Raw genomic sequence first — 53,647 nt, forward strand, 5'->3', positions numbered from 1 at the left:
GGAACTGGTAGTGACCAGACATAGTCGTAGACATCCTCGATTCGCTGACCGGAGATCACGCCAGGGACCAGAACAAAGCCGAGCGGGAACAAGGCCAACGCCGGAACCCCGCTTACCAGGAAGGAAGCGGCTTGAGGCGAGAGGTCGCCGAGATAGAAACCGTACATGATGCCCATGCCCGCCCCCATCAGCGTTTGCAGCACCAATGCGACGACCAGGTAGTTGCGCAGGTTCGTCAGCTCGAACCGGAGCATCTGCCGGTAGCTGTACCAGAGGTGGGCGGGGCCTCCCCTACGAATCCATGGGTCTGTCCGCGTTGTGACCGTCATCCTCGTCTCTTTGCCACAACGACGGCGACCAGGGTCGCCGCCAACGTCCAGGCCGAAAGTACGCCGTACGAGAACCCGACATCGGACACGAGGCCATCAGTTAGTCCGTCGCGCACGACGTTCCCCATGTGCATGAAGGGCAGATAACGGTGGAGCGTCCCCAGCCAATCGGGGAGATTCTCGACCGGGTAGCTGATCGGCGAGAAACCGAAAATCACGAAGATGAGGACTTGCGAGATCAAGCCAACCATGAGTGGCTCCGGCACCGAATGGGCATAGGCATGGCCCATCATTACCCCGGCAACCAGGGTCAGGAGCGTCGCGGGCACGATGAGTATGGACACATGAAATGTCGCGTCGTACCGCCATATGGCGACGAGCACTGCTCCCACTAGGCCCGGCAAGGCCACGACGCTGTTGAGAACCAACCATGCGGCCAGGGATGCACTTCGAGGAACCGGCATCGATACGATGAAGTCGTAGGAGCCCTCTTGCCGTTGCTGAGCCACCAATTGTGGTCCCATGACGAGACCGACGGTCACCAGCGAGATGACGACGGCTCCCGAAGCAAGATAGAGAGCGATCCGGGGTGCCATATCCTCAAAGAAGAGCCCGATTCCCAACACCAGACCCGCCCCCGTAAAGGTCTGGACCAGCGCAGTGATCGGAAGGAGTAGCCGCAGTCGAGTCATTTCCCAGCGGAGCATGGACGCGAACCCGCGTAGCCAGAAAGCCACGCCCCGCTGACGAGCAGGAACTCTGACCGAATCGGCTACCGCCGTCACTGTTCCTCGCTCACGTGGCCGGTCAGGCGGATATAAGCATCCTCAAGCGTGGTGGCTCCTAAGGCGTACTCCTCGGCCAACCCTTCGGCCATCAACCGCTGGGCCCAGGCAATCCCGGCCGATGCATCTGACTCGGCAATCGCAGACACCAAGTTGTGACCCACCCGTCCTTCGAATCGCACGAACTCCGGAAGGGCCGGTGTCTCCGTTCCGGGCGCAAGCATCACCTGTAGCCGCAATGAACCACTGTCGGTAGCCTTGAGCGACGACGGCGTGCCTTCGGCGATCAACCGCCCCTCGTTGATGATCGCAAGCCGGTCTACCGACTTTTCTGCCTCCAGCACGTTATGGGTGACCAAGAGGACCGCCGTGCCCGCTTCTCCCAACCGCCGGATTTCTGCCCACAGCATCCTTCTACGCAAGGGGTCAACATCGTTCGTCGGCTCGTCAAGAATCACCAACTTCCCGGGCCACACCGAGGTCATCGCGAACCCTACCAACCGTTTTACGCCTCCCGATAACTTGGCTCCGAGGGTATCTCGCCACTCCCCAAGGTCAAGGGCCTCGATGAGTTCGTTGGTTCGACGTTTGACGTCCGCTCCACTACCGCCCCGGATCGACCCGGCGATCTCAATGGCTTCCCGAACCTTGAACGAGGCAATGGGCATCTGGGCTTGCGGCAAATAGGAGCAGAGTTGACGAGCGTGATCAGGATCAGCTACCAGGTCGTACGGTCCGATGGTGATACTGCCCTTGGTTGGCTCCAGCAACCCGATAACTTGTTTGACCAGGGTTGACTTGCCTGCCCCGTTCGGACCGAGCAACCCATACACTTCGCCAGGGCGAATCTGAAGTGTGATCCCGTCATTGGCAAGCGGGGCGTCGTCGCCATACGACTTGGTCAGCTGATCTACCCGAAACGCCCAGTCGTCCATGCACGGCCCTCAGTCGCAAGAATTCGAGCCTATCAGTCCGGGCGGCGGAGAGGCTCAGCATTCGGCATCAGAAGGGTCGCGGCGGCCAGAGGAAGGTCGTCAGGCGCGCTCAACCGGCCGTGACACTCGTCGACTGACGGATCAAGGCGCTTGGTCGTCGGCCATCCGATCCGACCAACTCACCCGGCGCGCACCAGCGGGGCGACCTCCGTTCCAAGGAGTTCAATCGATCGCAGGACCTGCCTGTGAGGCAAGGTTCCGACACTGATGTGCAACATGAAACGCTCGATGCCGAGTATGTCGCGCCACCGCAGGATCGTTTCAGCAACTTGCGCAGGGTCGCCGAGCACCAGAGAACCCTGCGGACTCCGCATCGAGTCGTACTGGGGACGGGTCATGGGACCCCAACCTCGTTCGGCCCCGAGTCCGGTCATGGCCTTGGCATACGCCGGATAGAACTCCTCGACAGCCTGATCCTCCGACTCGGAAACATACCCATGGGCGTGGACCGCCAAGGGCACCTTGACCGGGTCGAAACCGGCTTCCTTGAGTGACTTGCGGTGGAGGTCGGCAAGGCCCGAGAAACGAATCGGGCTGCCGCCGATGATGGCCAATGCAACTGGCAGTCCCCGCACCCCGGCTCGCACGATCGACCGTGGGTTTCCCCCAACGCCAACCCATACAGGCAGCGGGTCTTGGTCAGGGCGGGGATAGATGCCTTGCTCGACGAGTGGGGAACGAAACGTCCCGGACCAGGTCACCCGTTCGTTGTCGCGTATGGCGAGCAAAAGATCCAGCTTTTCGGCGAACAACTCCTCATAATCGTCCAGCGAATATCCGAACAGGGGGAACGATTCGATGAACGAGCCGCGCCCGGCGAGGAGTTCGGCGCGGCCACTCGACACGGCATCGAGCGTGGCGAATTGTTGGAACACTCGCACGGGATCATCAGACGAAAGGATCGTCACCGCGGAGCTGAGCCGGATCCGCTCGGTTCTTCCGGCGGCCGCCGCCAAAACCACCGTCGGGGTCGAGGCCGCGAAGTCAGGGCGGTGGTGTTCACCAACCCCGTAGACATCGAGGCCGACCTGATCAGCCAGTTCGATTTCTTCAACCACTTGCCTGAGCCGTACCGCGTGGCTAATCGGCGGACCGTCCACAGGAATCGTTTCGGCGAACGTCGTGATCCCAAGTTCCATTGTCGTCTCGCTCTCGTGGTCGCAGGGCCACAACCTAATGGAGACACGCGTCTATTGCGCGGCGCCCGTTGGATTCTCGGGTGGTTGGTTTCACAAATCGACCGGCACCGGTGCCTTCTTCCGGACATACTGCCAAACGGAATACGTCACATAGAGGCTTGCGGCGGTCGCCGGGCCACCAAGGCGCTCGAAACTTGCAACAAAAGCACCGACGATCATCTCGATGATTGCCACCACACCGACAACTGGCCGAGCCATACCGGCAGGAAGATCTGCCGGCACATATCTCAACAGAAAGCCTCTCGCTGGCGAATCATCCATCTGCATCAGACTTGCTACCTGGTCCACGTAGGGAGGTACCTCGCCCAACGCGCTCGGAGCCAGCATCGGGGCGTCATCAAAGGTGGCCGAGAAGTCGGCCGGCGTTGACCCACCGGATCCGATGGTGCCCGCCAGTGGAGGAACTGTCGTGGTCGTTTTTGTTGACGGCGGAACCGGCGCCGTAGTCGATGTCGTGGTTGATTCGGGGGCAGATCGAGCGATCGAGGTGGTCGGTGTGGTCGGCAGAGGGCTGGTCGTCATCGGGGTCGCCCTGATTGTGGTTGTGGAGGTCGTGGAGGTCGAAGCGATCGTCGTGGAGGTCGAGGTGGAGGTCGGGGGTATGGGAACGGTTGTGGTGGTCGTGGGCGCTGGGGCCTTGGTCGTCCCCGTCGTTGGTGGAGTCCAGGCATCGAACATCTCACGGGCTATCTGATCATGCTCCTCGGCCATGGCGTTGACCACGCTGACGAGGCTCTGGGCGATCACCACCAACTCGGGATCGTCACCAGCATTGGCGTACAACTCCACTACCGCCTGATCGGAATAGGTGCCGATGGCCCCCACCGTCGAGTTGTAGTACTGCTGAGCTTCATCCTGGGTACGGGCGTTTTCAAGCTTGTTGTCCAACCAATCAAGCTTTTCATGTGAGTTCACATCAAGCTGATTGATAACCGCTTCCATCTCCGAGTCGTTGTCAGCCAGAGCAGGCAACGCCAGACCACCTGCGATCAGCATTAGCAGTAACAGGATGGCAAGCCCCCGGTGCGCCCATAACGAATTCATACCGATGTATCGGCCCCCAGGGGTCCAAACTTGAACCGTTAAAGGCTCAAGGTACGACCGGTGAATACCGATATGACGGTCATGGGGCGCTTCGACACAAAGACCATTGTGATGGCCGGCTTGGCCATCGCCATCACCGTACTGACCGGTACGCTCGGCGTTGTATTCGCACAAACCCAACAGGTTGAGCGCGTAGCGCTGGCCGCTACCGAGCAGGCGCAAGCCGGCCACGCCCTGCGCTTGATCGAAAGTATGGACAGTCGAGCCCAGGGAGCTCTCATTACCGTGGCGGCGTACAACGCCGGATTGACGGGCGAGCAGGAGCGAACCGACGCCATCAATGCCGTTGCCCAGGCGGAACGGGCCATCGCCATCTCGCCCAATCCGCTTTTCCAAGGTCGCTTGGCAGCCGAACTCTCAACGTTCATCGGTCTACTTGAGTCCGGCGACACGACGGCCTCCCGCCGGCAGCTTGACGCCTCGGTTGATGATGCCGCCGAAGCGGTGCGCTCCAGAGCGAACGCGGCATCCCAAGCAGCAGCCACGGTGATCGAAGTCGAGACCGGGGTAGCGGGGAACTGGGGACTCGTGACCAGTTTCGGAGTCGGTCTTTTGGCGCCGCTCCTGGCATTGGCGACCTTCAGAACCTTTGTCAACCGGCGCCGAAAACAAGACATCCTCGAGCAGGACCTGCTGCGAATCCGCGAACTCGGCCAGGCCAAGGATGAGATGATCGCCAACCTGAGCCACGAGCTCCGCACTCCCTTGACCGGTCTCTATGGCTTTGCCCTGGCGCTCGAGGATATGGGATACGACGATCCCAAGATGACAGCCGAAATGAACGGCTACATCATCCGAGACGCTGCCGATCTGAGCCGAATGGTCGAGGACCTACTGGTGGCTGCCAAAGCGGCCAATGATGGATTGTATTTCCAGCCCGAGACGGTCAGCATCGTGCGAGAAATCGAAGAGGCACTGGTGCCGTTCAGGTGGAGCGACAAGACATTTATCAAGAAGGTCGATGATGAAACTGTTTTTGTCGACCGACTCCGGGTACGCCACATTCTTCGGAACCTGATCTCGAATGCCGAGAAGCATGGGGGTACCACGATCACGCTCCTCGGCAAAGTGGAGGGCGACCGATACCGACTTGAAATCATCGACAACGGACCCGGCGTGTCCGAGGGGTTGTCTGCTCGCCTGTTCGAACGATTCGTCCATGATGGCGATGCTCCGCTGACCAAAGGAAGCGTTGGCGTAGGTCTTTCTGTAGCTCAAGCGCTGGCGGTCGGCATGGATTGCCGGGTGACGCATGAGCAGAGACTCGACGAGACTGTCTTTATCATCGACATGCCCCACGCCGTCGGATCCGACCCGGCGCCCCTCCCCGAATGGGATGACCAGGAACTTACAACGTTCGTCAAATCGGTGAACGCCCCAACCTTGCCGGCGGCTCCGGGTCCGGCCAGGACGACTCCACTGCGCTCGAGGGTTCCCGACAACGACCACTCCAATGCGCCTGCTCCGCGACCTGGCAAGACCTGCGCACTGCTGAGTGCCCCACCTCCGGCGGACCCTTTCGCGAACCGGATACGGACACAAGCGAGCCGCTAAGAAACTCCCCGACTGGTCGAGCCCACAGCAATCGGGTCGGGCCAATCATCGCCGGACCCCATCGCATAAACTCATCGCGAAGGGTCCGAGGCGAGGCTCTCGCATCGAAAGGTTCACCATGACGACACGATCGAAGGTTCTCTGGGCGCTCCAATGGTTTCTGGGAATCTTTTTCACCTTCACCGGAGTTCTCCATTTCGTCGTCCCAGAAGGGCTTCCGGCCGCCATGGGCTGGATGTACGAACTGAGTGACGGCCTTCACCTCGTCACGGGAGTCGCGGAAATCCTCGGGGGGATCGGCTTGCTGCTTCCAGCGCTCACAAAGATCAAACCAATATTGACCAGTCTGGCCGCAGACGGCCTCGTCTTGCTGATGGTCGGCGCCATCATTTGGCACGCCGGACGAGGAGAGACCCAAAACATCATCCAGAACACCGTCCTGGCGGGTTTACTCGGATTCATCGCCTACGGCAGATGGAAGCTCGAACCCCTGCCGGAGAAGTAGCCGGTCAGTTTCGAATATCTCGCCGTTCGAAGAAGAGCACAGAGGCGGCGACCGCCAGGACGCCTGCCCCGAGCAGCACGCCCAAGTTCGTCCAGCTGATCCCGTTGCTGAGCGGTTGATTCTGTGCGTAGTAATAGAATGGCGACACCCGGGCCCATTCGGCGAGATTGGCACTCACGGGGAAATAGCTCGCAATCACAAAACCCACCAGACCAACGCCGATACCGACATACGCGGCCGCTTTGGCGTTCCCGGTCATTGCCCCCCCAAGGAGCGCCATCGCGCCCAGGAAAAACCCGAACGCGAAGGCCTGGCTAGACGCGCCGGCGATATTGAGCATCGAAATGTCGAGCCCTCCCAGCAAACTCCCGGCAGCCGTGCCGGCAAAGGTTGCAAATCCGAGCAAGAACGCCATGCCCAAAATGGCAACGGACTTCTCGGCGACGACCCGGGAACGCTTGATGGGGTTCACCAAAAGTAGATCCATGGTTTGGGTTCTCTCTTCCCCAGCCAACGCCCTGGCCCCCATCATGATGGTGATGGCACCGATGGCTCCAGGTACGACCATGGAAAAGAGCTCTCCGTGAAACCACCCGGCCGGAGTGGACATATCGACCGACCCGACGATCGCCAACAGGCCCTCCGGCATGACCGACATAAGGTCGGAGAGCACGCCCTTGAGGGCATTGAAAAACGGGCCCATGATGAGGGCTGTGTAGAAGATCGCCGCCGCTGCGATCGTCCCTCCTCCCTGATGATCGGACAGAGTCTTGATGGCGATGTTGGCCACCTGAGCCTTGCCTGTGATCTTTTCGGCGTACGCGGCCACCCTGGGATGGTTCTGCAGGAGGCGTTCAAGCAAATTGCCGTCCACCCCACCCGACCGAAGATCCCGCCGATTAATGCCGACGACAGCTCCGCCGATCAGGAGAGCGCTGACCCCTACCAGGACAGCCAGGTGACCTGGCTTCAAGCCATTCTGGAGGGGCTGACTCGAATTGAAGTAGTACCACGGAAAGACCTTGGCCACGTTCTCCCAACCCTGTAACAATGGGAGGAACCCGGCAGCCAGAAACGAAAAAATGAGCAAGCCCGCCGAGGCACCCGACGCCGCTCCGGCGTTACCGGTCCACGCCCCGATGAACAGAGCCAGGGACCCGAAAAAAAGTGAAATGGCGAATACGTGGACGCTCATCGCGCCAATCGAGAGGCCAACCGTATTGGACCCGACGAGCGCCACGCTCGCCACCGAGCCGAGCCAAATGAGCATGGAACCCACCGCGACGACCGCGAGCATCGCCCGCATCTTGGCAAGAAGTACCGTCGTCCTACTCTTGGGGTTGGACAGCAGGAGTCCGATCGTGTTGTCTCGTTCTTCGCCCGCTATCGCCGAAGTGCCGATCGAAATGGCCAGGCCACCGAGCACCATTGGTGCGATGAGGTTGAGCATCTCTCCAAGTACGATCGACGTGCCGGTCCCATCGACCGAAATTCCCATCGCCGACAAGTACGCCTCGGGAAAGCTGGCGGCAAACTCAGCTATCACCTGGTCGAGGTCGGAGTAGACCCACACGGCAAGGGCGACCATCGCCGATACCGACATCACGCCTATCAACAACCCAAAGGTTCGTTCTCTAACAGTCTTGGAGTAGATGGTGGCGAGCATCAGCCAACCACCTCTGACGTACCCGGACCCCGGTAGTAGGCAAGGAAGATTTCTTCGAGATCGGCCTCTGAACTTGTGAGATTGATGACGTCGTGATCCGTCGCAGCCCTCAGCAGCGAGGACATCGCTCCTTCAAACGACACGGTGGCTGCCGTGCCTTTGACGGACACGCTCTTGACTCCAGCAACCCCCGCAAATACGGACTCCGAAATCGGATCAGCGAAATGCAGGGTTACTTTGCGGATCGCCTTTTCCTTGAGCGACTCCATGGTGTCAACCACTGCCAGACGACCTTCCCTGATGATGGCCACCCGGTCTGCGACCCGCTCAACCTCGCTGAGCGTATGGCTCGACAAGAACACGGTTCGACCTTCTCCGGCTACTTCCCGCAGCATGGCCTGAAATTCTTGCTGGACCAGCGGATCAAGGCCGCTGCTCGGCTCATCAAGAATGAGAATGTCCGGCTTGTTCATGAACGCTTGTATCAAACCAACCTTCTGCCGATTACCCGACGACAGGTTGCCGATCTTTCTCGAAAGATCGGAGTCCAATCGACCCGCAAATTCGTCGACCACCGACCAGCTGACGCCACCGCGCAGGTTCGCGAAATAGGTGAGCAACTCCCGACCGGTCAGCTTTGGATACATGGCGAGGTCCCCGGGAACGTATCCGATGTGTTGACGGATCTCAACCGCATCTTCGTGTGAGTCGAGACCCATGATGGTCGCCGTCCCTGACGTGGGACGGATGAGGTCCAGGATGGTCCGCATGGTTGTCGTCTTGCCGGCTCCGTTCGGGCCGAGAAAGCCGAATATTTCACCCTGGGCGATCTCCAGATTCAAGTCCTCAAGCGCCCTGACCTCTCCGTAGTGTTTGGTCAGCCCCCGGGTGACGATGGCGGGTCCGTTGCTCATGGTCTTACCTCTACTCTCTGGTGTAAACGTTCGAGCAGACCTGGCCACTCGGCAGCAAAAAACTTGGCGACTTCTTCCAATTCGGTAACCCGTTCCGGTCGAATATTGGGAATCACAGCCGAGCCGGCCTCGGCCAACGCCCGCATCTGGACGATTCGGACAAGTTCAGTATCCATCGACCGGGACCAAACATGGTCGGGGAGCTGATAGAAGCTCGCCCGACTGCCGGAGAACGTCACGCGCTCAACCAGCCCGAGCTGTTCCAGAAGCCGGACTTGGGTCGAGATGGATCCGGCGCTCGCACCGAGGTTCGTGCGGAGTCCCGCTGCCGACTGGTGTGGCGGATCACAGATCATCAGCCAGCCCAGGATGCGCCCGGCAGTTCGCCCCATCGAGAGAGACTCCCAGAACCGACCGACCCGCTCCACATAGTCGGATTGCGCATCGGTGATATTCATACATTTCAGCTTACTCTGAAGCTACTGAACAAACCGCTGGTCCGCGTGTAGATTTCCGCGGACCGGCCGACACACACTCAGCGAGAAGGGTTAAAAAGATCGCCAGAGGCTTGCCAATCGGTTATCCCCCACTTATCGCAAGCGTCGGCATTGTGTCATGAGACAAAGGGAAGGTAATTGGACATGAAGGTTTGGATCGATCCGGTTCTCTGCACAGGGGCAGGGACCTGCGAACAGATCGCCCCTGAGGTATTTGTGGGTCGCTCCGACGGTTTATGGGCTGTCAAAGAAGACGCGGCCTTCTTCGGGAGTACCACAATCTTTGACGGTCTCGTCGGTGAGGGCCATGGTCCCGAAGGCGACGCCGGAATCGCCCGTGTCCCCGAACATCTCGTCGAGGACGTCATCGACGCTGCCGAGATGTGTCCGGCCGAGTGCATCTATCTGGAGGTCTAGACAATGGCCAAAGGCACGTTTGGAGCGTCTTTCATCGCCGGCGTTGTGCTCATTCCGGCTGCTGCCATCGCTTCGGTGTTCCTCATCGGGAATGCGCCACCGGAAGAACCGATCGCCGCGGTAGTCGACTCAACTCTTCCGGCCGTGGTGGCTCAGGCGGAAGTTGTGCCCCCGCAACCATTCCTCTCGGACCTTGACATCTGGACAGCCTGCGTGCCAGATGCTGCAGCCCTCATCGAGAAGGAGACCGCCGGCACCATCACCCCGGTTGAAGACGCAGCTCTTGATGCACTCCGCGAGATCTGCGCCCAGGAAGGAATGCCGCTCGACGGACCGCCGGCTCCGCCCCCAATCTCCCGAACCGTCTATGTCAACGGGCCTGCTCCGGTAACGTCCGCTGCGCCTGTTGTGGCAGTTGCTGCCACAGACGAACCTCCCACCGATACCACCACTACTACTGCGGCGGATACAACCACATCCACAGTCGTCGCAGCAGCTGACACCACAACGACCACGGTCGCCGGACAACCGCCGGCCATCTCGACCCAGTTTCTCGCCGCCCGCGCCGATGCCGTGACGGCCATCGATGCGGCGGTTGCTGCCAACGGTGAGGGCGACAAGATTGAGGAAGCCCGACGGCAACTGGCCGAGGCGGATTCGAAAGCTGCCCAAGGCGACTATTGGGGAGCGCTTGAGAAGGCGCAAGAGGCTGAGAAGAACGCCAAAGAAGCGATCAGCGAAAGGCAGGGCTAGCCAATGCGACACGTCTTGCTGATTGTCGTCGCCCTGATCGTGGCCGGACTGGGAGCATTCCCGGTTATGAGTCTGTTGGCCGCAGAACCCGATCCGGCTATGGATGGATCGCTCGAACAGGTCACCGCCGAGGCTCCAACCACAACGATCGTCGAGGTCGTCGCCGTGGCTCCGCCTGAGACAACCCCTGTGGGGGACCTGACTGGTTCGGTTTCGAAAGTACTCGAACTTCGGGGCTCAGCGCAGGATCTTGGCGTCGACGAACTCGACAATACGCTACCTGACGCCGTTGCGCGACTCCTCATCGACCGAGACGCCGTCCTGGTCATCGCCGAACCGGTGACCCCATGACGATGTTCCTCAAATGCCTCTTCCCATCTCGATGGGCCCATATTTTGGCCTGGACGACCGCGGCGCTCGCTTGGGCAACCAGTGTGCTCGCTTTTCAATCCCTGGCCCCCGATACGTCGAACGCCGAGGCTCCGGATCCGACGACCACTCCGAGTACCGTACCGACGAGCGAGACCACTGCGGTCCCGGCCATGCCGGACAAGGGACTCACCATCCTCCGGTATTCGCCAGTGGCGCCTCCGCCGCCGGAGGTCATTACCCGGACCGTCGTTGTTGCCAGTTCATCGGCCGGCACCGCCAGCTCAGGCAGTGTTAGCTCGGGTGGATCCAAAACCAGTTCAGGTGGCACCTCGGGTGGCACCGGTGGGGGAGGTGGCGGCGTAAGCACACAGCCTCCCACTGCGCCTCCTCCCCCACCGCCACCAGCCGCAGCGCCGGCACCAGCACCTGCTCCTGCGCCGGCACCACCAACCACCGTTCCCCCGTCTGCTGGGTCGTGATCCAGGTCCAGTTCCGGGCGATGGGAACCGATGTCACCGTGGTGGCTCAGAACGACGGTGACATCGATTCGACCCGGCATTGGTTCGAATCTGCCGAACAAATATGCAGCAGGTTCAGGCCAGACAGTGAACTCAGCCAGGTCAATGATCAACAGGAAGAGCGCGTGCAGCTGTCGCCGGTTCTCGGTGCCGTGATGCGAGAGGCTCAGGATGCCAGGCGCCGCACCGACGGTCTCGTCGACGTTGGGATCGGTTCAGCCGTCAAAGCCTGGGGCTACGACCGGACGTTTATCGAGGTTGCCGATCTGAAACAAGCACCAGCCAGGCAGCAGGTCCCGGCTTGGTCCATTACCGGGGATCGCCTCAACCGACCTGAGCCAATCCTGTTCGATCTTGGTGGGATCGCCAAGGGTTGGTCTTGTGACATCGCTGTCGAACGCGGCATGGCGGCGATCGTTTCGGCGGGCGGAGACGTCCGATCGTCCCACCCGCAAGCCATTGTTCCCATCGCCGACCCGTGGGGGAACATCATTACCGAAGTCCAGCTGGGCGTCGGAGCGCTGGCCACCAGTTCCACAACCCGGCGGCGCTGGAAAGTCGGCAAGGGCGAAGCGCATCATCTCATCGACCCGCGTACCGCATCACCGGCCGACTCACCAATCCTCAGCGCTACTGTCCTGGCTGAAACCGCCGCCCGGGCGGAAGCCGGGGCTAAAGCCGTCCTTCTGCTTGGTGCCGAGGGATTGGCCTGGGCGGATCGCTGCTCCTGGCTATCGGGAGCGCTCGTCGTATGGAACGACGGATCGGTGTACGCAACCTCACAAATAAAGCAGGCAGCATGAATTTCGAATGGATGGCAATCCGCGGCTCGGGGCTGGTGGCCTATGCCCTCCTCTCGGCCGCGACGATCTGGGGACTCATGGTCTCAACGAAGGTCATGGGACCGATGCGTGCCAAACAAGTCACGTTCTTCCATGAGTCTCTCTCGATCGGTGCCCTGCTGGCTACCGGCGTTCACATGTGGGCACTCAAAAATGACGAGTACATCAAGTTTGCCCTTCGCGACCTGTTTGTCCCCGGAGCGGCCACGTGGCGGCCAAACGCCGTCGCGTTCGGAGTTATCGGGTTCTACTCGCTGGCAATCATCACCGTCAGCTTCTACATGAAGAAGCTCATCGGCCAGACGGTATGGCGGGCGATACATTTCGGTGCCTTCGGAACCTTCGTCGTCGCCATGTTGCATGGCATCATGGCAGGAACCGACAGCTCCAATCCGTTCGTCTTCGGACTGTATATCGCCACCGGGGCGATGGTAATCATGCTTCTCATCGTCCGTTTCGCACAGGCCAGCACTCCAGAACGCGCCCCGCGACCCCGGCCCACCCCTGCTGCGACGGCCGAAGTCAAAGCCGCGAGACCCGAACAGTCCGTTACGGAACGGATTCGGGCCGAACGAATTCGGGCCGAAACATCTGAGACCTAGACACCTGCAGCAACAGAACCCGGGATCTAAGCGACCAGAGGAAGGCGAACTTCGATCCGGGCACCGCCAAGCGACTGGCTGGATCCAATCGAAACCGATCCCCCAGCCCCTTCAGCGGTTGAGCGGACGATATCGAGGCCGAGTCCGGTTGACGATGACCCCGACGACCCTCTGCCGAGAACCGCGGTTGGCCCGAATCCCGGCCCACCATCCTCGAAGGTGAGGTAACTGTTCTGCCGATCTCTTCTGAGCGTAACGGCCAAAGGGGATCCACCAAACGAGTGGGCAAACACATTGTCGAACAGCACATCAATCATCGCCTCGAGATCGTGTTCGACCGATCGAACCATCGCCTCGTCTGCGCCTATGGAGACCGTCACCTCCCGCCCCTGTTCTCGGGCGAGGGGCGCCCAGAAAGCCACTCTCTCGGTCAGCACCGCTGCGAAGTCACTCACCGAGTCGGGACTCACCGGATGGAGTGAGTGGCGGATCAGGAAATCTACGGTCCGTTCGAGGATGTCCAGGTCCTCCCATACTCTCGTCATGGCCGGGGAGTCCTCCACTCCGTCCATGTCGAGACGCAGAGCCGTGATTGGCGTTCGAAGACGATGAGATAGATCCGCAGCAGCATCACGCTCTCGCTGGACCAACCGACTAATCCGTTCGGCCAGGCGATTGAATTCGATGGCCGCTTCCTGAATCTCGTGGGGTCCGGCTGGTTCGATTCTGACCGATAGGTCGCCTTCACCGAGTAGAGCCGCCGAGTCGGCGAGAGCCTGAACCGGACCGATAATCGACCGACCGAGGATTGCGGCCGCCACGACACCGAGTGCCACGAGCGTTACGGCCACACCCGCTAGAACCTCCCAGGATTGCATGACGCCTTCGCTCAGGGCGGCTTCGCTCACCACGACTCGAACAACAACCGTTTCGCCATCCTCCTGAATGACCGGGGTATAGATGATCTGATCTCCACCGACCGCGGTACGAAACGCGGTACCGGTTATCGCCAGGGTCGGACTCTCCCCCGGCAGTAGTTCGCCACCCACCACTGACCCGTCGGGAAGAATCAGAGAGGTGGAAAGTTTGCCGCCACTTGTCGGGGCAATCGCTTTGGAAGCTTCAACCACCCCCCGATCGGGCGTCAGAGTGGCGATAACCCGGGCGATGTCCTGGGCCTGACGTTCACCGGCGGCCAGGGCCCGGTCCTGGGCGAGGTCGCGGACCAGAAAGGCAAGAGGAATGACAAACGACAGAGCCACCATCAACGAAATGGCGACGGCCAGCAGAACTAGCCGGCGCCTCATTCTGCCGGATCCACCAGGCGGACCCCTACACCACGTTCGGTGTGAATGAACCGGGGGGCGGCGGCCGATTCACCGAGCTTCTTTCGGATCCATGAGAGGTGAACATCGATTGTCTTGTCCGGTCCCCCGTATGGTTGGCGCCAAACGGCCGCCAGCAACTCCCGTTTACGAATGACCCGGCCGGGACGTTCTGCGAGGTAGGCGAGCAGATCGAACTCTTTGGTCTTCAGGTCGAGCTTCTCCCCGGCCAGGGTTACCTCGCGTGAGTCAAGATCGATCGTTAGGTCTCCTACCGTCAGCTGTCGGTTCTCTTCGTCCGGCCCCGAGCGACGCAGGACGGCCCGCAACCGGGCAGCCAGATGGTCGGCAGAAAACGGCTTCGTGACGTAGTCGTCTGCGCCGGCATCAAGCAGACGCACGATGGCCGCCTCTTCATCTCGAGCGGTAGCAATAATCACCGGAACCGCACTCACTGCTCTTATCATGCGGAGAGCTTGCTCGCCGTCGAGATCGGGTAGGCCGAGGTCCAGGACGACGGCATCGAACTCACCCGACACGGCTCGTTCCACGCCGGGCATGGCAGCCTGGCAGGATTCGACCGAGTAGCCGCGGTCCGCCAACCTCATCGCCAACGATTCGCGGATCCGTTGGTCGTCTTCAACAATCAGTATTTGTGGCATTCCGACCACACGGTACCCATGAACGCGTTCGCAAGCGACGTCGAAGCGGACACTTGTTCGGTGGTTATCAATCCGTTAACCAAGTTACCGTGAGAACTTGCCATGATGTGGGAATGCGATCACGGATCGGAATCTTAATCGGCTGGATGCTCGTCACCCTCACGGCCATCGGCGTCACCTCGGCAGCCGTCGGAAGCGTGCGCGCCAACGTTACGGATTCGGCGTCGCTGGCCTTTCGCGTTCAGGGCGACGAACCGGCGCCGGAGAGAGATATCCAGGCGACCTTTGATCCCGTTACGTCAAGCACGACCGTCACAGACCCCGATCTTGAGACTTTCAACCCGACCACGTCATCAACGGAAGCGACCGAGACAGAGCCGCCGGTCTCGACCACCACCACCGTCAGGGTGGCGACGGCCAGCCAGCCGGCAACCACGAATCCGCCGCCCCCCACGAGTTCGACAACGACTACGACAACGCCGAGTTCGACGACAGTGGTCAAGACCTACACGGTGGTCGGTGGAACTGTCACTGTCGAAGGCAGCAAGGACCGGGTGACGCTCCTCGGGGCGGTTCCAAAGCCAGGATTCTCCGCCAAGGAAGAAGAGCGAAGTGACCCACAGCAGGTCGTCGTCAAATTCGAAAGCAGCTCTCATACGTCGATAATTGTCATCGAATGGAAAGACGGGAAGCTTGTCGAACACGTCGAAGAGGAAAACGATTAACTGCCGACCATGAACAGTAGCTCTGGCCCATCAACTCCAATGGTGGAACAGATTTCGAAGACGCCCCTACTCGGGCAGCGTCTCAGAATCTTCCAGGCATCGGCAGGAATTTGGAGCAAGGCTGGGGAAACGGGCGGAAGCGCCTGAACTAGCCGATCCGCACCGAAATCGGATCGAGCGGGTCGAGAGCGAAGGTGTATTCGGTTCCCGCCACAGCTGGGACCGGCGGAATGACCGAGCCGGTAATGATCACGTCCCCGGCCCTGAGCAGAAGACCATTGGCCGCCAGCGTATCGGCAACCGTGCGGACCACCGTCGGGTAGCGGCCGGTGATCGCTTCGAGTTCGTCGGTAGCGGCCACCAGTTCTCCGTCCACCAGAACCCGGGCATTCATCCCCGTGATGTCGAGCCCGGCGCGTGACATATCAGGTTGACCGAATACGACCGCGGTGTGAAAGATGTTGCCGGCAACAATGCCTTCGACCTCGTCGGGGCCGACCGGCAAGTTGATATTGGCAACCTCAATGGACGGTCCGACAGCGGCAATGGCCGCCGCCGCCTCCTGATCCGAAGCACCTGGCCCGAGGTCGTGAGCCAGGTACACGGCTACTTCGAACTCGACTACCCCCCGTTGATACCCGTCGCTGTCGACCGAATCCCCCGATCCGTACACGGTGGCATCCGTCAGGAAGCCGAGCAACGGGGCGGTTATTGCCATGAGCTCCAACGAGGCCGGGGCACCGAAGCCGACCTTCCAACCAACACTCCTGGCTCCATTGGCGAGCATCGCGCGGCGTTTGGGAATCTGCCGTTCGAGCCCGGCCGAAACCCGGGGATCTTCCCACGGGTTCACGACAGGGCCGCCTCGTCAGCTTCGTACCCTGAATCTTCAAGCGAACCGCAACCGCTCCAACCCCACACGAGAACGACGTCCTCGGTTCCGGTGTTGTCGAAGCCGTGATAGCGCCCGCGGGGTGTCCAGATCACATCGCCTTTGCCGGCCGGGGCAGTTCCATCATCGGTATAGATCCGCCCTCCCCCGGCAAGCACGATGAAAAACTCGTCGGCGTTGCGATGCAGATGTCGGTCGTGGCGAGCGCCCGGTGGAAGAACCGTCCATCCGAGAAGGAAGTCGTCGGTTCCCGCCTTGGCCTTGTCGATCAGGAACTGAACCTGCATGTCGATCCAGCCCTCGTCCTCACGCAGGCCGCCCACCAGCGGCACGTCAGCCAGGTTGGTGTGAAACCGTTCAGTCATCGTCCCCCCGAAAGCATGTGATAGACATCGAATACCGTTACGAAATCCCGGTGATCGATCCCGAGGCCGCGGCAGGCATTGAGGAGTTCGTTCGCAACCGCCCCGAGTGGAGCCGCTGAACCCTGGCGTCGGGCGACTTCCAAAGCCAACACCATGTCTTTTTGCTGCAACGTGACGTCGGCGAGCGGCTTGTCGGGCATATTGAGAATGAACGGTCCCCGATATCCCATCACTGGCGAGGCGACCACGCTCTTGAGCATGGCATCGACCGCCACCGCCCGGTCAACACCGCCCTTCTCAGCCAGGGCAACGGATTCGCAAAACACCACCATCTCCACGATGAGTGTGAGGTTGATGGCTACCTTCATCTGCACAGCCGTCCCCGAGGGCCCGATGTAGCTGACCTTGGACCCGATGTCATGCAGGACTGGCTCGACCCGCTCGTAGGCGGCTCGATCACCACCAACCATCGTCGATGCCGAGCCTGCCGCAATCGTTATCGGACTACCCGAGACGGGGGCGTCGAGCATGGTCAGGCCCCGCTCGGCAAACAGGGCCGCAGTCTCCCGGCTGACTTGTGGATCAATCGTACTCATGTCGAGGTAGACCCCGCCGAGCGGTAACCCTGAGATGATCCCGTCGTCCCCGAGCGCAACAGCCGAAACGGCTTTGGCGTCAGTCACCATCGAGAACACAAACTCTGAGGCGGCCGCCACCTGTCGAGGAGTGTCCGCCCAGGACATGCCGAGACCAATCAACACATCAGCCCTCGACTTGGTCCGATTCCATCCTGTCACGTCATGCCCGGCCTCTATGAGGCGCGGAATAATCACATGCCCCATGTCTCCAAGCCCGATCCAACCCAATTTCATTTCCTGTTGCCCCGTCCGTTCGATTAGTGACCCAAACCTAACCCTAAGGGCCGGGTCAAGGGGCGATAGGCGACCAAAAGTCCTCCATCATTGCGCTAGACGACGAATCTTTCCCGGATCCGCCCCGCTACACCCGGTATCGGGCCATTGTTTCGGCCGCAATTTCGACCCCGTGACCGGGCACGTCGATCACCCGGATCGCGCCGCCAACCGGCGAGAAGTCGCGGGTAAAGACATCAGCCGGGATGAGTTCCGCAAATTCAACCAGTACTCCGGCCGGCGAGGCTCCCACCGCCGACACCGACAATTCATGCCACAGATGACTGGTCACTGCCAGGTTGTGAGCATCTGCCAGGTCGGCAATCTTGCGGAACTCCGTAAACCCGCCGCAGCGAACCACGTCCGGCTGCAGATAGGCGGCTCCCTGCTGCTCGCAGATTTCTCGAAAACCCCACCGGAATGAAACATTTTCACCGGTCGCGATCGGGACCGGGCTCGCTTCGGCAACCGCCTTCAAATCCGACGTCGCGTCGGCGAGTACTGGCTCCTCCAGCCAGGCCACCCCATAGCCATCCAGCATATAGGCCGCTTCAATTGCTTCGTGGACCCGGAACCGTTGGTTGGCATCTGCATAGAGGGTGAAGTCGTCGCCAAGCTCCCTCCGCAGGAGGGCGGTTCGTTCCTCATCACGGGACGTTCCAATTTTGTACTTGTATTGGTTGATTCCCCGACTGGCAAACGCCTGAGCTTCAGAGACAAGCTCATGGTCGGTCAGCGACAACCACCCGCCACTGCCATAGACCGGCACCTCTGTACTGGCTCCGCCCAGCAAGGTGTGAACCGGAAGGCCAGCTGTCTTGCCGACGATGTCCCAGACTGCCACATCGATGGCGGACAATGCCCAGGCTCCGAGGCCGGCCCGAACGCGTGGTTTATTCGGGCTCCACATACGTGCCCAGAGGGCCTCGACGGCCAACGCATCTTGTCCTATGGCCAGCGGCGCCAGTTCATCTTCTATGTAGGCAGCCAATGCCCGGCTGGGGGATCCGCCCAAACCGAGATTGAACCCGAATCCATCCGGGCCATCTACGGTTCTAACCGTGACGGCCACTCCAGTTGCATGGGAATACACACCGAGCGAACTGGCGATCGGTTTCGTCAGGGGTATGGCGATGGGTGTCGCTTCGACAGATTGGATCGTGCTTTGTGTCATTCTGGGGTCCCGGATCGTGAGAACGCCAATCTACGCGACCCAAACTGGAGCGGATGGCCTATCGTCGAGTCATGGCAGAAGTCTGGCAACCATCCGCACCGGTCGAGATCGTGGCAGGCACGCCGCCCGGCGGTGGACAGGATCGAGCCGCTCGAGCACTGGCCGAGGCTCTCGAACTTCTGCTTCCGTTTGGCGCCAACGTGTCGAACATCTCCGGACGGGGAGGAGGAAACGCCTGGGACAGCCTTGTCGCTCGACGGGGCGACGCCCATCTGTTGTCGATTAGCTCGCCAACCCTCATTACCAACAAGCTGCTCGGCATCGCTGATATCGACCACCGGGACCTCGCGGCGATCGGGAGTCTCTATACCGAATACATCCTCTTCGCAGTTCCGGCCGAATCGCCCATCACATCGGCTGCCGCACTTTGCGCAGCCCTCGTTTCACAGAAACCTCCGACGACCGCCCTGGCGACCGAGCGCGGCAACGTCAACCACATCGCCCTCGGTCGGGTGACCATGGCAGGCGGCGGCAATCCGGCCACGGCACCCATCCGGGTCTTCGAGTCGGCCCGCCACGCAGTCGCCGACATGCTGGACGGAAATGCCGGGGTAGTCGCCGTGTCCGCTCCCAGCGTCGTCCCGGAACTTGAGGCGGGAAAGCTGAGGGCGATCGCCGTTTCGGCCTCAGCCCGTCTTGCTGCCCCATTCGGGGACGTGCCGACCTGGATCGAGGAAGGGATTGACTCCGTCATCGGTACCTGGCGCGGTGTCGTGGCGGCTCCCGGACTCACCCCGGACCAGATCGCCTTTTGGGACTCCACCATCGCCAATGCTCTGACCGGTGACCGGTGGACGGCATCCCTGCGACAACACGGATGGCAATCGACTGCACTGGACGCATCAGCTACCCGAGCGTTCCTTGCCGAGGAGCAACACATGATGTCTGTGGCGTTGGCCAGCCTTGGCCTCATCGCCAAGTAGCCGGCAGAGGTGTCAGGGAGCCAGCACTCGCACCGGCGAGCCGGCCAGCCAGGCCGCGATGTCCTCGACCGCTTCCGTGAAGAAGATCTCATAGGTTTCGCGCGTGACGTATCCGATGTGTGGCGTCAGGACCAAGTGCGGTTCGGACCGGAAAGGATGGTTGACCGGCAGAGGTTCACGTTCGAACACGTCAATCGCCGCCCCGGCGATCTGACCTGCTCGCAGGGCGCCCAACAGCGCGACCTCATCGACAATCGGACCACGAGACGTGTTCACGAGGTAGGCGTCAGGTTTCATCGCTGACAGTTCATCAGAACCGATGAGACCGATAGTCCGGTCGGACAATCGCAGATGGATGGATGCAAAATCCGCTTCGCCCAGTAGCTGGGTTTTTGAGACAGCCTGCGCCCCAACCGCTTCGGCCCGCTCCGCGGTGAGGTTCTCGCTCCAGGCGATGACGTTCATACCGAACGCCTGTCCGAACCCTGCCATTTGACCTCCAAGACGCCCGAGCCCGAGAAGCCCGAGCGTGGCACCCCGAACATCCCGACCGAGTCCCACTTGCCACCCACCCGATGCAACCGAAACAGACTCGGTAACAAGGCGCCTGGCCAGGGCCAGGACCAGTCCGAAGGCCAGTTCGGCAGTGGCATGCCCCGGCGAGGCGGTCCCACAGACCGTGACGCCGCCTGCGTTGGCGGCCGAGATGTCGATCGCGGCGTTCTTCATTCCAGATGTGATGAGGAGCTGCAGTTGCGGAAGGCGCGCCAACAGATCGGCCGGAAAAGGCGTACGCTCCCGCATCGCCACGACAACGTCATAGCCGACCAGCCTCTCCACCAACCGGTCCGCATCTGAAATATGGTCGGCATAGAAGTCGACCTCAGCGGCCAACGAGTCCCAGTCGGCCAGGCCGGCCGCCACCTGTTGATAGTCATCAAGAACCGCCACACGAACCATATCCGACACGCTAGCGACTCCTCCCAAGCGACGTCCTTCCCGGGTCGTCAGGCAGTGGCCGGCGAGGGCGCCGGTGTTCCTCCCGAGGGGCGGCCGCCCCGGGCTTTGGCGAATCGCAGGTACAAACTCGGCACTACGAACAAGTTGAGGAGAGTCGCCGTAATTAGACCGCCGAAGATCACGATGGCCATCGGATACTCGATCTCTTGGCCGGGGATCTCTCCGGTGAGGATCAGCGGGACCAGCGCCAGACCGGTGGTCAATACGGTCATGATGATAGGAACCAGCCGCTCACTTGCACCTTGCAGGACCAGCTCCGGCCCGAACTCCACGCCTTCTTCACGTTCAAGATGTTGGTAGTGACTTATCAACATGATGCCGTTTCTTGCCACAATCCCCAGCACGGTAAAGAATCCGATTAGCGATCCAAGCGAGATGATTCCACCCGTCAAATAGGCGGCCAGCACGCCTCCCACGAGAGCGATCGGAAGCGTTAGGAACGACAACATCGCCAGTCGACCGTTGGTAAACGACGCCTGAAGTAACAAGAACACCCCAATCACCGCAACGATCGACAGCGCAGTAATCCGCCCCGTCGCCGCCTGTCGTTCGGTGAACTCGCCAAGCATCTCGGCCCGGTATTCCTGCGGGAACTCGTACGCTTCCAGCGCATCTTCAAGGTCGTCGACTACCGCCCCCAGGTCCCGGCTCCCGTCCAGGTTGGCGCCTACGTCGAGTGTTCTGGACAGGTCATGGTGCGTGATCTTATTCGGCACCGGAACAACCGCCACATCAGCCACCTCCGAGAGAGTCACATACTCGCCACTGGGCGTGTCAAGCAGGAGATTCTGAACGTCGGTCAGACTTTGCCGGGTCTCCGGAGTGCTCCACACCATGACGTCATAGGCTTTGCCGTTATAGAAGATGTCGCCTGCTTCTTCCCCGGCGATCAGGCGGGCGGCCGCTCGTCGCACATCACCCGGCTTTATGCCATATACCCGGGCCGCGTCAAGGTCTACTTCCACCCGGATCTGCGGAATATCCTGCTGAAACTCAATGTGGTTCTCTTTGACGCCCGGTACGGAGCCGAGAATCTCATTGACGTCTGCGGCAGTGTCGCGCAACACCAACAGGTCCGGCCCATAAACACGAATCGTGATCGGCTCGCTGCTCCCGGTCAGGACCTCCCGGATCCGCTCTTTGAGATATGTCTGGACGTCACGATAAAGGCCCGGGTAACCATCGACGGTCGTCTGGATGGCTGCCAAGGTTTCGTCATAGTCAACAGCCGGGTCGACACTGACCCAGTTTTCCCCGAAGTCGATGCCAACGACTTCATCCATAAGGAGGGCCTGGCCGATGTGAGAACCGGCGTTGCGTACGCCAGGAATCGTGAGCAACTCGGCATTGACCTCCTGGGTGATTCGCACCATCTCAACCTGACCGGTGCCTGGTTTGGTGAGCCAGTGCATCAAGAAATCGCGCTCCTTGAACTCAGGAAGAAGCGACTGCCCGAGTAGCGGGACAACAATAATTCCCGCCAATGTCGCCGCCGTCACAAGCGAATACGCTCTTTTTGGCCGCTTGACGATTCGCGTGAGTAAGCCCAGATAGGCCCGCTTCATCGCCGGCACCACCGGAGACTCACGATGATTCAAAGACCCGGGACTCCTGAAAAACACCAGGCTGAGAGCCGGTGTGACGGTCAAGGCAACCACCATCGAGGCGAGCAGAGCCAGGGCGTAGGCGGTGACCAGCGGACGGAAGAAGGCTCCTGATAGACCGGTCAGCATGAAGATTGGAACGACGGCCACGATCTCGATGAGCGTGGCGTAGACAATGGCGCTCCTCACTTCTATGGATGCCTCGAGGATGACCCTGGCGGTAGACCGCGTACTCCCGCTGGCGCGATGTTGTCTAAGGCGGCGCACCACATTCTCGATATCGATGATCGCGTCATCGACAATGTCCCCGAGGGCGATGACCATGCCCGCAAGGATCATCGTGTTGATCGAAGCACCCATGAAGTGGAGCACGAGTCCGGCGGCCACCAGTGACAGGGGGATGGCTACAACACTGATGAGGGCTGTCCGCCACTCATAGAGAAACAACGCCAGCATCAAGATCATCAGGATGGCGCCCGAAATGATGGCTGTCGACAGGTTGCTGATGGAGTCTTCGATGAACGTCGCCGGGCGGAAAATTTCGGCATCGACAGTTACCCCCGTCATGCCTGGCGCAAGCTCGGCCAATGCCGCTTCAACGCCCTCGGTCACCTCCAGCGTGTTGGCCCACGGGAGTTTCTCTACGATCAGCATCAAGCCTGGGCCATCGTTGATTACAGCATCACCGTTGAGCAGTTGATGGTCCCGGACCAACTCAGCCACGTCACCAAGCAAGAGCGTCTCGCCAGTAGTGGTCTCAACCGGCATCTTGGCAAGATCTTCGACGCGGACGATTGGGGCAATATAGTTGATGCTCAAGCGTTCGCCGGAGTCTTCAACCCAGCCGCCCCGCCCGATGATATGACCGGCGGAATACCGGAACAATCCCGATTCCAGTGCGTCGGACGTCGTCTGCGAAACGCTGTCAAGGGTTACGTTCTTCTCACGCAGCAGATCAGGATCCACTTGAACCTGGAGCATCTCGAGCCGCTCACCCCAAATCGGGACATTGGCGACACCCTCGACTTGTAGGAGGCGGGTCCGGATCGTCCAGTAAGACATCATCGACATATCGATGAGATCGAGCTTCGGATCGGTGGTTGTCAGACCGATCTTCATGACCCGGCTCGTGGATGAGAGAGGCTGAATCATGACCGGAGGTGCTGCCCAAGTCGGCAATGTCGGACCAACGACCAGCAGTCGTTCATTCACCAGTTGGCGGGCTTCAAGAAGATCCGTTCCGCGATCGAAGATGAGCAGTATCGACGACAGTTGCTCTACCGAATTCGATCTGAGTTCATCCAGGCCAGGAATTCCAGCCATTGCCTGTTCAAGCGGAATCGTCACAAGCGACTCCACCGAAGTGGCAGACAGGCCTAGCGCCGGAGTTTGGATTTCCACCCTCGGAGGAGCGAATTCGGGAAAGACATCGACACTGGATTCCGCCAACTGGAGTACGCCGAAGAACATGAGACCTCCGGCGAAGGCCATGACGATGAACCGATACTTGAGACTTGAACCTACGAACCAGCGCAACATATCGGCCCCCTACTTCCCGATCCCGGTTTCGGTTCCGTATAGCTCTGGCACCCCGGCCACCACGACGAGCATTCCTGGCTCAGGCCCATCCGAGAAGAATGCTTGTTGGTTTTCCTCCACTACGGGCTTGATTTCATGTCGCAGATAGACGAGCGGCTCGGGGTTGGTGTATACCCAGTAGCTACCGTCGACCGTAATGAGGACAGCCGCGCTCGGGACCACCGATCCGTTGGCAGCACTTTCGACCGCGTGAGTCTCGATGGCGAGGCGGGTAACGGCTGATTCTGTGAGCGTGATGAGCGGCAGGGTGTCCCCCGACACCTCTTCCACTGTCGCCGGGGGTATGAATTCCACGACGGCGGCTCCTCTGGAACACGCGCTCACCATCACCATCGCCCCGAGACTGGCGACGGCAAGCTGAGTCTTTGCGAAACGCACGCTCATTCTCCACCGGTCCCAAGCTCGGTTAATTCGACATCTAGCAGCTCGCTCAGATCGTCGGCAACCGTATCGGGTTCGGCTACGTATCCCCAGCGGAGGTAGAAGGCGGGAAGAATCACAAGGCTGAACAGCGCAGTCGTGATTGCGCCGCCGACGATCACCCAGGCCATATCACCGACGATCTCCAGTCCAGCCTGCGAGCCGGCAAGGCCGAGCGGTACGAACAGGGCGGCGACTGCCAGCAGTGGGGTAACGATCGACACCATTTCGTCGGCCGTCGCCCCTGTCACGAGGTCGACTCCGAACGTTTCGCCCGCCCGTTCACGCCGTTGGTACACCTGAACCAACAGGATCGACGAGCGGGCAGCCAATCCGAGAAGGGCGACCAGCGCGGCGACCGATCCGAGCGAGAAAGCGCGACCCGACACCACTATGGCGATGACCCCGCCCGACAGCGCCATCGGCACCGTAAGGAACAGAATGAACGCTAGACGCCAACTACTGAAGGCTGACTGGAACAGAATGAAGATCCCGAACAGGGCTGCCAGTATGACCGGTAGCACCCCGGTCCCTCCGGCCTCTCCGGCTGCGTATACGCCTCGCACCTCGGCGTGATACTCCAGCGGGAACCCGACCGTGTCGAGTGCCGCGGCGACGTCGGACCGCACATCCGCTACCGGGCGGGAACCCGGATCAGCGACGACATCGAGGTAGGTGGAGACCGACTCATGTCGAATCACGGAAATGTTCGGCACCACCTGGACGTCGGCGACATCAGACAGCGCGACGCTGCCGCCATCAGGAGTAGCGATGGGCAGCGCCATCACATCCTCGACCGACTCCCGGATCTCGGGAGTACCCCACACAATCACGTCGAAGACCTTCTGTGATTCGAATAAGTTGCCAACAATGACCCCCGACAGCAACGTGGTCGCATTGCGACGCACATCGCCCGGCTTCAGACCGACAGCCTGGGCTCGAGCAAGGTCGACTTCGACCTCAATCGTCGGCTGTTCGATCGGCAAATCGATCCGAACGTCCTCCAGGCCCCGAACCTCGCTGAGGGCACTCGTTACCGTCGCAGCGACAGCCTCAAGCTCCTGCGGGTTGTCGCCGTACACACGGACGATCAATTCATCGCTTGAGCCACCAAGAATCTGGCTCACCCGCTGATCGGAATAGGTAAGCACCCGGGATGTTACGTTGTTCGGAACGACTACGGCTCCACTGACCGCCGCCAGCGCCGCCTCGTAGTCGGCTGCCTCGTCGAGCTTCAGCCAGACCTCTGCAACGTTGACGTTCTCGACCTGATCACTGGAGACCGCACGACCGACATGCGCACCAATGTTCACGACTACATCGAGCAAACCCACGGCCGCAACGACGTCAGAGGCGACTGCGTCCATAGCCGAAAGCGAGGTTCCCGCCGGAGCATCCAATTCAATGAGAACGTCCCGCTGCTTCAGGTCCGGTCGAAATGACTGCTCGATAAGTGGCAGGGACGCGAGTGCCAAACCCACTGCAAGCGCAAACACGAGTACAGACCGGCCCACCTTCGTGGCCATGCCCGGTCCTACCCGCTCAAAAGCCGCTTTCATTCGGCGGGTCAGCGGCGAGGATTCCTTCGGTGCCGAACCCGTTCGGATGATGAAAGCGGTGAGAGCTGGAGCAACGGTAAGGCTGACCAACAGCGAAACCGCCAGGGCCAGGAGGAAAGGCGTGGCGATGTGCGGAAGGAAGGCTCCGGCCTCGCCGCCGACGAAATAGAACGTCAGCGCGGCCGCGCCGACAATAATCGCCGCATAGAAGGTCGCACTTCTCGTCCGCAGCGCAGAGTCGGCGATTCGCCTCGCCAGTCGAGCACCTTGATCATCCGGTCTGCTCTGCGACGTCGGCTCGAACAGCCCCCGCGACCCCACCAACGCATCGTCGACAATCAATACCAGAGCCAGAGTCAATCCAGCCAACGTCATCGTATTGACGGTGGCGCCCGCCAGGTAAAGCACCAGGCCTGCCCCCGCCAGAGATGTTGCGATGGTTAGCGCACCGACAAGGACCACCCTCCAGTCGTAGAGGAGTGCGGCCATGACTACGAAGGCCAACACGAGCCCAATCGACAAAGCGGTGCCGAGATTCCCGAACGAGGTTTCTATGAATTCGGCCGGCTGATAAATCGAGCTGTCTATCGTGATGCCCTGAAGGCCAGGCTGTAACGCCTCGATCGCATCTTCGATATTGGCGACGACCGCGGGCGTGTTGCTGTTGGGAAATTTCTCGATCACCAGCATGACGCACGGTCCGCCGCTGCAGTAGGCATCACCGATCAACGGCTGATGGTCGGCCACAATCGCTGAAACGTCGCCGAGTGTAAGCGGCTGACCATCGACAAATACGGCGCCGCCGGCACCATCCTCCAGAGCCACCTGAGCAAGTTCCTCCGGAGTCGAAATTGCCTGCTCGTGAAATACGTGCAACCGCTGATTGACGGTATCGATGAATCCCCCGGTTCCCGGGCTGGATGCTTCCAGGAACGTGAGCGGTGACACTTCGAGCGCGTTGCCTGCTGTAGCGATGACCTGCGACAGCGTGACGTCTTGTGAGGCAAGTTCGGTGGGATCAACCAGGACCTGCAGTTGGCGATCTCGGAATCCCCAGATCGACACGCTCGCCACACCGTCTACACCAAGGAGTCGTGGGACAACCACCCACCGTGCCAGGACAGACGTCTCAATGGGGGTGAGCTCATCCGAGGAAAGTGAAATCAGGGCTACCCGACCGGTGGAGGAGAACGGCTGGAGCATCTGCGGTCTACCGGCAACCTGGGGCAATCCTGCAGCCTGAACCAACCGCTCGGCAACAACCTGACGAGCATTGAGGAGAGTGGTGCCTGGCTGAAAGGTCATGACCACCGACGACAGCCCTGGAAGGGATGCAGACTCGATCGTATCGAGGAAGGCCACACCACTGAGCAAATCCTGCTCAAGAGGCGTGGTTATGAGCCGCTCAACCTCACTGGCGGAAAGACCAAGCGCTTCGGTCTGGACTTCGACGGCCACCGGACTGAACTCCGGGAGAAGATCCGTCTTCAGGTTGTCGAGGTGCACAATCCCTAGAACCAGTATCCCGGCGGCCGCGACAAGCACGATTCGCCTGAGATTGACACTCATATCGATGATCCGACGTACCATCTAGATCCCCCTCGTTATCCGGAGTTGAGCCGCCTCCCGGCGAGCGTCGCTCCAATCAGCCCTCGTTCCTAATCGGTGTCGCTCTTGACAAGCTCAATGTTGAAGCCACGATGGGCTGAATACGTGAAAGATGAGTTGATACAACGCGGCCAAGCGGTCTGGCTGGTCTGATGCAGGCAAAATCGTCGAATCGCCCGGCTAGCAACGGCGATTCCGAGTCGATGACCACCAAGCAAACCGACCCCGACGCCATAGAAAGAAGTCCACGGGCGCGGCTAGTGCTAGGTGCAAACCTCATTGCTCGGCACGGGACATTTGGACCCCCCAGACCTGATCGACCTACGAAAACTACCAAACCATGTCACGCCGTGTGGGAAAAGCTCCGGAATTCCAGAAAGAAGTTCAAAGAAACCGACCAGGAACGGTCACCGGCTAATGAGATCTGCCCGACTTCATCTCACTCCGCGGACCCACTCAGGAGCGAATCCAACGTGGCGAGGTCACCGGCGGATGGAACCCATTCGGCGGCGAGAGCATTACTCATGACTTGCTCGGGCTTGGTGGCCCCGGCGGTTACCGAAGGTACCGCCTCGTGAGATAGCAACCAGCCGAGCGCCACCTGAACCAGACTGACATTGCGTTCGAGCGCATACCCCGTAAGGCGGTCTACCAGATCAAAGTTCTCGTCAGTAAGAAACCTCTGATAGCGGTCCATCGCCAGTCGACCCTCCAGGACAGTCCCGCGTTGGGTCTTCCCGGTCAGGAGCCCGCTCGCCAACGGATAAAACGGCAGCAAAGCCACCTCCCGTGCCCCACATAGATCGGCCAGCCCATCGGTCTCGGGATCCCGGTGAACCATGCTGTATTCCACCTGGTTGGAAACAAAAGCGGCCAAACCCAGGTCGTGGGAAACCGTCAAGGCCTCGGCGAGTTGGGGCGTACTCAGATTCGAACAGCCAATCTGACGGACCTTGCCTTCCTGTACGAGACCGTTCATCGCGCCCAGTGTGTCCTCAATCGGTGTCTCAGGGTCCGGGTAGTGCAGTTGGAAGAGGTCGATGTAGTCGGTTCCAAGCTCAGACAGACTCCGCTCGAGCGATTCACAAACGTATGCCGGGCGGGCCCCGCCGCTTCCTTCTATTCCTGGAACGGGCATGCCGAACTTTGTTCCAATAATCGCCTCTGATCGACGACTGCCAAGTGCGGCGCCGAGGAACGACTCCGACTGGCCGCCGCCATAATTACTCGCCGTATCAAAGAAGTTCATGCCGGCATCAAGGGCAGCATTCACGACGACCGCCGACCCGGCTGCGTCGAGCGCCCGACCGAAGTTGTTACACCCGAGTCCGATCACTGAAACTTCGAGGTTTCCAATGGTGGCGGTCCTCATCGTTGTTCACTCTCCTCTTGTCGATTCGTTGATTCCACATGGCGCCAGGTCGCGTCAGATCACCTCGGCCAGGTCAGGGCGACGATTCGCCCCACCACGATCTGACACAAGATTGATTGCGACACCGGCCAGCACCAGACCCAGCCCGATAGCCAGTCCGACGGTGACCTGTTCGCCGAGGAAGATCGCCGATGACACGACTCCGACCACGGGAACCGCCATGAGAGTGAGATTGGTGGATACGGCGGCCAGATTCCGCAATACGACTACCAGCGCCACGAAGGACACCCCCGAGGCCAGGACCGATTGATAGGCCACCACACCTACAAGCTGGGGCGTCCATTCGAAGACGGGAAGACCATCAATGAGCAACGCAAGGGTTGTCAGAACGACAGCCGCACCGGCCAGCTGCCAGGGAAGGGCTTCGATCGGAGTGATCGTCCACCGATGCGCCCGAATGTGGACTGCGGTGGCCGCATCCGTGATGGCAGCAAGTATCAGGAGCCCGTGACCAAGCGCTACTCCCGGTTGGTTCCATGACATACCCCATGGTTCGAACAAGACAATCACACCGGAGACACCGATCGCCAGTCCCGACCAACGCTGGCGACTCATCCGTTCGCCAAGGAAGATCACGGCCAGAGGGACCGTCCACAAAGAAATCGTCCACACCACGACGGCCGATCGACCAGCGGGGACGAGTTGGAGAGCGGTGAAGACCAGGAAGAATACGGCCGCCAGGCGGAAAACGGCCAGCGAAACAATGACCGGCAGGTCCCTCGCTGGCGGTATTCGCATGCTTCGGGTGGCCAGTCCAATGCCGATCACCATCACTGCCGCTCCGAGCACCCGGAACGACCCCATCCACAGCGGGGTCAGGGTTCGAAGTCCTACGGCCATGATCGGCCAGTTGAGGCCGAGAATCAGAATGCCCAAAACAAGCAGGAGGTATATCGCCCGGCGAGTAAGCCTGCGATCTACTGCAGAACCCACCCCGGGCTCCCATATCAAATCCCGCGCAAACGGGATCATGTCTGCGCCTGCACATGGGGGTCAGGTTGCCCGGGATCGTAAACGTAGTTGCGGAACCCGGGCGACCACCGGGCCAGGGCCACCGCCCCCAGGACGCAGGCGATTCCCCCCGAGATCACCGAGATACGCACAGAGGTGAGTTCGGCGACCACCCCGGCCTCCAGGTCCCCAAGACGGGGGCCACCCCCTGCTGCAGCAACGTGGATCGACGACAGCCGACCCCGAAGATGGTCCGGAACGGACAGTTGGATTATGGCCTGGCGCAGAATCGCCGACACGACGTCTGCCCAACCGGCAAAGGCCAGCATCGCCAGTGCAAACATCACCGAGGTCGTAAACCCGAACGCGGTCATCGCCATGCCCCAGGCGATCACGGACATGATGACGGCGCGGCCCTGAAGGCGAACGGTCGCCACCCATCCTGAGGTAAGGGCACCCACCAGCGCCCCGACCCCCGGGGCGGCATACAGCAGTCCAACCGTGATGGCGTCGCCCCCCAGAACCGCGGTTCCGAAGGCAGGAAACAGGGCGGTTGGCATCCCAAAGACCATGGCATTGAGGTCAATGAGCATGGCTGCCTGGATGAGTCGGCGTGATTTGAGGAAGGCCAACCCTTCAGCGATCGAGGACCAACCCATCTTGCGGCCACCACCCTCGGTCGGAACGTTCGGCGTCCGCCACATCAGGCTCGCTCCGACCAAAAACATGGCAATGGCAACCGCATAGGTTGGTCCAAGACCGACGCCGGCTATGAGCAACCCGCCGACGGCCGGAATGGCCGCTTTGGCCGTGTTGCTGAGGGTCTGGTTCATCGCCAGGGCAGATGGCAACAGCTTCCTGCCAACCAATCCGGGGAGAAGGGCCTGCCGGGAAGGGTGGTCGATCGCCGACACCCCGGCATTGATGCCGACCAGGACGAACAGAGGCCAGACCGCCGGGCTGGTCGCCACCGAGTTCCAGAACAGACCGGCCGCAGTTGCGGCGAGAGTGACCTGAGCGATGACGAGTAACCGCTTCCGATCGAACGCATCGGCCAGGGCCCCACCCACCAACGAAACCGCCAGGAGAGGAATCAACTGGGCCAGGCCGAGCAAACCAACTTGAAGTGTGGAACCCGTGAGTGCGTACACCTGCACGGGAACTGCGACGACGAGGAGTTGCCTCCCGGCTTGGACGAAGAACATACCGGCAAACAGCCACCGATACCCAGGCACCTCCCGAAGGGGGGTGACGTCGACGACTGCGAGCCGTCCCAACCTTTGAAGACGCTTCCTCACAGAAAGGCCGGCCCCGAAGGGGGAACCGGAATCGACCACCGGACTCGATCAGGAGTGATCTCGGTAATCTCGCGACACCCGATGTTTGCCATGGTGATGCTGATCTCGGTTTTGAGGATGTCGAGTACCCGAACCAGGCCGTCAGTCCCGCCAACGGCCAGGCCCCAGCATTGAAGCCGGCCAATGCCGACCGCCGTGGCACCTAGCGCCAACGCTTTGCAGACGTCGGCACCACTCGTAAACCCGCTATCAACCGCGACGTCAACCGACGCACCGACCGCCGCCACAATCTCACCCAGTACCTCGATAGTGCTCATGCCGTGGTCAACCACCCGACCGCCGTGGTTGGAGACATAGATAGCCGCCACCCCGCACTCGACCGCGGCCACGGCGTCTTCGACCGTCATGACCCCCTTCACGATTACCGGCAACTCAGAGTTCTCGACGAGCCAGCGCAAGTCTTCCCAGGTGAACCTGGCCCGGAACTTGGGGTCGGATCCGTGCTGCTGGAGGTTGGGCGGGCTCGGAGAACTCCAACCAAAGACCTGTTCAATGCTTCGGTCCCGACGAGACAGTATCGGAGTATCAACGGTGACGCAGATGGCGGCGAACCCGGCCTGCTTTACCCGAGCCGCAACTTCGTGCATCCAGTCGCGGTCCCCAAACACGTACATCTGAAAGATGTGATGGCCGGGATGGGTGGCCGCAACGTCCTCCCATGGCGAGGTGGTCAACTCCGAACAGATGATGGCCGTCGAAACCTGAGTAGCGGCCGCCGCGGCGGCCAGGGCATCACCGGCGTCGTAAATCCCCAACGCGCCGACCGGGGCGAGCATGACCGGAAACGCCAGCGGAATCCCGACAAACGAGGTGGCGGTATCGACCTCTTCGACATTGCGCATGTGGCGCGGTACAAGCGCGAGACTATTGAGGCCGATACTGTTCCTCGCGACCGTCACCCCATCGCCCGCACCGGCGGCCCCCCAGGCGAATGCGCTGGGGTCCACGATCTCTCGTGCCCTGGCAATCACCTGCCGGATAGTTTTGAGATCGGCAAGATCTGTCATGCCGTACCCGATGGATGGCGATAGTCGACCTCGACGAGTCGGCGTTCGTTCACCGACCACTTGATGGCGTCGCACAGTTGTGCGCTTCGTAAACCGTCCCATCCCGAGGCGTTGGGTTCCTCATCGTTCAAGACCGCCGCTGTGAACGCCGCCACCGACAGCCGGTGGGCGTCGGGGGCGGGGTAATGAGTGTGCTGCTCCCCCGACCCGGTCAGGACCGTCAGATCGCCGTCGATTCGCGACCGGGTGAACCCGCTTCCGATCATGCGACCGGTGGATCCGAAGATGCGCAGTTCGTTGACCGGATTGGCAACGCTCTCGTTGAAATTGCAGTAGGCGAGCGTTCCGTTGTCGAACCTGATCAGAACCAGCCCGAGTGATTCGACGACGTCGCTGGCCGCCGGCCGGTCGAACATTGCCATCACTTCAACCGGCTCGGCCTGCAGGATGACCCTGAGAAAGTCGAGTCCATGAACGCCAACATTGTGTATCGACCCGAGGCCGGCCATACCAGGGTCAGTGCGCCAGTTGTCCCACTTACGAGCGCCCGAGCTCACTTCGAGCTCGACGACCTGGACGCTACCGATCGTGCCTTCGCCAATCAGTGTCCTGACGTCATCGACCCACTTGAGGTGTCGATTATGAAAGTTCACGCCCAGTTTCACGCCAGCCCGTTGACAGGCTTCAACTGCCCGAATCGCATCCGGCACGTTGATCGCCAACGGTTTGTCGCACAGAACATGCTTTCCAGCGAGGGCCGCTGCTACGACCTGGTCGGCATGCAGTCCGTTCGGAGTAGCGATAAAGACCGCGTCGACTTCAGGGTTGGCGAGCATCTCGTCGTAGTCCGTGTAGGCGTACCGAGCGCCAAATGTGGTTGCGAAATCCGTGGCCCTGGCTTGATCGCGACTTACCGCTGCCACCAACTCACAGGACGGTTCGGCAACCATCGCCGGGGCAATCGTGCCTTTGACGATGTTGCCGATACCGATGATTCCCCATCCGAGGCTCACACCGCTCATCCTGAGAAACCAAGCAGGCGGGCAGGATTCTCGGACAGGATCGCCTCTTTCTCGTCAAGTCCGAGCTCAGGCAATCCTCGCACCCAGTTCACACAATCGGCCAGCACCATCGGGGCCGGATAATCGGTGCCGAGCACCACCCGTTCGATGCCGACCGCATCGATGAGAAAGCGGAGCACCGAACCGCTGTATGTGCAGCAGTCGTAGTAGAAGCGGCTGAGGTATTCGCTCGGAGCCAGCTGCTGAGAAAATCCATCGTTGCCTTTGAAAACGGGCGTCATCCCCTCGCCGGCCTCAAGCGCCCCGGCTACCTTGTCCATGCGGGCTACCCCATAGGCCGTATACCCGCCCCCATGGGCGAGGAGAGGTTTCAAGTCGGGAAACCGATCGAGAACTCCACCGAACACGAGCGTGGCGTACACCAGCGCCCGTTCCGTAAGGTTCCCGACCGCATTGGGGAGCTTGTACCGACTGTTCCGCTTGGCAACGATGGTGTCCTGGCTCTGATGGAAGAACACAATCGCTCCCAACTCTTCGGCGGCGGCGAAAAACGGAAGGAAGTCCGGATCGTCGTAGGTGCGGCCGGCCACGTGGTCGCTGATGACCACTCCCTTCATACCCAACTCGAGCATCACTCGTTCCATCTCGGCGATGGCACTTGGCGGGTCCTGCATCGGGACGATTCCCATGCCCGCAAAACGGGTCGGATGTTGTTCGACCATCTCGGCAATCTCGTTATTACATTCGCGGTTGATGAGCTTGGTCTTCGATAGCTCGTTGGAGTACTGGTAGAACCCAACCGTGGGCGTCACAAGCTGCATGTCGACGCCCAGCGCATCCATTTCAGCCAGTCGGTCCGGAAGCGAAATATCAAACTTGCCGAATCCGAGTTCACCGGGATGCTCGTCGAGCCCATACCACTCACCCCGGGTCCGAATGGCCTGCTTGTACCGTTCGGGTGTGACGTGAGCATGCGTGTCGATCACCGGCATTCAACTATCTCCGTTCCTTCAGGGAATCCCCACCCTGTACGATGCATTCTATATTGTTTGCCAACGACCCTCCCGAACGGCAGGGCTTCTCTCGCAAGGAGACCATCACATGGCCCAACCCTTCAAACAGCGCCTTCAGGCAGGTGACCAGTTGGTCGTGTTCGCCATCGGGCGAATGCACAATCCCAACATCATCCAATACCTCGGGATGACCGGGGACTTCGACGGTTTCTGGATCGACGTTGAGCACGCCGGCTTCACCGTCAACGAGATCGAAGCCGCGGTGGCCGCCGGACGGGCCCACGGCCTGGAGAGTTTCGTAAGGGTCCCCCCCACCGACTACGCCACCGTGACCCGATGTTTCGAAAGCGGAGCGATGGGTGTGATGGCCGCCCAAATCACCTCAGCGGCCCAAGCAGAGGAGTTCGTTGGGTGGTCGAAGTTTGCTCCGCGGGGACGCCGAGGTCTCAACCCGATGGGCTACGACGGACGCTACGGGACCATCCCCATGGCCGAATTCACCGAACGCGCCAATCGGGAGACGATGGTGGCAGTACAGATTGAAACCGCTCAGGCGGTCGACGAAGTCGAGGCAATTGCGGCCGTCGACGGCGTCGACATGTTGTTCGTCGGACCATCCGACCTCAGCCAGGCCCTCGGAGTCATCGGCGACTTCATGCATGAGCGGTGCCTGTCCGCCGTGGACGAAATCGCCGCGGCGTGTCGGACCCACGGTAAACAATGGGGAGCGGTCACGCCGACTCCCGAGTATGCCTCACTGCTCATCGAAAAGGGCTGCACGCTCATTTCGCCGACGAATGACGTCAAGCTGATCACGTCTGGACTTGCCGCCACCAAGGAGCGCTTCTCAAACCTCTGGTAGATACTCAGGGTTGGTCGAACCCAGACGTGGACAAGGCGGACTCAATCGAGAGGCAGGCGAATCGTCAGACCGGTAGCGGCGGCTCGCTCGATCGCCAGGGTTGCCTCCAACGTCGCCCTGGCTTCTTGGGGGGTAGCCAGCTGACAGGCTTTGCCGGTGGCCAGGTGATCGAGCCAGGCACGCGTCTCTGCTGCCAGAGGCCCGATGAACTCGCCCAGTGCCCAATCTCCAGGAGTGCCGCTCGACAGAAACACCGCATTGACGTTGTGGTCCGGCAGGTAGACATGCGGCACGCCATGATCGCTGTACATCACCTGGTCGGTGTGGTCGTCGTCGAGCAACATGACACCATCGGTCCCGATCAGCTCTACGCGAGCCGAGTGGCCCAAGGCGGGGTACTTCTCAGGTAGCGAGTAGCACACGCCAAGGTTAAGCGCGGCGCCGTCGTCATACCGCAACATCGCCCACGTCAGATCATCAGTCTGATACCCGGCGGCTTCCAAGACACCCCGCTGGCCGACGGCACTGACCTCGACCAGCCGGCGCCCTTCGAAAAACCAGTTCATGAGGTCGACGTAGTAGGTCAAGGCATCCACAACGGGGGTGGCATCGGGATTCCTGCCAAGCATTGCCAGCGCTTGCGAACGCGAGTTGTACACCCTGGCGACTCCCCCGAGCAGTGTTCCCATCCGACCGGTCACGATCTGTTCTTTGGCGACGTGGTACCGGCGCCTGAATCGCCGGCTGTAGCCAACCCGCAGCTCGGCATCGCTCGCCGCGGCAGCCCTCAGAATCCGGTCGGCATCGGCCAAAGTCAGGGCAATTGGTTTCTCCACCAGAACCGGTTTGCCGAGACTCAAGGCGAGCAGGACGGCCTCGACATGCTCCCCCTCGCTCGTAGCCACGACCACCGCGGTGACCTCGGGATGCCCGATGGCCTCGGCGTTATTGCCGGTCGAGAAGTCGGCGCCGACTAATTCTGACAACCGCCCGGCGGCAGTCGCGTCACGATCGGAAACGGCGAGGAACCCTACGGCCGGATGCTCCGAGGCGAGTCGGGCCCGCAACGAACCGATCCGACCCGATCCGATGATCGCCAGGCCAACCTGCCTACGCATCTGGGCTGGCTTCTGCTGCGTACCGATTGGACCCCGCCATCACTATCCCCTCTCGTGCGCAGCCTGTCGGCCACCGGTATTTCATGAATACCAGTCAATATTACATAATGTCAGATATGGAATCTGCCCGACGAGGATTTGGTTCGCCGATCCCCTGGATGGTGGCCCTCAACGTGATCGGCGTGAACCTGATCGCGCCAGTGCTCCCCGCCTACGCCAGCCATTTCGGAGTCGGATTTGCCGCCGCTTCGACATTGGTTACCGTCTTTGCCCTCGCTCGCATGAGTCTTCGTCTGACCGCCGGTTCATGGGCCGATCGCTACGGTTCTCGAATCGTTTGCATCGGCGGCGGAGCCGTCCAAACGGTCGGCGCGCTGCTGGCGGTCTTCGCCCCGAGCCTGAGCCTGCTCCTGGCAGCGCGCGCCATCCAGGGAATGGGATCAGCCCTTTTCGGAACCTCAATCAATCGCTACCTGCTGGTCATCACCGGCAAGGCCGAACTTGGCAGGGCGACCGCCAGCTTCCAGGGTGGAATCCTCCTGGGAAGCACCATCGGCCCGCTCGTCGGTGGCATCGTCGCTGTACGGTTCGGAATCTTCGCACCGTTCTATGTGCAGGCCACCATCGCCGGTCTGCTCGCCATCGTGAGCAGCCAGTACATTCGCGACGGCGCCCTCCCGGCCAGAGCAGTTGCAGGTGCACCAACCCAGACTCGATCCTTCCGATCCGTGCTCGAAATCCGTGGCTTCAAGGTGATCATGTTCCTTGGCTTCGGTCTGTTCTTCCTACGGGCCGGAGCGATCAGTGTCCTCATACCCGCCTTCGCAGACGTGGTACTCGACTTGTCACCAGCCATGATCGGATTCCTGATCTCCCTCGGATCGATCGCCTCGCTCATTGCCATGCCCATCGCCGGCCAGGTCGCTGACCGGTTCGGGAGAATCCCGGTGGCACTGGCCGGGGCGTTTAGCACCGCAGCAACGGTAACCCTGTTCGGCCTGGCCGACAGCGCCATAGGCATGATGGTCATTTCGGCGCTGCTGGGCTTAGGGATCGGGTTGGCGGCGGTTGCTCTCCCGACCATGATCGGCGATATCGCTCCGTCCGGAACCGAAGGACGAGCCAGCGCCGTATATCGCATGGCAAATGATCTCGGTTGGGTGGTCGGACCGGTGACGCTAGGACTACTAGCCGACAGCGCTAGGTACGGCTTGGCCTTTGCAGTAGCCGGACTACCCCTGGTGATGGGCGGAGCCATTCTCCTGCGCTGGCGTCAGGCGGAAAGGGACGTCGGTTTGGCGTCACGGTAAGGAATCGTCAGGTGCCGCCCAGGTCGTCCTTGATACCGTCTCGCCTGGCAACCCGAGCCGCCACGATACGCCTGGTCTGTTCTACCCGGTCGGCCGGGACCAGCTCCAAAATGCGACCCTCGTCATCGGCGATCCTGATGAGATCATCGAACGCCGCAGGCATGACGTACGGGTGTCCGAAGAACGCGGTGGTGTGAAAGATAACCTCCAGAAGCTCACGAGGCTCGGCACCCACCCGCAAGGCGGCTCGCATATGCCGCCTCGACTGATGAGTTTCCCCGACCGCCAGGGTCGCGCCAACAACGCACAGGAGACGGGTCCGATCGTCGAGAATCCGCCGCGAATACATGCCGTCATACACCGCGTCGAGCCAGATCTGGAGGAAGTCAGGATCCAGCGCATCCAGGGTATCCAGCATGTTGAGGTGATGGCTCGGGCGCAGCCGAAGGCCCGTGGATATGGCGTGCCAGCCGTACCGTTCCAGCAGGTCATTCAGTCGGGGATCAGCGGCATCATCCGCCGACCAGGTGGGGCGTTCGTCGGCGAGTTGTCTCTCCCCTTCACCAGCCGGTTCCGACCGGCGCTCCTCTACCTCCGGGGTCGACTTAAACACTGTTTCGTAGATCTGGCACGCTTCCGCCACAACCCACGGACCGGCATAGACGAACGCTTGAAGAATGACTTCCCGGAGCTCGTCGTGTGGAACCCCGGCTCTTTGGGCAGCCGCCAGGTTCTCCTTAAGTTGCCCAAACCGTTGGGTCACCGTGTACTGCATGGTGAGGATCAGGAATCGGGTCCGGACATCGAGTTGGGTTCGCGCCAATAATCTCGACACATGATTGGACCAGACGAGCGCGAAATCGGGATCGATGCGGCCGAAGAGCTGACTCAGTCGTTCACCAGCCTCCGGAAGGAAAATCTCAACCGGCGTTTCGTTCCGTGACGAGTCCACTTCGACTCAGCGGCCCAGCAATGCAGCGGCGTTGCCGCCCAGCACGGCGGCTCGCTCATCGTCGGACAAGTCACTGCCTTCGATCCAGGTAACAGGATCGACCTGACCCATGTCAGCAGGGAAATCTGTGCCGAGCATTACTCGATCCACCCCCACAACATCAACGAGACGACGGAGGTTCTCGTAGCTGTGCACCAGCGAGTCGTACCAGAGCCGACTGAGGTATTCGGATGGGAACAAGGCCGCGTGCTCGCGCGCTTCGGCGCGGACCTCGTAAGCATGATCAAACCGGGCCACTGCCCAGCAGGCATATCCGCCTCCATGCGCAAACAACGTCTTGAGATCGGGCAGCCGGTCGAAAACCCCGCCGAAGATCAACGATCCAATGGCGATGGTGGTTTCGGTGGGGTTGGCGATCGAGTTGTGCAGGTGATAGCGAGGGAGATGGGTTTCGAGCCGACGGTCAGACGGATGAAAGAAAACCAGCGCTCCCAATTCTTGAGCAGCCTCGAGAACCGGAAACAGGTGGGGCTCGTCCCAGTTGGCCTCGTCAACGTGGGTTCCCACCGAGACACCAACCATGCCAGGGATCTGCATGACCCGTTCCAGCTCCTCGATGGCTCGATCCGGGTCCTGCATCGGTAACGCCCCGTAGCCGGCAAACCGATCCGGCCATTGCGTTATGAAGCCGGCGATCTCGTCGTTGATCGAACGTGAGGCGGCGGCACCATCGTCGGCGCCGAGGTAATAGCGAAAGAAGATCGGGTTGAGCGATAGAACCTGCATATCGACGCCCCCCTCGTCCATCCGTTCGATCCGTCGTTCCATCGACTCGTAGTGGGCCTTGCCACCCATGACCTCCCGCCGGTCCCCGGTGACGATGATCGGCCGTCCGAGATCGTCCTTTTCGATCTCTGACCCGAACCAACCAGAGCCCGTTTCGGCTGCGGCAATCGCCGATCGTGGCAGCAAATGAGCATGGACGTCGATGACTTTGGTCATTGGTCCACGCCCGCGGGTCGCCAGCCTTCGGTTTCAAGCTCCGCCAGAGCCTCGAGCATACAGGTGACCCCGTAGGTGAGTACCCGGGCGCCGGCCGGATTCACCGCCACCATGAGAGCCTCAGCAATCTCTTCAGGATCGGCTCCGAGCTGAAGCGCCTTCTTGATATGGGCGGTCAGATGCGGTTGGTTGTGGGGGTTCGAGCCGAGTACCGCCAGTGCAACGATATGAAATAGCTCATGGCCCTTCTCGTCGAAGCGACGTGGCTGGCGCCGGATGATGTCATCGAGATGCAGCATCGTCTCGGTGTAATCGGGGAACCGCTCGGCTATCCAGGCGTGAGCCGGGTATTGTTTGCCGCGCCGCTCGGCAAATTCCTCTGCAAGCTGACTCATGACTTGTCCTCCAGATACGTACGCGGTTCGTGCTCAGGGCGATCAGAGATTCGATGTCCGACATCGGGTGGCTCGTACTCTCCTCGTTCCTTGAGTACCTCAACCACGCAGCGCAATCCGTGGATCAGGGTGCGCGACCCGGACGGAGTCCATGCCACGAGAATGGCATCGATGAGCTCAGTGCGGTTGGCTCCCGCATCAAGCGCCTTGTGCATGTGATTCTTGGCAACGGTGTCTTCACCCAAAACGGAAGCGGTGGCCGCATAGACGAGCTCTCGATACTTAGCGGGAAGCCCGTTCGGTCGATCCGTGTTGACCTGAGTCCAGGTGGCGTCAAACGACCGGAGGAAATCAGGGGCTTCTTCGGCCAGGAGCACCTGCCACTCAAATAGGTAGCCCCGCTTGGCATACATCTCATCGAGCAATTCCTGATCTGCCATGCAGGCTCCTTGTGTGTGGTTCAGCCCAGCAGTCCGCTGAGGTTCCTGGAAAGTATCTTCAGGCGCTGTTCATCGTCAAGCCGGGGATGAGATCGAATGAACTCGACCGGATCGGGTTCTCCCATGTCGGCCGGATAGTCGCTGCCAAGCACGATCTGGTCGATGCCGGCCAAATCGATGATCTGGTCAAGCGTGCGATGACCATGCACCAGCGAATCAAAGAACAGACCTTTCAGGTAATCAGAAGGCATCCGGGCAATGCCTTGCGCCTCGGCGCGGGCCATATATCCATGGTCCATACGAGCAATGCCAAGACAGCCGTAACCACCCCCATGAGCAAAGCAGAGCTTGAGGTCAGTCAACCGGTCGAGCACTCCTCCGAAGATGAGACTGGCGAGCGCCACCGTCGTCTCCAGCGGATTCCCGATGAGGTTTTTGAGGTGATAGTTCGGGAGGAACGAATTGGCCCTACCCCGGGCCGGATGAACGAACACCAGAGCGTTGAGATCCTGGGCCGCCTCAAGCACGGGAAAGAGTTCCGGGGCGTCCCAATCGAGTCCGTCGATGTTGGTACCGACCAGGACACCGGCGAAACCGAGATCGCGCACACACCGTTCGAGTTCCGTGACCGAGGCGGCCGGGTCCTGAAGCGGCAGAAAACCCATACCTCTGAATCGGTCCGGGTAGCTGCTGACAATTTGTGCGATGTCGTCATTGGTCTCGGTGGCCAACGACCGGCCGTCGGCCGGATCCGTGTTGTACCAATGCATGCTCGGGCTGAGGGAAAGCATATGCACATCCACCCCGATGGCGTCCATCGATGCCACCCGTTCGGCCGGGGACTGAAGCGGAGTCGGCCACGGAAGCGCGAACGGTTTTCCACCGACCGAACTCGTTACCTTGCCGTTGGCGTCGCGTCCAAACTCGATCCCGTATCGCAAACCACCTCGCTGTGCCGCCTCGGCAAGCCGAGGCGGCACAATATGCGTGTGGACATCGATGACGTCATCGCTCATCTTTGATTTCCTCTCTTTGGCCACGGCCCGGCGTGAACTCCGGGGTTCCGAATTCTTCGACATTGACCTGCTCCTGGTCTGCAAGTCGAGTTTGCGTCGTCCATACTTAGACGTATGTCAATCAACGGAGTGAAATGACTCGAATAGTGGTCGGGGTCGACGGCTCGCCCAACTCGCGACGGGCGCTGCGCCGGGCAGTGGAAGAAGCCGAGTTGCGAGGTGGGTCGGTTGATGCCATCTACGTCTACCCACCAGCTCAGCGGAGCTGGTCCGATGACTTGATCGGGTTGGCGGTAGGGGCGGCTTCGGCCATCGGCAGCGTTACTGACGACGGCCCGGCCCACCATCCACCCAGCAGGGAACAAGAGGCTCATGACCTGGCCGAATCCCAGCTTGAAAAATTCGTCACCGAGGCCCTCGGAGAGACGCCTGCCCAGGAGCCGCATTTGATGGCGATTACTGCCGGCCATCCGGCCGAGGCTCTCATCGAACAGTCGCGAACGGCCGATATGCTCGTGATCGGTACACGAGGTCGCGGCGGCTTTGGTGGAATGCTTCTCGGCTCGGTGGCCCACCAATGTATCCAGGGAAGTCATTGCCCGGTCCTTATCCTGCCACCGGAAACAACCTGACCGCAGCACCTATTTGGACGATCCTGCCGTAAGCCCCGACACCACATATCTCTCAAGCCGGGTGTAGACGAGGATAAACGGCAACACCGTAATGATGGCGAAGGCCGCCTCGGCTGGGAAGTTCGAAATCCCTTCGCTCTGACCCATTTTGAACAACGCGAACGGCAGGGTTCTGGTGGTGGGATTGGTGGTGAGCACGAGCACCAGGGTGAACTCGTTCCAGGCCTCCCGGAACGCCAGCACGGCAATGGTGATTAGGGCCGGAGCAGCCAACGGCATAACAATGTAACGCAGGCGATCCCACAAGTTGGCGCCATCGACATCGGCAGCTTCCTCTATCTCGCGAGGGATCTGTTGGAAGAACCCGACCATGAGCCAGACCGCCAGAGGGACCAGTGTTCCGGTATAGACAATGATCAAGGTAATCCTCTTGTCCAGCATGTTGGTCGCCACAGCCAACCGGTAGATCGGAACCAGGATGCCGATACTCGGGACCAGCCGGGGTAGAAGCGTGAAGAGCAGCAAGAGGTGCCGGCCGCGAAACTTGAACCTGGCGAATGCGTAGGCAGCCGGAAGCCCGATGACGATCGTCAGAAGTGCCGTCCCGAACCCAACCACCACGCTATTCACGAATGCATTCAGGAAGTTCGGATCCGTGAAGACCTCTTTGTAGGCATCGAGGGTGGGCTGTTGAGGAACCAGCCCGAGGTTGGCGAACGTCTCGATCTTGGTCTTGATCGAAACGGACAGTGTCACGAGGAACGGAATGAACGTCCAGACCGCCAGCATGAACAACGGCAGGCCGACCAACAATCGATGCCCGAACTTGGCGAGTTTCGATCGCGGTTTGCCGGCCATGTGGCCGCGGTTACCGATTTTGGTTGCGTCAATCAATTGCTCAGCCATCAGGCATCGATCTCGTAGCGGCGGGCAACCCTCACGTAACCCAACGTGAGCACGGCGTTCAGAATCAGGATGAAGGTGGCGATCGCCAACGCCTCATTGAACTTCAATGCCCGGAAGGCGACGTTGTACATCTCCATCGCCAGGGTCGTCGTCGACCCAATCGGGCCACCGCCCGTTAGCGCGAGCACTACCCCGAGTCCGGTAAGAGTCGAGTAACTGAGCCAAACAGTCGAGATGACGAGCTGTGGGGCGAGCAATGGAATTGTGAGGTAACGAGCCCGTTGCCAGGCCGAGGCACCATCGACAAGGGCGGCGTCGAGGTAGGACGTGTCGATCGTCATCAGACCGCCCAAGAGAAGCAGGATCGTCAACGGAATGTCGGTCCACACCTGTGTAAAGATCACCACAGTCATCGCCCACGTCGTCGAGGAGAGCCAGGCAGGTCCGTCGATGCCGACCGTTCCAAGAACACTGTTGATCAAGCCAAGATCGGAGTTGAACAGAAGACGGAACATGACGGCGGCGGCCACATTCGAGATCAGATACGGAGCCAGGGTGGCCGCCCGCATCCACCGAAGGCGCCCGATAGAACGGTAGAGGGCAAATGAAAACAACAACCCGAGGGTAGTGCCAACGACAAGACATCCACCTACGAAGAACCCGGTGCGGTACAAGGCGCTCCAGAAATCAGGGTCGCTAAACATGTCGGAATAGTTGAGGCCACCGACGAATTCCTCGGGAAGACCCAGTTCAGGAGCTCGGTACAGACTCTGCCAGATACCGTAGAGCACCGGAAATGCCAGAACCGCGCTGACGACAAATATGGCCGGAAACGAAAAGAGATATGGCGTTGCCCGGCCTTGACCGATCTGAGCGCCGTTTCGTTCGCGAGCCTTTGGCTGCTTCTTCTGTTCTTGTGTGGCGGTCATCTACCCGTCCCGGCGTTTACGTTCGCTTTGCCCGACGCCACGCCGAAGACGCCCGCCGGTTCGATAGCCCGGGCATGCCGCGTCCACTGAGGTGGAAACGGCGTGCCCGGGCATCGGTTCATTCGTTGAATTGCTTACAGGTCATCAAGTAGTGGCTGATACTGGTCGGCTAGTTCTTGAGCCGTCTTGTCGGTTCCCACAACGATCTCACCAAACAGCTGCTCGAGCACGAGCTCTACCTCGCCACCGTTGAGACCGGAGGGCACCGAGTCACTTCCCGAGTATGCGGCTCTCAGGCCCTCGTTGAAGAACGGCCAGATGTCATCCAACCGTGGATCGGCGAGCGCAACGCTGTTACGCATCGGCACCGAGCCGTTGGCAGCTGCATCCACGAGCTGATCCACCGTTCCCACCCATTCGATGGCCTGCATCGCTTCGTGCGGATACGGGGTCGAAGAGGTGATTGCCCAGGAGCGGGCATTCGAGATCTGGTTGCCGCTACCTGAGGTTGGCGATGGAATGACGTTCCATTCAGTGCCGAGATTGAACCCTTCCAGTTCGTTGAACTCACCAGCGACGGTGAACCCGTCAAGAATGAACGCCGCACGCTGGCCGGCAAAGGCGCCGCGGGCTTCGTCCTCACCCCAGGAGATCGCCTGCGGTGGTAACAAGCCCTCGTCGGAAGCCTGCAACCACCAGTTCAAAACGTACAGACCACCTTCGGATTGCAAGTCAGGTACGGCACCGTCAAACGGTGCGCCGGCCGCGCTAAAGAGGGTCTTCAGCGTGGTGATGCCGGTACCCGGCTTGGCTTGGACCGTCAACGGAATGATCTCAGGGTCAGATGCCTTCACGGCGCGCATGGCGTCAAGGAAGCCATCGAGTGACGTGATACCCGCACAGTCGACTGAGGCCGCCTCACACGCTGCGAGGTTGTAGTAGATGACATCAAAGTTGGCAGTCAACGACACCCCGTAGATCCCGTCGCCGAACTTGTTCTCGTCCCAGGCGATGGGGAGAATCTGGTTGTAGGCATCGGGATCTTCTTGCTCCCACAGATTCTTCTGCTCCGTCATGTCAAGCAGCAGACCAGCGTTCTGGTACGCCTCAATGAGGAACGTGTCGTCCTGGATGACATCAGGGAGCCGCTGTCCGGCGTCTTGCATACGCTGGAGTTGCTGCAAAATATCGTCGTTCGATTCCGTCTGCACGGTCACTTTGATGTTCGGATGCTCTGCCATGAACCCGGCCCACATATCTGGTGGTCGGTAGTAATCGCGGGAGACCCAAATGAGCAGATCGATTTGTTCGTCGCCTCCGCTGGTACCTCCCGTTGCCGCCGTAGTATCCGACGATGACCCGCCGCAAGCGGCGATCACCATCGATAGGACTGCGAACAACGCCACAATCCGTGTCCATTTTCCAGTAGAACGAGTCATTCGCTCAGTTTCCCTTTCATCAGCGTCCGCCAAGGTCAGCCGGACTCCGGATCTTGCTCACGTGACGTAACTATCTCGCCGACGTCTGAACTCTCGCTTGATGTTGAAACGTACTCCGACGACAAGCGAGAGCGTGGAATGGATGGCACTTTCCTCGTGGTTCGACGACCACCCGTTCCCTCCTCCGGCCTACCGGCGCGTTACGAGACCCAAATCATCGAGGCCCCGAATATCGTGCATCATATACGATACGAGACGGGAAGGGGCTGGAAATCCGAATAGTTGTCAACGCTTCCTCAGAAGCATTGACGGCCTCCCGAACACCGAGCACCGCTGCGACGTGTTGCTCTGCAGATGCCAGCTCATGGGAGACGGCACCGGATCAATCTTCGCTCATCAACATCTTGAGCCGATCGAGATTGTCAGGGCTCATCTCGAGTTGCCCACGGTCAATCTGGCCGTAGATCTCGAAGACCGCCGAGTTGGCGGGGGTTCGAACATTAACCTCGGCACCCTTCTTGACGATGAGACCTGTGATGAACTCATACTCGCTGCGTCGCCCCTTCCGCTGATCTTGCACGACGGCGGTTACGGCGTCTTCGCCAACATGGGCATTGAGCGTGTCCATTGCCTTGAGGAGTACTTCGTCGGTTCCGCCACTGAACTCTTCAGCGCTCAAACCAAACACAGGCTCAAGCCGATATCCGAGGGCTTTTCCGACCGCAACGGACTCTTTCCCCAAACTCACCGAGATCTCGCGCATACCTGGCAGCCGGGCGGCCTCCGCGTTGCGGAGTCCAAACAATCCAAACGGCCCCATGACCATGGTGTTGGCGACCAACTTGGTCCACTTCGAGCCGTAAATGTTCGTCGACACTTCCGTTCTGGCAACCGCCGACAGGAGATCGGCCAACATTTCGGCCCGGGCCGTAACGGAGCCGTCCAGTTCGCCAACGGTTAGCCAGGTCCCCGAACGCGAGGTGTTGCGGGTCACGATGCCCGGTTCATAGATGTCACCCGACAACTCGATGGCACATCCGATAGTCCGATCACGACCAACGATCTCAGCATGCGCATCATCGTTCATCGAGTTCTGGATGCCGACCAGTACGCCGTCTTTCGCAAGATACGGTTCAATCAACTGCGCGGCCCATTTGGTGTCGTACGACTTCACGCAAATGATCGCAAGATCAAACATCGGTTTAATGGAAGCCAGATCACAGATGTGATTGGCATTCACAGAAACATGCAGGGCGAGGTCTGGCATGTTGATACGGAGGCCGTCTAACCGCATCTTCTCAACATGCGCGGGCCACTGGTCAATGATGGTTACATCGTGGCCTGCGTCGGTGAGATCGGCGGCAACACTCGAACCGATCGCGCCGGTTCCGACGACAACAATCTTTCTGAAAGCCATCCGGTTCAGCCTTGGTCGATCGGCACGGACTCGCCCGTGGCCAGGGACTGCTCGATAGCCGACGTCACGGCGACCACCCGGCGAGCCTCCTGAACCGTGGTGAGATAACAATCGGATCCGCTCGCCAGATAGTCGATCCATGACCTGGTTTCGTTGGCCAATCGACCGAACATGGTGTCGCCGACCCATTCACCCGTGGTCCGGCTGCCGAGGAACGCGAAGTTCAACTCCTGATTCGTTGCGTACGAGTTTCGATAACCGCGCTCTGAAAACAACATCTGATCGCGATGGTCGTCGTCAATGAGAAGGGCCCCTTCGGTGCCGAAGACCTCAAAGCGAATGCTCTGTCCGGTCGTAGGAAACCCCATCGGCAACATATAACAGACGCCGATATCGACCACCGTTCCGTTGCTGAAACGGATCATCGCCCAGGCCACGTCATCGACATCAAATCCGTGTTCCCGAAAGACGGTGCCATGGCCGCGGGCCACTACTTCGACCGGCACCTGCGGGGCGAGATACCAGCACGCCACATCCACCAGATAGGTAGCGATGTCGACGACCGGAGTGGCAACCGCCGAACGGTTCAGGATGGCCAGACCCTGGGCGCGGGAACTGTAAACCCGCCCGGTGAGACCAACCACATCGCCGATCATCCCGGAGGCGACATTGTCCCAGCCAACTGAATACTTCTGCAGGTATCGCATCGAGTAACCGACCCGAACATCCACGTCGGCTGCCTCGGCCGCAGCAACAATCTGGTCGGCATCTTCAAGTGTCAGGGCGAGCGGCTTCTCGATGAGTACCGGTTTTCCAGAAGCGATTGCCGCCAGAGCGGGTCCGGTGTGATTGGGCTCTGAGGTGGAGATGACAATGGCGTCAACCCGCTCGTCTGAAGCCAGCTCCTCGACCGTCTCTGCTACCAGATCGGCATCAAGATCCTCTCCGACGCCGACGGCCCTACCGTGATCTGCGTCCATCAACGCCAGAAAGTCAACCGACGGGTGCTGAGCGGCCAGCCGGGCTCGTTGGAGCCCGATCTTTCCGGTACCTACAACACCAATTCCGATATCGCGCCTATTCCGGGCCACGAGCCCTCCCATTCTCCATCACGCCGAGACCTGCTCGCTCCACTTCACGTACCGCTTTACGACGGCCTCATCAACCTCGACACCCAGGCCGTCACCCTCGGGGACCCGCAATTCCCCGTTCGCCACCCCGACCGGGTTGAACACCAGATCATCAACCAGTTTGTGATTGCTCAGTCCGATTCCCCCACTCATCTCTGGTAACGCGGTGCCGATGTGAAGCATGGCCGATCCCCCGATACTCGACGTCGCCGACTTGCCGGCCACATTCACGCCCAATCGCAACAATCGAGCCAGATAGGCCGCCGACATGAATCCCGTGATCCCACCCATCTTGATGGTCTTCATGCTCACTCCGGCCACGCCAACTTCCGCGTGGGCGATCAGGTCGGCAGGTTCATTGAACGACTCGTCGGTGTAGATCGGTACCGGACTGCGTTCGGCGACCGACCTCAACCGGCTCAAACTCCCCGGGGCAATCGGCTGCTCACAGAACGCCAGGTCGACGTCAGCAACCGCCTCCAGGAACCGTAACGCCTCGGCCGGCGACCAGGCACCGTTGGCGTCGATGGCAAAAGGAACATCGGGACCGATCGCCGCCCGAATCTCTCGGAGGGCAGCTTGTTCAAAGGCTGGTTCGGCGACTGACACTTTTGCCTTGAATGCCTGGACCCCGCGCTGTTGCCACTCGCCGGCTTTCTCCGCATCGCTCGGGTCGGCATTGACGCCAAGTGAGGCAGGAAGCGTGTCCCGGGCCCGCCCTCCGATGAGTTGGAAGACCGGCACACCAAGATGTTTGCCGGCGATGTCGTAGATAGCCATGTCGATGGCGCAAACCGCGCTCTGATTGTTGGCCATGGCTCCTGAGATCCGGGTATGGATTGCCGACACCGACTGCGGATCTTGCCCGATGACAAGGTCGGCCAGATAGGCGATGGAAGCCGCAATCCGGGCACCTGTGTCGCCGGTTAGGAGTGGCGCTGAGGCCGCTTCTCCCCATCCCACCAGGCCTGTGTCAGTTTCGATTCTGACGAGTGCATTATCGGCATCGTGCTGGACACGGCCCGCTTTGCGAAACGGAGACGTCATCGGAATGGTGACGTGCATGGCCTCCACTTTGGTGATCTTCAAAGGTCTCTCCTCGTACCCAGGGTGTACCCACATCGGGACCCAGTCGGCTTCGGCACCCGCCAGGCGGCACCATAATATATGATGCATGATACGAGGCGGATGGCCGGCGTGTCGGCAACAACACGCTGAAATCTGATCAGACAGACAGAACCGGACCAGCCTGATCGCCTCCCGTCGCCCGAACGTGGCGGGCGGAAACGCCTGGTGGACGATCGGAGCGATCCCCACCAACCGACCGAATGGAGCATGATGGAATCGTTGAGAGTGGCCTCAGTTGGACTCGGTTGGTGGGGCGCCACGCTCGCCGAAAAGGCGACCAAGGCCGGTATCAGTCTTGTCGGTTGCTATGCCAGAACGCCGGAGAGCCGGGACGAATTTGCCGCCGCTCATGGCGGCCGACCCGCCGCAACACTCGATGAACTTCTATCGGACCCCGATGTCGAAGCGGTCATGATCGCTACTCCTCACTCCACCCATGCCGACCTGGTTGCAGAAGTAGCCGCCGCAGGCAAACACGTATTCGTGGACAAACCATTCACGCTGAAAGTCGCCGAGGCCAAGCGAGCGATCCGCGCCGCCGAGCAGGCGGGGGTCGTGCTTCAGGTTGGGCACAACCGACGTCGCCAACCAGCCACCCGGAGGCTAAAGGAGATGGTGGATGCGGGGACACTCGGCATGATCCACTACGCCGAAGCCAACCTTTCGTACCCTAAGGGACTCACACCGCGGAGCGGGTGGCGGGGCGATCCGGCCGAGAGTCCAGCTGGCGGCATGGCCGGGCTGGGAGTCCACATGGCTGACAATCTCATCTATTTGCTCGGGCGGCCGGCCAGAGTGGCAGCCTTCAGCAAGCAGATCATCGCAGTTCGCCACCTCGACGACGTCACAACCGCAAACGTTGAATTCGAGAGCGGACCGCTGGCGTTCCTTGGATCAGCCATGGTCATCCCCGACATTGCTCGCACCGCGGTATGGGGCACCGAAGCTGCTGCCTGGAACGAGAACGATGGCGAAGAGTTCTACTTTCAGCCGGTCGGTGAAAAAGTCCGAGAACAACAACCTGTCGCAAACCTTGATACCGTCGCTGACGAACTCGAAGAATTTGCCCGCAACATTCGCACCGGTAGCCGGCCCGAGACGGGTGGTCCAGAGGCGCTCGAAGTCGTCGCCCTGTTCGAAGGCATCGTCGAAAGCGCCGCGACCGGGCGGGTGGTGGATCTCGACGAAGTCCGCGCCAGAGAGTAGGTGGTAGAGCAATCAGGACCCGTAGGAGGGTACCGACCCCACGGTGACGCCTAGGCGGCGGCTCCGGCGGCTCCGTACACGGAGGTAAGAACCTTGACGGGGATCGATTCGGCTCCAGCGCGGTTGCGCAGGATGATCATCCAGTCGTCATGAGCAACTTCGATTCCGAGGTACTCACCGGTTGCGGTACGACCCGATTGTGTGGTCGCTTCATATATGCCACCTACCCGTAGGTGGTTGATGTCGATGGTCGCAGCGATCTGCGACCCTTGATGTGCCTGCATGGCACTCCTTTCGTGGGCCCGATTGGGCCCCTTGCTGTCAAATGTGAGTAGAGGTCGACGGCGGGTCACTACGACCAGCACCGTCAACGGTGGGAGTTCTGGCAAGATTGATTCAGCCAGGGCGGTTTCATGGCGGGGGGGCGGCGATACTGCACCGAAGCCACGATGTACGCGCACGAGTTCTGGTAAATCCGAAGGAACGACCTTGAGAAAATGAGGTCGAAGCTGCGAGACCGAAATCAATCGAGCCCACTAAGCCTACTCGATCTACGACCAATATCGAAACACCAACCCCAGACTCGCAAAGATTCAACTCAAACTCCGTGGCGAGTCGATCGGCTTTGGCGAACCAGGTAGGGTGCCGTCATGGCGCATCTCGAGCAACACATGACCCATCGGATCGGCTGGCTTCGTGCCGCAGTACTTGGAGCCAATGACGGCATCGTGTCGACGGCCAGCTTGGTAATTGGCGTCACCGCGGCGCATGGAACCAAGAGCGCAGTTCTAATAGCCGGCATAGCTGGCCTCGTGGCTGGTGCGATGTCAATGGCAGCCGGAGAATACGTCTCAGTGAGTTCCCAGGCTGACACGGAATCCGCCGACCTGGCCAAAGAGACCAAGGAACTGGCAGACGATCCCGAGGGCGAACTCATCGAACTAGCCGGGATCTACCGTTCCCGCGGGCTTGAGGCCGATCTCGCCAGAGAAGTTGCCAGCCAGCTCATGGCCCACGATGCGCTCGGGGCCCACGCCCGCGACGAGCTCGGCATCTCAGAAGTCATGACCGCCCGCCCGATCCAGGCGGCGCTCGCTTCCGCGGCGACGTTCACGGCAGGAGCCGCCCTTCCCCTGGCAGCGGCAGCTCTATCCCCGGACGCCGCCCGGGTGTGGGTTGTGGCGGTGATGTCGCTCTTCTTTCTCGCCTTGCTTGGAAGCGTCGGCGCCAGGGCCGGAGGTGCTCCGCTAGGAAGGGCTGCCGGTCGGGTCACCTTCTGGGGTGCCCTGGCCATGGTCGTAACTGCGTTGATCGGCGCGGCGTTCGGCACAATTGTCTAGGCGCGACTCCTTGGACAGAGGGGTCGGGCGCATTTGTAATTAGGCTCGCGCCCCATGCGAGACAGTGCTGGTACCGATGCCAGCCAGAAGAAAATTGGCGTCGCGGGTGCAACAGCCATCGGCATCGGCGCAATGGTGGGCGGCGGCATCTTCGCGGTCCTTGGCGTTGCTGCGACCAAAGCCGGTGGAGCGACGCCCATCGCTTTCATCTTGGGAGGAGTCGTGGCGGCGCTCACCGCGACCAGTTACAGCCGACTATCGGTGGCTTACCCGAGCGCCGGCGGAACAGTGGCGTTCGTCGATCGCATTTTCGGTATACGTGAGCTCACCGGGAGCCTGAATGTCACCTTGTGGGTCGGATATGTCGCAACCACCGCCCTGTACGCCTCAGCTTTCGGCAACTATACGGCAACTCTCTTCCCGGGCGGCACCAATCCATCACCGTTCCTGGTGACGGCGCTCGTCGTAACTGGCATCGCCGGTCCGTGGGCAATCAATCTCTTGAATGCCGCCTTAATCGCCAAAACAGAAAGCTGGATCGTTGCGTTCAAACTCATCATCCTGGCAGTCGTCATCGGTGCTGGGGTCCCCGCCGTCAATACAGCCAAGCTTGACCCGGGATCTTGGAAACCACCTGCCGCGATCATCGGTGCCGGGATGCTAATTTTCGTTGCCTACGAGGGGTTCGAGCTGATCGCCAACGCGTCGACTGAGGTCCGCAATCCTCGACGGACTCTACCCAGAGCCTTTGGACTGGCGACGGGAGTAGTCATATGCCTTTACGTACTCGTGGCCGGAGTCGTGGTCGGGTCATTGTCGGCGGCCGAAATCACACGATCAGCGGAGTTCTCCCTGGCCCAGGCTGCTTCCGTAAGCCTCGGCTCCGTCGGGTTCAAGCTGGTGGCGGTGTCAGCCATGCTGGCAACGCTGTCGGCCATCAACGCCACTCTCTATGGTGCCGCCCGGCTCAGTTTCACGCTGGCGACCGAGGGTGAGCTTCCGTCCCGGTTCGAGCAGCTCACATGGACGCAACCGGTTGGGCTGCACATCACCGCCGGGACTGGACTGGCCATGGCCGTCACGCTGCCCCTCGAGAGCATTTCAGCAGTGGCGAGCGCCATCTTCCTGCTCGTGTTTGCTGTCGTGAATGCCGCGGCCTTTCGCTCCTCTGGTGACATTGGAGCAAATCGGTGGCTGGCGGCAACAGGAGCGTTGGCCTGCACCGGGTCACTGGGTGTCCTTCTACTCCAGACCGGTAGAAACGACCCGGCCGCAATCGCAGCATTGGCAATCTTGCTCCTGGCCGCCCTCGGTTCAGAACATCTGACGCTTAAGCATCTCCGAACTCAAAGAGTTCTCGGTAAGCACTAGTCGATCGACGAAGGTTCCGGGTCGTACCAGGGTCCGTGCCGGCCGATGAGGCGATCAACGCTTTCGACCGGTCCCCAGGTCCCGATCGTATACCGTTCAGCCGGGGCATGGTCACGAGTCACACCATCGACGATCGCCCAGGCCGACTCGACACCTGCCACCGAGGTGAACAGAGTTTGGTCCCCCGCCAGCGCGTCTCCGAAGAGCCGTTCATAGGCAGTGAGTTCGGGGCCGGCTTCGCTGTGGAGCAGCAACTCGCCCATCTCCCCTACGAACTCGGGTCCCGGTTCCTTGGTGCGGAGGCCCAAAGCAAGCTGGCCGTCGGGGGTGACCCGGACACGCACGTAGTCGGATCCACCGCTTGGGACATGA

54 protein-coding genes are annotated in these 53,647 nt (G+C 60.5%); 15 read left to right on the forward strand and 39 right to left on the reverse strand.

The features are described from left to right. From JJE47_09650 to JJE47_09670, 5 genes are all read right to left on the reverse strand, one after another. Positions 1-329, reverse strand: a 329-nt coding sequence (locus JJE47_09650; protein MBK5267684.1) for a hypothetical protein, incomplete at its 3' end; no start/stop codon positions are given. Further along, positions 326-1,114 carry an ABC transporter permease gene (locus JJE47_09655; GenBank protein ID MBK5267685.1) on the reverse strand — a complete coding sequence of 263 codons (789 nt, stop codon included), beginning with the start codon at positions 1,112-1,114 and terminating at the stop codon, positions 326-328. The genes JJE47_09655 and JJE47_09650, both read right to left, overlap by 4 nt. Next, the gene (locus JJE47_09660) at positions 1,111-2,049 is read right to left on the reverse strand and encodes an ABC transporter ATP-binding protein (protein MBK5267686.1); all 939 of its coding nucleotides are present in this window, start codon (positions 2,047-2,049) and stop codon (positions 1,111-1,113) included. Before JJE47_09660 ends, JJE47_09655 begins: the two co-directional genes overlap by 4 nt. A gap of 179 nt (positions 2,050-2,228) precedes the next feature. Beyond that, a complete protein-coding gene (locus JJE47_09665; GenBank protein MBK5267687.1) occupies positions 2,229-3,248 on the reverse strand; it encodes an LLM class flavin-dependent oxidoreductase in 1,020 nt (339 codons plus the stop codon). A 90-nt stretch (positions 3,249-3,338) separates the two neighbouring features. Then, on the reverse strand, positions 3,339-4,304 hold the full coding sequence (locus tag JJE47_09670; protein ID MBK5267688.1) for a hypothetical protein: 966 nt from the start codon (positions 4,302-4,304) through the stop codon (positions 3,339-3,341). A gap of 108 nt (positions 4,305-4,412) precedes the next feature. Between JJE47_09670 and JJE47_09675 the strand changes: the two genes are divergently transcribed. Both JJE47_09675 and JJE47_09680 read left to right on the forward strand, forming a co-directional pair. After that, positions 4,413-5,966: a hypothetical protein gene (locus JJE47_09675; GenBank protein MBK5267689.1), complete on the forward strand. Its 1,554-nt coding sequence runs from the start codon at positions 4,413-4,415 to the stop codon at positions 5,964-5,966. Between the two features lie 118 nt (positions 5,967-6,084). Beyond that, positions 6,085-6,471 (forward strand): DoxX family protein, encoded by a 387-nt coding sequence (locus JJE47_09680; GenBank protein ID MBK5267690.1) that lies wholly within the window; start codon positions 6,085-6,087, stop codon positions 6,469-6,471. 4 nt (positions 6,472-6,475) lie between these two features. Here the strand turns inward: JJE47_09680 and JJE47_09685 are convergent, their stop codons facing one another. From JJE47_09685 to JJE47_09695, 3 genes are read right to left on the reverse strand one after another with little or no spacing between them, the layout of a single operon-like run. Continuing rightward, positions 6,476-8,137 carry an ABC transporter permease subunit gene (locus JJE47_09685; GenBank protein MBK5267691.1) on the reverse strand — a complete coding sequence of 554 codons (1,662 nt, stop codon included), beginning with the start codon at positions 8,135-8,137 and terminating at the stop codon, positions 6,476-6,478. After that, positions 8,137-9,051, reverse strand: a complete 915-nt coding sequence (locus JJE47_09690; GenBank protein MBK5267692.1) for an ABC transporter ATP-binding protein — start codon at positions 9,049-9,051, stop codon at positions 8,137-8,139. The genes JJE47_09685 and JJE47_09690 overlap by 1 nt, the downstream gene beginning before the upstream one ends. After that, positions 9,048-9,509, reverse strand: coding sequence for a MarR family transcriptional regulator (locus tag JJE47_09695; GenBank protein MBK5267693.1), 462 nt, complete (start codon positions 9,507-9,509; stop codon positions 9,048-9,050). Before JJE47_09695 ends, JJE47_09690 begins: the two co-directional genes overlap by 4 nt. Positions 9,510-9,692: 183 nt before the next feature. On the opposite strand from JJE47_09695, the gene JJE47_09700 reads away from it, so the two are divergent. Genes JJE47_09700 through JJE47_09710 form a run of 3 tightly spaced genes read left to right on the forward strand, consistent with a single transcriptional unit; the run spans position 9,693 to position 11,069 of the window. Then, positions 9,693-9,965 (forward strand): ferredoxin, encoded by a 273-nt coding sequence (locus JJE47_09700; protein ID MBK5267694.1) that lies wholly within the window; start codon positions 9,693-9,695, stop codon positions 9,963-9,965. Between the two features lie 3 nt (positions 9,966-9,968). Then, on the forward strand, positions 9,969-10,718 hold the full coding sequence (locus JJE47_09705) for a hypothetical protein (GenBank protein ID MBK5267695.1): 750 nt from the start codon (positions 9,969-9,971) through the stop codon (positions 10,716-10,718). Between the two features lie 3 nt (positions 10,719-10,721). Then, entirely contained in the window at positions 10,722-11,069 is a 348-nt protein-coding gene (locus tag JJE47_09710) for a hypothetical protein (protein ID MBK5267696.1), read from the forward strand. A 94-nt stretch (positions 11,070-11,163) separates the two neighbouring features. Here the strand turns inward: JJE47_09710 and JJE47_09715 are convergent, their stop codons facing one another. Beyond that, the gene (locus JJE47_09715; GenBank protein MBK5267697.1) at positions 11,164-11,649 is read right to left on the reverse strand and encodes a hypothetical protein; all 486 of its coding nucleotides are present in this window, start codon (positions 11,647-11,649) and stop codon (positions 11,164-11,166) included. Here JJE47_09715 and JJE47_09720 point away from each other — a divergent pair. Together JJE47_09720 and JJE47_09725 are read left to right on the forward strand one after the other, a co-directional pair. Further along, a complete protein-coding gene (locus JJE47_09720) occupies positions 11,590-12,411 on the forward strand; it encodes an FAD:protein FMN transferase (GenBank protein ID MBK5267698.1) in 822 nt (273 codons plus the stop codon). The two genes, JJE47_09715 and JJE47_09720, sit on opposite strands and share 60 nt — an antisense overlap. Continuing rightward, positions 12,408-13,052, forward strand: a complete 645-nt coding sequence (locus JJE47_09725; GenBank protein MBK5267699.1) for a hypothetical protein — start codon at positions 12,408-12,410, stop codon at positions 13,050-13,052. The genes JJE47_09720 and JJE47_09725 overlap by 4 nt, the downstream gene beginning before the upstream one ends. Positions 13,053-13,078: 26 nt before the next feature. On the opposite strand, the gene JJE47_09730 is transcribed toward JJE47_09725, so the two are convergent. Further along, a complete protein-coding gene (locus tag JJE47_09730; GenBank protein MBK5267700.1) occupies positions 13,079-14,359 on the reverse strand; it encodes a HAMP domain-containing histidine kinase in 1,281 nt (426 codons plus the stop codon). Further along, a complete protein-coding gene (locus tag JJE47_09735) occupies positions 14,356-15,039 on the reverse strand; it encodes a response regulator transcription factor (protein MBK5267701.1) in 684 nt (227 codons plus the stop codon). The genes JJE47_09730 and JJE47_09735 overlap by 4 nt, the downstream gene beginning before the upstream one ends. A gap of 113 nt (positions 15,040-15,152) precedes the next feature. On the opposite strand from JJE47_09735, the gene JJE47_09740 reads away from it, so the two are divergent. Further along, positions 15,153-15,764 (forward strand): hypothetical protein, encoded by a 612-nt coding sequence (locus JJE47_09740; GenBank protein ID MBK5267702.1) that lies wholly within the window; start codon positions 15,153-15,155, stop codon positions 15,762-15,764. A 148-nt stretch (positions 15,765-15,912) separates the two neighbouring features. Here the strand turns inward: JJE47_09740 and JJE47_09745 are convergent, their stop codons facing one another. The 4 genes from JJE47_09745 to JJE47_09760 all read right to left on the reverse strand — a co-directional run bounded on the left by JJE47_09745 (position 15,913) and on the right by JJE47_09760 (position 19,106). Further along, on the reverse strand, positions 15,913-16,617 hold the full coding sequence (locus JJE47_09745) for a fumarylacetoacetate hydrolase family protein (GenBank protein ID MBK5267703.1): 705 nt from the start codon (positions 16,615-16,617) through the stop codon (positions 15,913-15,915). Then, on the reverse strand, positions 16,614-17,021 hold the full coding sequence (locus tag JJE47_09750) for a cupin domain-containing protein (GenBank protein MBK5267704.1): 408 nt from the start codon (positions 17,019-17,021) through the stop codon (positions 16,614-16,616). The genes JJE47_09745 and JJE47_09750 overlap by 4 nt, the downstream gene beginning before the upstream one ends. Next, the gene (locus tag JJE47_09755) at positions 17,018-17,893 is read right to left on the reverse strand and encodes an NAD(P)-dependent oxidoreductase (GenBank protein MBK5267705.1); all 876 of its coding nucleotides are present in this window, start codon (positions 17,891-17,893) and stop codon (positions 17,018-17,020) included. The genes JJE47_09750 and JJE47_09755 overlap by 4 nt, the downstream gene beginning before the upstream one ends. Positions 17,894-18,020: 127 nt before the next feature. After that, positions 18,021-19,106: a mandelate racemase/muconate lactonizing enzyme family protein gene (locus JJE47_09760; protein MBK5267706.1), complete on the reverse strand. Its 1,086-nt coding sequence runs from the start codon at positions 19,104-19,106 to the stop codon at positions 18,021-18,023. A 71-nt stretch (positions 19,107-19,177) separates the two neighbouring features. Here JJE47_09760 and JJE47_09765 point away from each other — a divergent pair, with 71 nt between their 5' ends. Next, complete coding sequence (locus tag JJE47_09765) at positions 19,178-20,089, forward strand: hypothetical protein (GenBank protein ID MBK5267707.1); 912 nt, start codon at positions 19,178-19,180, stop codon at positions 20,087-20,089. A gap of 12 nt (positions 20,090-20,101) precedes the next feature. Here the strand turns inward: JJE47_09765 and JJE47_09770 are convergent, their stop codons facing one another. From JJE47_09770 to JJE47_09815, 10 genes are all read right to left on the reverse strand, one after another. After that, complete coding sequence (locus JJE47_09770) at positions 20,102-21,049, reverse strand: D-2-hydroxyacid dehydrogenase family protein (GenBank protein MBK5267708.1); 948 nt, start codon at positions 21,047-21,049, stop codon at positions 20,102-20,104. Between the two features lie 47 nt (positions 21,050-21,096). Then, on the reverse strand, positions 21,097-24,252 hold the full coding sequence (locus JJE47_09775) for an efflux RND transporter permease subunit (GenBank protein MBK5267709.1): 3,156 nt from the start codon (positions 24,250-24,252) through the stop codon (positions 21,097-21,099). Positions 24,253-24,261: 9 nt separating this feature from the next. After that, positions 24,262-24,690 carry a hypothetical protein gene (locus JJE47_09780; protein MBK5267710.1) on the reverse strand — a complete coding sequence of 143 codons (429 nt, stop codon included), beginning with the start codon at positions 24,688-24,690 and terminating at the stop codon, positions 24,262-24,264. Between the two features lie 2 nt (positions 24,691-24,692). Continuing rightward, on the reverse strand, positions 24,693-27,860 hold the full coding sequence (locus JJE47_09785) for an efflux RND transporter permease subunit (GenBank protein ID MBK5267711.1): 3,168 nt from the start codon (positions 27,858-27,860) through the stop codon (positions 24,693-24,695). A 478-nt stretch (positions 27,861-28,338) separates the two neighbouring features. After that, positions 28,339-29,271, reverse strand: a complete 933-nt coding sequence (locus JJE47_09790) for an aldo/keto reductase (GenBank protein ID MBK5267712.1) — start codon at positions 29,269-29,271, stop codon at positions 28,339-28,341. A gap of 54 nt (positions 29,272-29,325) precedes the next feature. Continuing rightward, positions 29,326-30,264 (reverse strand): DMT family transporter, encoded by a 939-nt coding sequence (locus tag JJE47_09795; protein MBK5267713.1) that lies wholly within the window; start codon positions 30,262-30,264, stop codon positions 29,326-29,328. Positions 30,265-30,299: 35 nt separating this feature from the next. Next, complete coding sequence (locus tag JJE47_09800) at positions 30,300-31,559, reverse strand: MFS transporter (GenBank protein ID MBK5267714.1); 1,260 nt, start codon at positions 31,557-31,559, stop codon at positions 30,300-30,302. Positions 31,560-31,576: 17 nt separating this feature from the next. After that, a complete protein-coding gene (locus JJE47_09805) occupies positions 31,577-32,647 on the reverse strand; it encodes an alpha-hydroxy-acid oxidizing protein (GenBank protein ID MBK5267715.1) in 1,071 nt (356 codons plus the stop codon). Continuing rightward, on the reverse strand, positions 32,644-33,660 hold the full coding sequence (locus JJE47_09810) for a Gfo/Idh/MocA family oxidoreductase (GenBank protein ID MBK5267716.1): 1,017 nt from the start codon (positions 33,658-33,660) through the stop codon (positions 32,644-32,646). Before JJE47_09810 ends, JJE47_09805 begins: the two co-directional genes overlap by 4 nt. A gap of 5 nt (positions 33,661-33,665) precedes the next feature. After that, on the reverse strand, positions 33,666-34,661 hold the full coding sequence (locus tag JJE47_09815; GenBank protein ID MBK5267717.1) for an amidohydrolase: 996 nt from the start codon (positions 34,659-34,661) through the stop codon (positions 33,666-33,668). Positions 34,662-34,770: 109 nt separating this feature from the next. On the opposite strand from JJE47_09815, the gene JJE47_09820 reads away from it, so the two are divergent. Next, complete coding sequence (locus tag JJE47_09820; protein ID MBK5267718.1) at positions 34,771-35,544, forward strand: host specificity protein; 774 nt, start codon at positions 34,771-34,773, stop codon at positions 35,542-35,544. Positions 35,545-35,585: 41 nt separating this feature from the next. Here the strand turns inward: JJE47_09820 and JJE47_09825 are convergent, their stop codons facing one another. Then, positions 35,586-36,662, reverse strand: a complete 1,077-nt coding sequence (locus tag JJE47_09825; GenBank protein MBK5267719.1) for a Gfo/Idh/MocA family oxidoreductase — start codon at positions 36,660-36,662, stop codon at positions 35,586-35,588. 83 nt (positions 36,663-36,745) lie between these two features. Here JJE47_09825 and JJE47_09830 point away from each other — a divergent pair, with 83 nt between their 5' ends. Beyond that, complete coding sequence (locus JJE47_09830; GenBank protein MBK5267720.1) at positions 36,746-37,972, forward strand: MFS transporter; 1,227 nt, start codon at positions 36,746-36,748, stop codon at positions 37,970-37,972. Positions 37,973-37,979: 7 nt separating this feature from the next. Here the strand turns inward: JJE47_09830 and JJE47_09835 are convergent, their stop codons facing one another. Genes JJE47_09835 through JJE47_09855 form a run of 5 tightly spaced genes read right to left on the reverse strand, consistent with a single transcriptional unit; the run spans position 37,980 to position 41,777 of the window. Then, positions 37,980-38,924, reverse strand: a complete 945-nt coding sequence (locus JJE47_09835) for a carboxymuconolactone decarboxylase family protein (protein MBK5267721.1) — start codon at positions 38,922-38,924, stop codon at positions 37,980-37,982. A gap of 6 nt (positions 38,925-38,930) precedes the next feature. After that, positions 38,931-39,926: an amidohydrolase gene (locus JJE47_09840; protein MBK5267722.1), complete on the reverse strand. Its 996-nt coding sequence runs from the start codon at positions 39,924-39,926 to the stop codon at positions 38,931-38,933. Continuing rightward, positions 39,923-40,321, reverse strand: coding sequence for a carboxymuconolactone decarboxylase family protein (locus JJE47_09845; GenBank protein ID MBK5267723.1), 399 nt, complete (start codon positions 40,319-40,321; stop codon positions 39,923-39,925). Before JJE47_09845 ends, JJE47_09840 begins: the two co-directional genes overlap by 4 nt. Continuing rightward, positions 40,318-40,761, reverse strand: coding sequence for a carboxymuconolactone decarboxylase family protein (locus JJE47_09850; GenBank protein MBK5267724.1), 444 nt, complete (start codon positions 40,759-40,761; stop codon positions 40,318-40,320). Before JJE47_09850 ends, JJE47_09845 begins: the two co-directional genes overlap by 4 nt. Positions 40,762-40,781: 20 nt before the next feature. Beyond that, entirely contained in the window at positions 40,782-41,777 is a 996-nt protein-coding gene (locus JJE47_09855) for an amidohydrolase (GenBank protein ID MBK5267725.1), read from the reverse strand. A 134-nt stretch (positions 41,778-41,911) separates the two neighbouring features. Between JJE47_09855 and JJE47_09860 the strand changes: the two genes are divergently transcribed. Then, on the forward strand, positions 41,912-42,409 hold the full coding sequence (locus JJE47_09860) for a universal stress protein (protein ID MBK5267726.1): 498 nt from the start codon (positions 41,912-41,914) through the stop codon (positions 42,407-42,409). Positions 42,410-42,418: 9 nt separating this feature from the next. Here JJE47_09860 and JJE47_09865 read toward each other — a convergent pair whose 3' ends face one another. The 6 genes from JJE47_09865 to JJE47_09890 form a co-directional block, all read right to left on the reverse strand. Further along, the gene (locus JJE47_09865; protein ID MBK5267727.1) at positions 42,419-43,315 is read right to left on the reverse strand and encodes a carbohydrate ABC transporter permease; all 897 of its coding nucleotides are present in this window, start codon (positions 43,313-43,315) and stop codon (positions 42,419-42,421) included. Beyond that, complete coding sequence (locus tag JJE47_09870; GenBank protein MBK5267728.1) at positions 43,315-44,244, reverse strand: sugar ABC transporter permease; 930 nt, start codon at positions 44,242-44,244, stop codon at positions 43,315-43,317. Before JJE47_09870 ends, JJE47_09865 begins: the two co-directional genes overlap by 1 nt. 134 nt (positions 44,245-44,378) lie before the next feature. After that, complete coding sequence (locus JJE47_09875; GenBank protein ID MBK5267729.1) at positions 44,379-45,683, reverse strand: extracellular solute-binding protein; 1,305 nt, start codon at positions 45,681-45,683, stop codon at positions 44,379-44,381. Between the two features lie 382 nt (positions 45,684-46,065). Next, a complete protein-coding gene (locus JJE47_09880; protein ID MBK5267730.1) occupies positions 46,066-47,100 on the reverse strand; it encodes a 2-dehydropantoate 2-reductase in 1,035 nt (344 codons plus the stop codon). Positions 47,101-47,105: 5 nt separating this feature from the next. Then, positions 47,106-48,191, reverse strand: a complete 1,086-nt coding sequence (locus JJE47_09885; GenBank protein MBK5267731.1) for a Gfo/Idh/MocA family oxidoreductase — start codon at positions 48,189-48,191, stop codon at positions 47,106-47,108. Positions 48,192-48,209: 18 nt separating this feature from the next. Continuing rightward, positions 48,210-49,319, reverse strand: coding sequence for a mandelate racemase/muconate lactonizing enzyme family protein (locus tag JJE47_09890; GenBank protein ID MBK5267732.1), 1,110 nt, complete (start codon positions 49,317-49,319; stop codon positions 48,210-48,212). Between the two features lie 204 nt (positions 49,320-49,523). Here JJE47_09890 and JJE47_09895 point away from each other — a divergent pair, with 204 nt between their 5' ends. After that, positions 49,524-50,564, forward strand: coding sequence for a Gfo/Idh/MocA family oxidoreductase (locus JJE47_09895; protein ID MBK5267733.1), 1,041 nt, complete (start codon positions 49,524-49,526; stop codon positions 50,562-50,564). A gap of 50 nt (positions 50,565-50,614) precedes the next feature. On the opposite strand, the gene JJE47_09900 is transcribed toward JJE47_09895, so the two are convergent. Beyond that, complete coding sequence (locus JJE47_09900) at positions 50,615-50,848, reverse strand: hypothetical protein (protein MBK5267734.1); 234 nt, start codon at positions 50,846-50,848, stop codon at positions 50,615-50,617. A gap of 366 nt (positions 50,849-51,214) precedes the next feature. On the opposite strand from JJE47_09900, the gene JJE47_09905 reads away from it, so the two are divergent. Together JJE47_09905 and JJE47_09910 are read left to right on the forward strand one after the other, a co-directional pair. After that, positions 51,215-51,904, forward strand: a complete 690-nt coding sequence (locus JJE47_09905; GenBank protein MBK5267735.1) for a VIT family protein — start codon at positions 51,215-51,217, stop codon at positions 51,902-51,904. A gap of 54 nt (positions 51,905-51,958) precedes the next feature. Beyond that, positions 51,959-53,275 (forward strand): amino acid permease, encoded by a 1,317-nt coding sequence (locus JJE47_09910; protein MBK5267736.1) that lies wholly within the window; start codon positions 51,959-51,961, stop codon positions 53,273-53,275. Here the strand turns inward: JJE47_09910 and JJE47_09915 are convergent. Continuing rightward, positions 53,272-53,647 (reverse strand): glucose-6-phosphate dehydrogenase (locus JJE47_09915; GenBank protein MBK5267737.1); only part of this gene is annotated, 376 nt, incomplete at its 5' end. The genes JJE47_09910 and JJE47_09915 overlap by 4 nt on opposite strands.

This window comes from Acidimicrobiia bacterium (genome assembly GCA_016650365.1).
In the GTDB taxonomy this organism is placed as follows: domain Bacteria; phylum Actinomycetota; class Acidimicrobiia; order Spongiisociales; family JAENVV01; genus JAENVV01.

Excerpts from the sequence above, each read along its gene's own strand:
- JJE47_09750 (MBK5267704.1), bottom strand. The coding sequence starts at position 17,021 with ATGACTGAACGGTTTCACACCAACCTGGCTGACGTGCCGCTGGTGGGC.
- JJE47_09865 (MBK5267727.1), bottom strand. The coding sequence starts at position 43,315 with ATGGCTGAGCAATTGATTGACGCAACCAAAATCGGTAACCGCGGCCAC.
- JJE47_09765 (MBK5267707.1), top strand. The coding sequence starts at position 19,178 with ATGGCAGAAGTCTGGCAACCATCCGCACCGGTCGAGATCGTGGCAGGC.
- JJE47_09910 (MBK5267736.1), top strand. The coding sequence starts at position 51,959 with ATGCGAGACAGTGCTGGTACCGATGCCAGCCAGAAGAAAATTGGCGTC.
- JJE47_09825 (MBK5267719.1), bottom strand. The coding sequence starts at position 36,662 with ATGCGTAGGCAGGTTGGCCTGGCGATCATCGGATCGGGTCGGATCGGT.
- JJE47_09805 (MBK5267715.1), bottom strand. The coding sequence starts at position 32,647 with ATGACAGATCTTGCCGATCTCAAAACTATCCGGCAGGTGATTGCCAGG.
- JJE47_09775 (MBK5267709.1), bottom strand. The coding sequence starts at position 24,252 with ATGTTGCGCTGGTTCGTAGGTTCAAGTCTCAAGTATCGGTTCATCGTC.
- JJE47_09845 (MBK5267723.1), bottom strand. The coding sequence starts at position 40,321 with ATGAGTCAGCTTGCAGAGGAATTTGCCGAGCGGCGCGGCAAACAATAC.
- JJE47_09855 (MBK5267725.1), bottom strand. The coding sequence starts at position 41,777 with ATGAGCGATGACGTCATCGATGTCCACACGCATATTGTGCCGCCTCGG.
- JJE47_09880 (MBK5267730.1), bottom strand. The coding sequence starts at position 47,100 with ATGGCTTTCAGAAAGATTGTTGTCGTCGGAACCGGCGCGATCGGTTCG.
- JJE47_09760 (MBK5267706.1), bottom strand. The coding sequence starts at position 19,106 with ATGACACAAAGCACGATCCAATCTGTCGAAGCGACACCCATCGCCATA.
- JJE47_09850 (MBK5267724.1), bottom strand. The coding sequence starts at position 40,761 with ATGGCAGATCAGGAATTGCTCGATGAGATGTATGCCAAGCGGGGCTAC.
- JJE47_09710 (MBK5267696.1), top strand. The coding sequence starts at position 10,722 with ATGCGACACGTCTTGCTGATTGTCGTCGCCCTGATCGTGGCCGGACTG.
- JJE47_09720 (MBK5267698.1), top strand. The coding sequence starts at position 11,590 with ATGGGAACCGATGTCACCGTGGTGGCTCAGAACGACGGTGACATCGAT.
- JJE47_09665 (MBK5267687.1), bottom strand. The coding sequence starts at position 3,248 with ATGGAACTTGGGATCACGACGTTCGCCGAAACGATTCCTGTGGACGGT.
- JJE47_09705 (MBK5267695.1), top strand. The coding sequence starts at position 9,969 with ATGGCCAAAGGCACGTTTGGAGCGTCTTTCATCGCCGGCGTTGTGCTC.
- JJE47_09820 (MBK5267718.1), top strand. The coding sequence starts at position 34,771 with ATGGCCCAACCCTTCAAACAGCGCCTTCAGGCAGGTGACCAGTTGGTC.
- JJE47_09700 (MBK5267694.1), top strand. The coding sequence starts at position 9,693 with ATGAAGGTTTGGATCGATCCGGTTCTCTGCACAGGGGCAGGGACCTGC.
- JJE47_09815 (MBK5267717.1), bottom strand. The coding sequence starts at position 34,661 with ATGCCGGTGATCGACACGCATGCTCACGTCACACCCGAACGGTACAAG.
- JJE47_09905 (MBK5267735.1), top strand. The coding sequence starts at position 51,215 with ATGGCGCATCTCGAGCAACACATGACCCATCGGATCGGCTGGCTTCGT.
- JJE47_09790 (MBK5267712.1), bottom strand. The coding sequence starts at position 29,271 with ATGAGGACCGCCACCATTGGAAACCTCGAAGTTTCAGTGATCGGACTC.
- JJE47_09725 (MBK5267699.1), top strand. The coding sequence starts at position 12,408 with ATGAATTTCGAATGGATGGCAATCCGCGGCTCGGGGCTGGTGGCCTAT.
- JJE47_09695 (MBK5267693.1), bottom strand. The coding sequence starts at position 9,509 with ATGAATATCACCGATGCGCAATCCGACTATGTGGAGCGGGTCGGTCGG.
- JJE47_09860 (MBK5267726.1), top strand. The coding sequence starts at position 41,912 with ATGACTCGAATAGTGGTCGGGGTCGACGGCTCGCCCAACTCGCGACGG.
- JJE47_09740 (MBK5267702.1), top strand. The coding sequence starts at position 15,153 with ATGCGATCACGGATCGGAATCTTAATCGGCTGGATGCTCGTCACCCTC.
- JJE47_09840 (MBK5267722.1), bottom strand. The coding sequence starts at position 39,926 with ATGACCAAAGTCATCGACGTCCATGCTCATTTGCTGCCACGATCGGCG.
- JJE47_09715 (MBK5267697.1), bottom strand. The coding sequence starts at position 11,649 with ATGCCGGGTCGAATCGATGTCACCGTCGTTCTGAGCCACCACGGTGAC.
- JJE47_09875 (MBK5267729.1), bottom strand. The coding sequence starts at position 45,683 with ATGACTCGTTCTACTGGAAAATGGACACGGATTGTGGCGTTGTTCGCA.
- JJE47_09735 (MBK5267701.1), bottom strand. The coding sequence starts at position 15,039 with ATGCCACAAATACTGATTGTTGAAGACGACCAACGGATCCGCGAATCG.
- JJE47_09770 (MBK5267708.1), bottom strand. The coding sequence starts at position 21,049 with ATGGTTCGTGTGGCGGTTCTTGATGACTATCAACAGGTGGCGGCCGGC.
- JJE47_09680 (MBK5267690.1), top strand. The coding sequence starts at position 6,085 with ATGACGACACGATCGAAGGTTCTCTGGGCGCTCCAATGGTTTCTGGGA.
- JJE47_09730 (MBK5267700.1), bottom strand. The coding sequence starts at position 14,359 with ATGAGGCGCCGGCTAGTTCTGCTGGCCGTCGCCATTTCGTTGATGGTG.
- JJE47_09670 (MBK5267688.1), bottom strand. The coding sequence starts at position 4,304 with ATGCTGATCGCAGGTGGTCTGGCGTTGCCTGCTCTGGCTGACAACGAC.
- JJE47_09690 (MBK5267692.1), bottom strand. The coding sequence starts at position 9,051 with ATGAGCAACGGACCCGCCATCGTCACCCGGGGGCTGACCAAACACTAC.
- JJE47_09685 (MBK5267691.1), bottom strand. The coding sequence starts at position 8,137 with ATGCTCGCCACCATCTACTCCAAGACTGTTAGAGAACGAACCTTTGGG.
- JJE47_09900 (MBK5267734.1), bottom strand. The coding sequence starts at position 50,848 with ATGCAGGCACATCAAGGGTCGCAGATCGCTGCGACCATCGACATCAAC.
- JJE47_09870 (MBK5267728.1), bottom strand. The coding sequence starts at position 44,244 with ATGACCGCCACACAAGAACAGAAGAAGCAGCCAAAGGCTCGCGAACGA.
- JJE47_09755 (MBK5267705.1), bottom strand. The coding sequence starts at position 17,893 with ATGAAATTGGGTTGGATCGGGCTTGGAGACATGGGGCATGTGATTATT.
- JJE47_09660 (MBK5267686.1), bottom strand. The coding sequence starts at position 2,049 with ATGGACGACTGGGCGTTTCGGGTAGATCAGCTGACCAAGTCGTATGGC.
- JJE47_09830 (MBK5267720.1), top strand. The coding sequence starts at position 36,746 with ATGAATACCAGTCAATATTACATAATGTCAGATATGGAATCTGCCCGA.
- JJE47_09785 (MBK5267711.1), bottom strand. The coding sequence starts at position 27,860 with ATGAGTGTCAATCTCAGGCGAATCGTGCTTGTCGCGGCCGCCGGGATA.